Raw genomic sequence first — 51,009 nt, 5'->3', positions numbered from 1 at the left:
GCCACAGGATCCATCCGTGCACCCACCGGACCGCCAGCGGCGAGCGGGTGGCCCGACAGCTCGGACATCGCCTTCGTGTCGGATCGTTTTCGATCATCGGTACCCACAGCGCAGTGCGTCGGTCCCATACGGGATGATCTGGTGGCGTGACCGCCTCATTACGTCAACCGTCGACCATCGCCGCCGCCTATCCCCACCGCTACGCGGTGGTGGACGTGGAGACCTCCGGGCTGGTGGCACAACGCAGCCGGGTGCTCTCGATAGCCGTGGTGCACGTGGCGTCCGACGGCACGGTGGAACGGCGATGGTCGACCCTGCTCAACCCGGGATGCGACCCCGGGCCGGTTCACATCCACGGGCTCACCCGCGAACGGTTGGCCGGCAGCCCCACCTTCGATCGGATCGTCGACTCCCTGCTGCCGCTGCTCGACGGCCGAATCTTCGTCGCGCATAATGCGGTTTTCGACTGGCAGATGCTTGCCACCGAGGCGATGCGGATAGGTATCCGTCTCCCTGTCGAGTGGCGGCTGTGCACCCGGGTTCTCGCCCGTCGGCTCGATCTCGACCTGCCGAACCTGAAATTGGCTACGTTGGCCGACCACTGGGGGGTTGTCCAATGCCGAGCCCACGATGCCGTCGACGACGCCGACGTCCTTGCCGCACTGCTACCGCAGGCGTTGGAACATGCCGCCGGCCAGTATCTGGACCTGCCCCTCACTCCCTGCGGCACACCACGCGACGACGCAACGATCCGGCCCGCCCACGACCAGACGACCGGACGGAAACCACGCTGCCGCTACGTCAATCCGGGGCCACTCGCCGCCGACGGGCCACTCATCCAGGGCATGCAGGTTGCCTTCACCGGTGACTCCATCACGAGCCGCGACACACTCGCCGAGGAGGCCAGCGCCGCTGGCTTACACGTCACCAGCGCGGTCAGCCGCCGGACCAGCGTTGTCGTCACCAACAACATCCGCAGCGGGACTGCCAAAGCCCGTGCCGCGCTGGCGCACGGCACGACAGTGCTCGACGAACAGGTCTTCCTGCGCCTGCTCAGCGATGTCCGCCCCGGCCGGCTCCGCGAACAGACCGCCCCCGACATCGGGTCGGTGCTGACCTCGAACCCGAACCCGACTGCGGCTGCCACTGCCACTGCCACTGCGACGCATACGTCCCACCCCTTTGCAGGCCGTCGCATACTTGTACTCGGCGAGCCACACGCCACGGCCACGCAGCTCCGGGAACGCATCACGGCCTTCCGCGGTATCCCTGCCGTGAACGTCACCGCAAGTCTCGCCCTCACCGTCTGCCTGGACGGCGGCGAGCAAGACCGCCGCATGCCCCGCATCCGACACCTCGGCATCCCCGTCGTGCCTGCCGAAACATTCCTGCGCGACATCGCCGCCAGCCGGTCCCTCCCGGACAGCCTGTCCCTCCCACCGGCCACCGGCGGGACCGAGCCCGACGCGCTGCTTTCTGCCGGCGCGACGCCCCGGTCACCTCGGTCGTCGTCCAGCCGGGCGGCTACCGGACGGGTACTACCCTGCGGCGGCGTCCAGGATCTACCGACGGCCGTCGCCGGCACGCAATGGACCATCGCCGCCACCTGGTCCTGGGACGCCTGCGATGTCGACGTCGTCGCGTTCCTCGTCGGTGACGACGATCTGGTCGGGGCCGACGAGGACTTTGTGTTCTACAACCAGCCGCAGGCTGCCGGCGGAGCAGCTGTGCTCAACGTCGACGGTCCGGCGGAACAAGCCATCACCGTGGACCTCACCGCCGTACCGAACGACACACGAAAGATCATTATTGCGGCGGCTCTCGACGGATCCCGGACGTTCGGCGAAATCGGACCGGTCGAAATCAGCGCTCAGACACCGGACCCGGCAACGTGGCTGCGTGCCACCCTGGACGCCGCCACCACCGAGCGAACCCTGATACTCGTCGAGATCTACCGGCGGGCAGACGCCTGGCGTTTCCGTGCCGTCGGCCAGGGCTATGACCACGGACTCGCCGAACTGGCCCGCGTCTACGGCGTCGAGATCGAGGACTGACACGCGCCTGTTCCCGCACCGAAGACGTCATGTCTGCGATAATCAACATCGCTGATGTTATAGATCCCGTCTCGCCGGGCCCTGGACGCCGATTCCATCGTCGTCCGCCAACGTCCGTAGACGTCCGCCGGCTCGGCTACACGATTCAGTTCCCGGCTCCGGGTGGAGCGTCGCGCAGCAGGCAAGTCAGCCGCGACGTGCACACAGGGCGACCGGACTCGTCGACGATCCGAATGTCGTAGGTGGCGAGCGTGGCACCGACCTGGATCGCGGTGGCCGTCGCCGTCACCGTTCCCGACCGCGCGGCCCGGTGGTGGGCCGCGTTGATTTCGATACCCAGCGCCACCCGGCCGGCCGCGGCGGGCGAGATTGCCGCGGCGAGCGAGCCGATCGTTTCAGCGAGCACCACGGATGCACCCCCGTGCAGCAGCCCGTATGGCTGGCGGTTGCCCTCCACCGGCATCGTCGCGACGACCCGGTCCGGACCGGCTTCGACGACCGTGATGCCCATGCGCGCGGCCAGCTCGCCCCGGCTACGGTTCAAGACAGTGACGAGGTCCTCGTCCGGACCGGCGCGGAAATCGGTGCGGACGGTCGGGGCGGTGCCGGTGCCGGTGCCGGTGCCGGTGTCGGTGTCGCTAGTCGGATCTGCCACGTGAGTTCCCTTCGCCCGGGCGATGAGCTCGCGTCGGTCGGCGGCGGAATGCCCGCTCTGAATGTTGATCTCTTTAAGCGCTACGAACACGTCCAGCGTCTCATCGAGCGCCTCCCACACGGATCCCATGCCACCGTCCAGCCCCGAACCAGCTACCGCTGCAGCCACCGGCAGCCCCGAACGCCCTTGACGACACCACCAGAAACTTCGTCAGCCGTGGACCTGCCAACCTGTTCGAGGCAGCGTCTGACTGCCCGATCTGGCAGCCAGACCGGCGGACGAGCCCGGACTACGGGGGACAGCTGCGTACGATCATCCCAGGGTCGCGATGTTCGATGGATGTATGCGGACGTCCACGGATGATCGCGAGCAAACTACGGACTACCTGATTCCGATTCCCTCTGCTCCCGGTCGCCATCAGATTCTTCTTCAGCCGCAGACTTTTGATCATCGGAGAGTGCGGATGGGCCGAGGACTTCGACGATACGGTCGCGCGACATCCGCCCTAGTCGAGGCCCACCAGCGCGCCTGGAACAGCAAGCGGTCCGGCCCCCCGTGAGAGCCGAACCCCGGTCATGCAGACGACCGGACAGCTGCGGTGACGAGCAGGCCTCACGGCGACCCCTACACCGGCGGCCGGGTGTCCCATCCCGACCCGGCCGGCGGCTCCGAGCCCGGCCCATAACCCGCCGCCCATATCGTCCGCAGTGGCTTGCCGTGTGGGCAGGTCCCCGTCTCGGGGATCGGCTCCACGCTGCCCGTGGCGTGCAACTGGGCGCCGCGACGGCGACGGCACTTGTTGCAGGCCACCAGAGCCAGCATTGGGACGACCGGCGTCTCGCCGGGCGTCGGGTCGTCCGCCATTACTTCTTCTTGACCTTCCCGCCGCCGGCGCAGGCGCTGCACTTCCGTTCCTGTGTGCCGCTGAAGTTGCCTTCTTCGTCCGTCTCAACCCTGTCGAAGATGACCTTTCCGGTGCCGTTGCACGTCGGGCAGTCGGCGAATTCAACTTCGCTGACGTTCGTCTTTGCGGTGGCATCCTTACCGCCACGTTTGACGCCGTCTCGGCCGGTGCTCGCGCCGCCGCCGGTGCTGCCCCGCTTGTTCCACGCCATTGCACGCACCTTCCGTGTTCGTTAGGTTGCGGACCTAGGGTAAACCGGTGCTCGTCCAGTTACAGCGCCTGGCACCCACCGCAGTGGAGAGAACGCGGCGAGTGCCCGAGATGATGCGGATCGGCTCAGAAGCGCATTTCGCCGTGTTCGACGCCGTCGACGAACGCGGCCCACTCGGCGCGGGAAAACGACAGCACGGGTCCGCCCGGGCTCTTGGAGTCGCGGACGACAACCCCGCCGTCGTGCGCTGCTGCTTCGACGCACATGCCCCTGGCACCGTTGGAGAAGCTGGACGTCTGCCAGGTGACGGCGTCGGGCTCGAAGTTGGTGAGGTCGGGTTTGCGGGTGCGATCCTCGAACATGGGTGATCCTTTCAGTGGTGGATGTTGGTGCACGCGCCGGCCCTACTCCGCGCCTCTTCTGACGAGGGAGGAGGCGGGCCAGTACCGGGCGCCCGGTACGGAGAGGTGTGGCGGGATGCCCGGCGGCTGGCGCTGACCCCGGCGGAGTTCGCCTCCCCACTTGCCACGTGCATCGTCGGTCCGGATGAGGCCGCGCGGCTCCGGATCGCCACCGCGTTGCGGCTGGACAACTCGACGGACCCGTCGTGATCGTGTCCACGCCATGTCCATGGACACTCGCGAGTGGTCGGGAACGGCCGGGAACTCATACCGAGTGTATTTGATCACTAATACGAACCGGATCATGCCGTCTACCAGCGGTTCTTGCTGGTTAGAGCGGAGGGCGTGGGATTCGAACCCACGAGGAGCGTTGCCGCCCCTAGTGGTTTTCAAGCGGGCTTGCCGCCCCCGCAGATCATGGCGTTGACCAGCGTAAACAGGGATGTGTTCAAGCGGTGACACCACATCCGCCCGTCATCCGCCCGCGCAGCGCCGATTCGCTCTCGCCGCCATAGATGAAGGATGGGCGGGTTCCGGTCGGGGCGCGACAGCGCCATCAGCATCCCGGCTCGTCGTTCGGATCCGAAGATGAGCCGAACATGAAGATCGCCGTGTCCACGCGCTTCGGGTCGTAGAACGCCTCGCCGCCGTTGCTCTCGTCGCTACTGACGCTGACGAGGACCTGCCCGCTGCCTCCATGGAGACGGGCCAGGGTGGGGCTGATGAACTCCGACTGCCGGCAGGTGTCGTGGGTTCGGGTCCACAGCACCCGAGCGTCGCTGGGCAGCTCGGCGAGCACCCGGGTATTCGCCACGCTGATCGGCACAAACGGCAAACGCATGTCGTAGAAGCTCACCCAGTCGTCTATGTAGTTCACAGCGTAGTAGGTATCGAAAGGCAGGCCGTCGTCTCCCAGCCCGAGCGTCCGATCCGGGTTGTAGCAACAGTTGACCGGGGTGTTGCCGTGGGTGTCCATCGTGTGGTGGGCGTTCCAGTCGGCCTGCGTGGCACCAAACCCGGGAAGATGCTCCGCTGGGGATGCCGGCGGCGGCGCTGGTACGGATGGCGGCGTGGTTGGTACAGGCATCGCCGGGGCTGCACTGGTGTGGATCGGCGCCGGCACTGGCACTGGCACCGGTATCGGTGTCGTTGACACGGGCACCGGCGGCAGTGCCGAGATGGCCGGTAAGGCGCTCGGCGAGGCTGTCATAGTGCTGCCGCTGGCGGTCTGGGTCGTCATCGGCGCCGGCAGTACGGCCCCGATCGCAGCCAGGGACAGGAAGACACCTACCGCGCCTGCGATGACAGCCTTCCTGGGGTTGTGGCGGATCCAAACGGCTGCCCGGTCTCGGGACGGTCGCGCGGACCGCGGGGGTGGGCGGTGCTGGTTTCGGCCGCCCGGCGGCTGCCACGGCGATACGCCCTGATCCCCCATGAATCCCCCTTTTAGCATGCAGTGGGGGCAGCCTACGAGACCCCTGAAAATCTTGATTGTGGGGTCTCGTGAATGGATGCGAACCACGTGTCTCGCGGCTGGCGCATCAATGACAGCAAAGCGGCAGAGGCAACGCGCTACACGACCGCTGGCGGGCGTACGGGTAGGTCGTGGTCGCCCCGAACACGGTGGGGTCGCCGGCCGCGATGCGCCAGCGGGTGTCATCAATCTCGGTCTGCACTTCGGGGTTGAGGCACAGCAGGGCTTCGGTCCACCAGACTCGCAGCACCCGGTCGAGCGGTGCCATGTCCAAGGTGTCCGCCACGGTGGCCAGTGCCGTGCGGAAGTCGGTGTCGAACGCCGGCTGTAGGTCAGCCGGCAGGGCAGCCCGGATCGCAGCTGGATTCTTGTCAACACGCCGAACATGGGCACTCCGTGCATCGACCCGCACGCCCGCTTCGCTCATGAGAGCGATTTTCCCACCGCGCCAAGGACGACACCCGGCCGGTGCCAAGCGCCCGGTACGGAGATGTGCGGCAGGACGTCCGGCCAGACTGCGGTATCCACGGCTGGCGAGCCGTGCCACAGCCTTTTGCCAATCCAGCGCGTACCTGCTCAGCCGGCGCCCGAGTAGCTGGATCTTTCCTGAGCATCAGCTGTGGCATCGCCGCCAACAACGGCGGTGCATACTGCCATGATCAGACCACGTGCCAGCGGGCGCGGTCAGGGCTGGCGGCAGTGGTTCCGCAGACCATGGGCGTACCTCGGTCGGTGACCCCGGTAGCGCCTTCCGGGGCGCAGAAGGCGCCGGGGTGTACGACATTCGGACCGGACTGGGCCCGTGGAGCACTGGCCGGCGCTGGCGGCGGTACTGGCGAGTGGCTAGGCGCGGGCTGTTGGGCGTGCTGCGCCTGCACCAGCTGCGCCTGCGCCAGCTGCGACTGCACCGCGGTGCTGTGATGCTGCGTCGCGGCCGGGGTGGGCGCCGACTTGGGTGGAACGACCGGCGCTGTAGCGGTTCGAATCGGTGCCAGCGTCGGACTCGCCGGCGCCACCAGTGAAGCACTCGGCGAGGCAGTCACGGTGACGCCGCTGGCGGTTGGTGTCGTTTTCGGTGCCGGCAGTACGGCACCGATCGCGGCCAGAAGGAAGAAGACGCCGATCACGCCGCCGACGGCGGACTTCCAGGGGTTGCGACGGATCCAGGCGGACGCCTGCCTTTGTGGCGGTCGCGGCTGCGGTCGGTGCTGGTTGTGACGGCCCGACGGCTGCCACGGCGGTAAGCCCTGATTCCCCACTATCCCCCCAGAGTCGTTAACGGTGGGGGCATCGTAGGGCGGTTGCTGTGCATGCCAGTCGCCGGGGCGCGATAACCGATGTGCCCGACAGGCTGGACCTGGCGATGGCTTCCTACGGCTGGGACGACGCGGTCGAAGACGAATGACGCATCGACGCGGATCCGATCTCTGACGGCAATTTCGCCGCCGCGTTCCCCTGGGCGTGGTTCACCTGCTCCTGTATCAGTCTTTGCGCATTGGTAAGGTCCGCTTCGTATAGCCAGGCGTTGGTGAGGTTCACGCCCTTTAGGTAGGTTTTAGTAATATTTGCTTCGTTAAGCCGGGAATTAGTAGATAGCCCACGTGCAGGTGCCCCGACGGACCATCGGCCGGGGCACCTGCACGCTGACGCCCGGTCTGTATGGCTCCTACTACGATCCGCAACCCATCGTCCGGACCCGTGTTGCGTAGCGAAACGGACCGCGGTCTCCCCATGCGCTCAGGCCGCCTAAAGTTGACCTTGCCGGCTCCGGAAAGGTCAACTTTGCTGTTTCCTGGTACCGGGAAGCGACCTGCATCGGCGTGTTCTGGTCCAACCGGCGATCGGAGCGCGGCCCTTGATGAGTCCGCGGTGGTTCGTAAAGAGGAACGGCCCGACGGTGCCACTGCGGGCAACGTCGGGCCGCAGAGTCGGTGGCCACCTCGCAGGGTCGGGAACGCCTACCGGCTCCTTTTGCACCTTGGCAACAGGCCCAGCGGCACGACGAGCCGGACCGTTCAAGCGCCCGCCCGGGCCACACCGCCTCTGCTCCTCGACGCCGGCAGACCGGCACGCCGTCCCTCGCGACGTCTGACCTCAGTCCGTCACCGATCGCAGGCGGGCGTGATCTGCAGCGTGGCACGTCATGCCCACAGCCTCGGGCGACTCCTCCCAACGCTATCGTCGGCGCGTGGTGCACCAAGGTCTCTTTGAGCTCGACTCCCTGCCCCTATCCGACTCGCTACAGATGGCGATCGATCATGGAGAGGTGTTCACTCGGCACTGGGTCGTCGAATTGATCTTGGACTGGGTTGGCTACACGCCAGACAGGGACCTCGCCAATACCGTGATCGTGGAGCCCGCGTGCGGTGCCGGAGCCTTTGTCGGGCCGATACTTCAACGACTGACCGCTTCATGCCAAGTCCACGGCCGCTCGCTGCTCGACACTGCCGACGCCGTGCGTGCCTTCGACCTCCTCGACCGCAACGTGAGATCGAGCCGGGATCTCGCGATCCGGCTCATGGCCGACCGAGGCTGGGACGCCCCGAGCGCCGAGAAGCTGGCTGAGACGTGGATCCGTCAGGGGGACTTCCTCCTTCAGGACGAGTATCGAAACGCCGACTTTGTCGTTGGAAACCCGCCGTACATCCGTCTTGAGGACGTCCCCGACGTCCGTATGAATGCCTATCGGGCGGCATGCCCCACGATGGGTGGGCGCGCGGATATCTACGTCGGCTTCTACGAAGTCGGCTTGAAGATTCTGAAGCCTGGCGGGAGACTCGGCTTCATCTGCGCGGACCGCTGGATGCGAAACCAGTACGGGAGCCAGTTGCGCGAGCTCGTCAGCCGCGCCTTCAACGTCGAAGTCGTCCTCACCATGCACGACGTGGACGTCTTCCTCGAAGCGGTCTCCGCTTACCCGGCCATCACGATTATCCAAAGCGCACCCCAAGGGCCGGCCGTCGCCGCTGATACGACGTCCTCCTTCGACGCTACTGAGGCCGCGTCTCTACGGAACTGGGCGGGGACGGAGGGGGAGACCTCCGTCCGTACTCCGACGTTCCATGCCGCACGCCTTCCCCACTGGTTTTCTGGCACGGACTCTTGGCCCGCAGCCTCACCCGCGCGGCTCGCTATGCTAGAAGACCTCAACGATCGGTTTCCCTATCTTGAGGACGACTCGACTGGGACTCGTGTAGGCATTGGGGTCGCCACGGGTGCGGACAGCGTGTTCATCACCAACGAGTCGGAACGTGTGGACATCGAGGGCGACCGCCTACTCCCCTTGGCCATGGTTCGCGACATCACAGGCGGTTCGTTCATTTGGACAGGCACACACCTCATTAACCCCTGGAACGTCGACGGGCGACTGGTCGATCTCGCCGAGTACCCTCGCCTCGACCGGTATTTCCGTCAGCATAGTGGCCAGCTGCGCGCGCGCCACATCGCTAGGAAGCAGCCGACTCGCTGGTACAAGACCATCGACAAGGTCGACCACCGGCTCGTCGAGAGGCCGAAGCTCCTCTTTCCGGATATGAAAGCCACCATCCACCCGGTCCTAGATCGAGGTGGATTCTACCCCCATCACAACCTCTACTACATCGTCTCGGATGCATGGGACCTGAGGGTTCTCGGTGGGCTCCTGCTTTCACGAGTAGCCGAAGCATTCATCTCGGCATATGGGGTCAAGATGCGTGGCGGAACCCTACGATTCCAAGCCCAGTACCTCCGCCGAATCCGAGTACCTCGCCACGACCTGATCAACGATGCGAATCGTACGGCGCTGCGCGACGCATTCGATCGTCGCGACGTCGACGCCGCGACAGAGACTGCTCTGCGCGTCTACGGCCTGTCTAGCCTGCCAGACTGAGAGAGGGAAGTCTTGACCGTAACCCGTGAGGACTTCGAAGAAGCAATCGCTGCTTATTGGGGCGTCAAAGAGACCCAGAACCAGCTTTCCGCTGTCAGGGAGAAAGTTGGTGCGGGAACCGCGGGATCTGTGCGCGGCGGCAAACACTTCGATGCCATCGCAACCCTCCTCGCCAAGTTCTTCGTCGAGGCTGGATATCCTTCCGGATCCATTCGCGTAACGGTCAGTCAAGGCTTGGAGCTCCCGGGATACTACCGCCCGCAAAAAAGGTGGGACATCATAGTTGCTTATGGCAACGTCCTAGTCGCCGCGTTCGAACTCAAGGCCCTCGGCGGGCCGTCATTCGGCAACAACTACAACAACAGAGTCGAGGAAGCGCTTGGAAGCGCCGTGGACTTCCGACGGGCAGTGCTCGCCGACTCCTACCTCGGCGAGAAGCCATGGCTCGGCTACTTTTTTATCATGCAGGATGAGCTCGGGTCACGCTCTGAAGTTCGACTGAACAAAGGCGCATTCCCGGTCGAGACAATCTGGCAGGGAGCCTCCTACCAGAAAAGATTCGCAATCTTCTGTGAACGACTCATGGCAGAAAACCTGTACGACGCCGTCTGCTATGTCACCTCGTCGGCCCACAACCCGCGGCCGGTCGAGCTCGTCGAAAGCCTCGACTGGCGCCACTTCTCGGCTGCCATCAACGCTCGCATCACGTACCTAAGCGAACTTGGAATCCCTGGCGACAGCGGAGCGCTCTCCATTTAACAAAATACCAGAGTGCCAGAGCGGCAGCACGTCGACGCCGCTCCGTACCGGCACGGCGATCGGAGTACGCTCAGACATTGACAGCTTTCGCGCAAGAAAGTGAGCGAGATATACGCGCCAGGTGATTGACGCCGGGCCGTGGGAGTTGAACCCTCCGAGACCGGAGTACTGCAATGGGTGCGGACATCTGTAGATGTCGATGGACGCTCTCGATCCCGCGACCTGCATCGACAGAAATTCGTGATTCGGTCGTTGATGACGAGATCCTGGCCGTCGACGCAGTTGGCGTAGACACGAAGGAGAACATCCACGCTGTGACCGGCCCGGCGGGTAACCTCAGTCGGTGTTATATCCGCGTTGAGCCAGAGGGAAACCGCAGCGTGGCGCAGGTCGTAAGGACGCCGGGCGAGCGGTGACGCGGCCTGCTCCGGTGTGAGCGCCTTCTCTCGGGCCTCTTCCGCCACGCGCGGGTGTACGTGCTCTCCTGTGGGGCACCACCGGCCGCGGTTCGGACCAGCCGGCCTTCCATGCCGACACCGAAGTTGTCGATGTGGTAGCGCAGCATCCGCACGTACGCGGGTGGGATCGGTACCGGGCGGGTTTCCTTCTCACCCGCCGCTTCAGCCCGCGCCGCTTACGGGGCGCCGCGTCATCCGTCCAACCATGCCCGGCACGGGGTTCGTTGGCCGCCAGGTCCAGGCGGCCCCAACTTTCGGTCGGCAGGAAGCAGTCCGACCCGCGCGGCGCCAGGCCCTCGGACGGCCGGGTACCCGCGAAGTAAATGCAGCCATAGGAGGCTACGAGATGCCGACCTGTCGTCCCCTGCCCGGCGACGGCCGCGAGCAGATCCCGAACCTGCGCCGGATTGGCGACAACCCGGCGGTCCACAGTCTTGGCAACCTCCGGCTCCCGCCACTGGTCACCGTCCACCGGGTTCGAGCCGAGCCACCCCCGCTCGACCGCATACCCGAGAACGTGATGGAAGGCGACCCCGTGAACACAGTGATCTTCTCCCCCGACGGGCACTGGATCGCCACCGACGGCCGCTCCAGGTCGGCCACAGCCGGACATCCACAAGGTACAGAAAGATCGTAAAAGGAAAGATCAAAAGTACCGTGGCCTGCGGATTCAGGCCAAAGATGCTGATCGGAGCGGAGGGCGTGGGATTCGAACCCACGAGGAGCGTTGCCACCCCTAGCGGTTTTCAAGACCGCCGCCATCGGCCACTAGGCGAGCCCTCCTGACCTGCGGCTTCGACCCGGTTGGCCTGATCGTCGAGCTGGCCGTTCCGTGCCTGTTCCGCGTGGCTGTCGTCCCCGTCGCCGGGCAGCCGGTCGTCTCCGAGTATTGCAGGATCGGCCGCCGGCGTGCCGAGGGCCTGTTCGATCGAGGAGTTCACCGCCGCTCGCCTGTGGAGGACCCTCGTACCGGTTCGGGATGAGGGCGTTAATCTCAGCGGCTGTCGGGCTCACACATGCTGGTGGTGAGCCACCGGTCTCCCGACGGAAGGCGGCCATGACAGACCCGCTCGTGCCGCGGTTCGTGGTGGTCGGCGCCTACGTCGCCGACTGCCTGGTCAGCACACCGCGGCTGCCCGGATGGGGCGAGCACATCCAGGCCGACGCGATCCGGACGACGCCCGGTGGGAAGGCACTCAACCAGGCGGTCACCCTCGCGCGGGGCGGCGCCCACGTCACGGCGGTGGGGATCGTGGGAGGTGACACGGTCGGACGGGATCTTGTCGCGACGCTCACCGCCGAGGGCATCGACACCGCCCATCTGACCGTCCAGCCGAACGCGCCAACCCCGGTCTGTGTCGTGTTCACCCGGCCCGACGGTCAGAACGCCACCACGTGGAGCATCGCCGACAATATGATCGCCAGCGCGGAGATCGTTTACCGGGCGAAGGCGGAAATCGCCCATGCGGACGCCGTCCTCATCACCTTCGAGGCAGCCGCCGAGGCCATCCGCCAGGTCGTCACGATCGCCCGGGACGCCGGCACCCGTGTCATCGTCAATCCCGCGCCGTCGCCCGCCGACCTGACCGCATACCGGGCCCTACCCTGGCAGCAGGTCGATATGATCATCCCGAACGAAGCCGAGGCCCGCGCCCTGCTCCCCGAACACCACCCCGCCCGCGCGGGGCAGGCTGACGGACTCGCCGAGGCCCTGGGGACCGCGCTCGGCGTGCCGACCGTCTGCGTCACCCTCGCCGCGGACGGATGCACCCTCTGGGACGCGAGCGCCGGTACGAGCACCGGTGACCGCCGTGCCAGCTCGGCGAACGCCCAGACCTACAGCGCGCATCCGACCGACGTCGTCGACACAACCGGCGGAAGCGACGCCTTCACCGCTGTCCTCGCCCTGCACCTGCTCTCCGGTACCGACCAGCCGACCGCCGTCCGTCACGCCCACGCCGCTGCGGCGCTGACCATCAGCCGTCCCGGCACCTACGACGCCTTACCTACCGCCGCCGAGCTACGCGATCAACGCGATCAACGCGATCACGGCGGTGGCGGTCACCCGGCCCGGCCTGGACGGTAACGCCGGGCCGGGTCGGGTGACCGTGTGACGTCAGGCGGGTGTGGCGCCGCCGCGCTGCCGCGTCCGCCGGACGACACCGACGGCCACGTCGAACATGAGGAAGGCGAGCAGGGTCACGCCGAGGACGGGCAGTGCCCAGCCGACAGCGGCGGTGAGCACGACCCCGACGACGAGTACCGGCCGCGGCAGCCCGCGCCAGGTGCCGCGCGCCGGAGCCGGGCCGACGGGCGCCCGCCGATCGTCGCGTAGGGGCCGCCGCTGCCACCACATCCGGTAACCCCAGATGATCACACACAGCAGGCCGACCATCAGGGATGCGAGAAGTACCTGGTTGACCAGGCCGAACAGCAGGCCCATGTGCGCCGCGATCCCGAGTTTGGTGAGTTTCGCGAGCAACGGGTAGTCAGCCCAGTCGGCCCGGGAGACTATCCGGCCGTCGGCCGGGTCGACCGCGACCTGGCTGAGCCGTACCGGCCACAGCTTGTCGGTCTGGGCGACGCTCCAGGCCACGCCCGGCTCGGCGGGCAGGTCGATCTCGACCGGCCCGTCCAGTCCGCCTGCGCGCGCCGTGGCGAGAACCCGGTCGAGCTGCCCGGTGATGCCTGCTTCGCCGTGGTCGGTCGTCGAATCGGCAGGAGTCGTCCCGCCATCGGTCATCACATGGCCCGCATGCTGTGGGTCGGCGACGGGGCCGGGGCCGGAGCCGGGGCCGGAGCCGGGGCCGGGGCCGGAGCCGGGGCCGGATGCGGGGCCGGATGCGGGGCCGGATGCGGGCACCGGCAGGGTGGTGTCGAGTTCCGGCGCGTGGGCGTGCAGTGCGTCCAGAGCCGAGCTGAAGTGCGCTCCGGCATTCCGCGACCACGTCAAGCCCGTCGCAGACAGGAACAACAGGCCGAGTACGAGCCAGATCCCGATGCTGCCGTGCCAGGCCATCGTGCGCCGCCGACCCCGCGCGGCAAGATCGGGCAGCAGAACCCGGCGCAGCCGCCGGGCACTGCGCCGCCGGAGCACCCACAGCACCACACCACCGCCGACCACCACCCACAGCCAGCTCGCCGCCACCTCGGAGTAGTTCCGCCCGAGCGTGCCGAGATGCAGGTTGCGGTGCAGATCATCAAGCCATGTGGTCAGCGGGGTGCTCCCCCACCAGGTGGTCAGCGCTCCCCGCACCTGGCCCGTGTACGGATCGACGTAGACGGTGCGCTGCTTGTCGTCACCGAGGCCGGGCACGTCAAGCACGACCCGGGTCGTCCGGTCGGCTGCGTCAGCGGGCAGCACCGCGGCCACGCTGCCCTCTGGATGAACGGCCCGAGCCGCCACGACCTGTTCGGCCAGCGGACGCGGGTTCGTCCCGACCCGTTCGACATGCAGTTCATCGGCGTAGACCAGCCCGTCGAGCTGCGGGGTGAGGGTGTAGGCGAGCCCGGTGAGTGCGGCCACCACCAGAAAGGGCGCTACCAGCACGCCCGCGTAGAAGTGCAGCCGAACCAGCAGGCGGCGTGCGCCGCCGGCATCGCCAGAAGCTGGAGCTGGAGCTGGAGCTGGAGCAGAAGCTGGAGCTGGAGCAAGAACAGCAACAGAGACGGGAACGGGAGGAGCAGAAGGAGCAGGAGGAGCAGGAGGTGTTACGGGCTCGTCCGGGGACAGCCCAAGATGATCAAAAGTGGTCACATGCGTCTCCAGCACAGGAATGAGGTCACGCGGACATGCCGCGGCGACGCCCCACACATGAAGATCAGCTCAGTGCGCTCTGACTCACGACCCCGCGACGGACCGATGAGGCACGGCTGAACCCGGTGGGACGGAACGCGGATTACACGCGGATGGACACCGTCCGGGCGATCACGCCCGCCGAACCGGTCAGGCCGGTACGAGAACCGGTGGACCCCTGCGGATGACGACATGGAAGAGCAGGACGAGACGTGGTGCCCGCCGCAGCCACCGGACGGGCTGGACCGGGCGGACGACACACGGGCGGACGAACCCGATCCGGTGCCGCAGCAGCCGGCCGGCGACGCGGCGCGCGACGGCCGCGGTGCCCCGCGCCGCCCGCCACAGAAGGCGTTCCCCGACAGCGAGCCAGAGCGCGAGGACGAGCGCGGCCAGCAGGTGCGCGAGCGCCATCGCGGGCCCACCGGGCAGGAGGTCCACGCCCGGCGCGGCACTCTGGAGCGCCATGTCACCGCTGTGGGTGAGATCGGTGATGTCGATGGAGGCGCCCCCGGCGAGACCGTTCGCCATGGCGGTGGGTTCGGTGACGGCAAAGGCGAGATGCAGGCCCGCCTGCACGCCGACCACCAGGGCGGAAAGCCGCCAGGCGGACATCCGACCCTGTGCCGATCCCCAGCAGACCCGGGCTGTCACCATCGCCCCAAGCCCCATGACCGGCACCGACGGCAACCGGCCGCACGCAGCCCGGTGGCCGGCGACCGCAAGCCCGAGCGCCAGGGCCGCCACCGTCGCGGCGCGCGCCCCCCGCCCAACGGGTGTCGCGGCCCAGGTCACAAGCCCCAGACCCTAGGGCATGACAACGTGTTCAGGCGGGAGTTCAGACAGGACAGGCGGGCGCCGGTGTGGTCACAGCCATCGCCGGCTGCGGAAGATCGTGTAGAGCATGACGCAGACGCCGACCATGAGCGCCATCGCGAAGGGGTATCCATACGCCCAGCGCAGTTCCGGCATGTCGCTGAAGTTCATCCCGTACACCGTGCCGACCAGGGTCGGCGCGAACAGGATCGCCGCCCATGCGGAGATCTTCTTGACTTCCTCGTTCTGCTCCAGACTCGCCTCGGTCAGGATCTTCATCTCTTCGTTCTGGCGCTGCCCGACCAGTGCGGCGTTCACGGTGAGGATGTTCACCAGCAGCTGCCGGAAGCCCTCGATGCGCTCCACGACCTGGACGACATGATCGGATACGTCACGCAGGTACTGCTGCAGCTCGGCGTCGACGCCGTACTTCACAAATCCCGACGCCAACGCGGCCAGCATCCCAAGGAGCGGCTTGGTGGCCCGCTGGAACTCGATGACCTCCCGGGACAGCTCATAGATCCGCCGGCTCACCTCGGGGTCCCCGCGGAACACCTCGGTCTCGATCTCGTCGATATCGTTTTCCAGCCCCGCCACCACCGGCGCATAGTCGTCCACGACCCGGTCGAGGATGGCGTAGAGCACCGCCTCCGGCCCCCGGGCGAGCAACTCCGGATCGGACTCCATCCGCCGCCGTACCTTCGGCAGGTCCGGGGCGTCACCATGACGCACAGTGATCACATAGTCATCACCGACGAAGACGTGCAGCTCGAAGAACTCGACTTCTTCGCGGGTGTCGTTGTAGCGCGCCGCACGCAGGACCACGAACAGGGTCGTGCCGTACCGCTCCAGTTTCGGTCGCTGATGCGCCTGTACGGCGTCCTCGACCGCGAGCTCGTGCAGATCGAACTCGTTCGCGATCGAGGCGATCTCGCGCCGGTCCGGACGGACCAGGCCGATCCACGCGAGGTCCTGCTTGTGTTCGTCATGGCGCTCACGCAGGAGTTGATAGGTCTCACCCAACGAGTTCGGCCGCGCAAAACGCCGACCCTCGGTGTAGAACGCGTTCTCCATCACGGTCATCACGCCAGCTCCTCGAGGGGCTTACGGGCCGTGCCGGTAGGCGCCGCCGGGCTCACAGCGGCGTTCGGAGCACTCGTTGATCCAGCGCGCCTACCGGAGCAGCCCATGAGTCATGGCTTGCACTCCAGTCCACCCGCATGGACGAACAGGGCGCAGCGCCCTCGCCGACGCGAACCAGAGCCCGGCGGCGATGTCGGTCGTACAGAGGTATGCCGTACAGGTACAGGTACGGGTACGGGTACGGGGACCGGACTCAGGCGGCGGGGGTCGCCGAGCCAGCCAAGGACAGGCACGGACTATGGCCGGGACTCATCCCGCCACCTCCTTTCACCGCCGGGCGCCCGTGGGCACACTTCACCTGCGCAGACAGTGATCGCACGAATCGTGCCCAGCCCAGCACCGGACCACGTGCGGAACACCCCTCCTCGTCAGAGCTTTGGCACTGCACGGCGTAATCCCAACCAGGAAGCCACCTGGGCCCACCCCTTAGCTCGGGGAGAGCTGTCCTGACCCGGGGCGTCTCTCGACGTTCGGGGTCAGTGGCCTGTGTCCGTGCAGACGCCTCACCGAACGAGGTGCCGCATCCCAAGCGTGCCGCCCGAAACGGTGCCCTGTCAAACCGCCGGCGGGTGATATTGCTCCGGACATGCCCCAACCTACACCTTCCATACCGAAAGGGTAGCTCATGTTACTTTAAGTAGTTTTTTGACTCTCAGGAGCCGGGTCCGAACGCGGGTCGCCCAGCCTGCTCACGCTCGGACGCCTTCATCCGGGCCTCGTAGACATGTCGCCGGCCACCGGTCAGCGCGTCCCGGACCATCCGCTCGGACTCCACGAATGTTCGGAAGTAGCCGTCGTCATACTCCTCGACCACCTGGAAGGTCCACCGGCCGTCGAGGACGTTCCGCCCGAACAGGTCCCGACGCACCCGGTCGGCTATGTCAGCGTGCCCGGCGTTCTCCAGCTCCGCCAACGCCGACCCGAGCATGAGATCGGCACGACCGGACATCTGGTGGAACGCGTAGAGATGGCCTCTCGCCCGTTCCACCCACTCCAACGCCTCGCTGATCTTTCCAACCGCGTAAACGGTGTCGCCGGCCAGCTCCGGGGCGGTGCGGTCGGCGCTCTGCGGGATCGGCGCCGGGGCCGGGGCCGGGGTCCGGGGGTTCGTTCTCACACCCCGCAATTGCCCGGCATACACCCGGGCGACACGGCATCCCCAGCGGAAAGCTGAAGGTCAACAACAACGATCCGAGAAGATGCGGTTGCAGATAGGAGTAGTAGCCTGCCTGTATGGCCAATTTTGACCGTGCGGCCGATTCACCGATCCTCGCACGCGGCATCCAGCCCTACATCGCAATCCACAGCTCACCGCCGGAGGAGCTCCTCGTCGATCTCGCCGAGGAAACCCGACGGACGTTCTGTGATGCGGCCCGTATGCAGATCGGCGCCGAGCTCGGCACACTGCTGACCATGCTGACAGCGAGCACGGGGGCACACCGGGCGATCGAGGTCGGCACGTTCACCGGATACTCCTCGGTCTGCATCGCCCGTGGGCTGCCCGCCGACGGACAGCTGCTCTGCTGTGACGTGAACGAGGACTGGACCTCGCTCGCGCGTGAGTACTGGAAGCGCGCCGGCCTGGACGGCCGGATCGAGCTACGGCTCGGCCCGGCCGCGACCACCATCGCCGCGCTGCCCGCCGAGCCCAGCTATGACATCGCCTTCATCGACGCGGACAAGACCTCCTACCAGACGTACTTCGACCTGCTGGTGCCGCGGATGCGCGTGGGTGGGCTGATCGTCGCCGACAACGTGCTGCAGGGTGGCGATGTCGTGGATGCGGCAAGCCAGGAGGTGAACGTCCGGGCGATCCGGGCATTCAACCAGGCCGTGGTCGCCGATAATCGGGTTCAGGCCGTTCTGCTGGCGGTTTCGGACGGTCTGACAATCGCCCGAAAGCTCTGACCTACCACGCGATACCGGGCCGGCAACGGCGGCGCGACCATGGCCTGCCATGCCGCGCCGCCCTCGCTCCCGATCACCGCAGCCACACCGGCACTCAATCGGACCTGACGACCAGATAATCCTGGACGCGGGCGAACTCGCGCTCCAGAAAATCGAGGAAATCGTCGACCTCGTACTCCCGGTAGCCCCCGTAAAACCGCGTCGTATCGAACTTGACAGCACTGATGTCGGCCGGCGCGAGGCATGCGGGAAACGAACCGGGATCCCGCTGCCGGCCGTCTCCGGTGGATTTCACCAGAGCGTGCATGACGGCCAGATCCTGCGCCACCCGGTCGAGGAAGTCATTAACCTGATCAACCTTGTAGCCAACACCGAGCTGCGTCCGGGTAAACAATTTTCCCGCCACCTCCGGACCGGTTATACCAGCGTGGTAGGAAAGACCGCGCACACCGGTCCGGCCGGCACTCGACACCGCGGACATAAATTTCTGGAGGTTTGCGAACTCCCGCGCGACAACGCTGAGGAAGTCATCGACCTCCTGTTCGCAGTAGCCACTCAGAAACCTCGTCGGGTTGAAGGTCGTCGAGCTGATCTCCGTCGGGGTCACGCGCAGGACGAGTTCGCTCGGATCCGGTCGGTAGCCGCTCTCGACCGAGAGCACAAGTGTGTGCAGGCGATGCAACTCCGCGGCAGTCCGGTCGAGGAAGGCGTCAACACCGACCATGGTGTAGCCGGTGCGCAGGCGGGTGGCGCTGAACGCCTTCATGCTGAGGTCGTTGGATGTCACGATCGGCCGGTAGACGGGATGGCGGGAACCGCGTTCACCGCCCGCCTGCGAAAGCGGCGACTGTGGCTGCATTCCGCGCCGTACCGGCGGGGCCTGCGCCACTCCAGCGGGCGCCACCCGAGCTGATGCCGTCGGATCCGACGTCGGCGGAGCTGACACCGTGGGAGCCGGCGCTTGCTGCGGCACCGACACCCGGGACGGCCGTGGCTGGATAGGCAGCGGGATGGTCTGCCCCGGCTGAAGCTGCCGCGGCACCTGCACGACACCGCTTCGCTGCGCAGTATCACTGTTATACCGGCTGATGCCGTCATACCGTCCGATAATATCGTAACGGGCGGTATCGTCATGATACGCACTATCATCAGGCGTGATGTCATGGTGCGCGATGTCATAATGCATATTGTCATCGTGCGTGATGTCATCGTGCGCATTGTCATCGTACGCGATGTCATAATGCGCATTGTCATCGTGCGCATTGTCATCGTGCGCGATGTCATAATGCGCAATACCGTCCGGCCAGAGAATCGCCGGACGGACAAGAGCGTCCAGCGGCACGCTGATCCGTCCAGCGAGGTCTGCCGCCCAGCGCTCGACCGGCACCGCCGCCGGTGATTCGCCGCCCGGGGGTGGCCAGTGCATGGACACCCGATGCGCGACCGCCCGTGCCAACAGGTCGGTCGTACCGCCGGCAATCAGGTCGAGTTCCTTCGACCACCGGACGGCGACAACGAGGTCGGGACGGGCCAGCTGCCGTTCGATCTGGAGGAAACGCTCCAGCTCATGCCGGCACTGGGCATTCCGGAAAAAAGCAGGGGTCATGACCGCTATGAGGATGGCCGCGGCGTTCGCGGGGTCCGCCGTACCAGCAATCCGCTCGTGCCAGAGCTCACCCCAGCGGGGATCCCGGCGATCACAGAAAACTCGGAACGAAGAGTGACCCGTTCGGGTTCGGATGTCATCCTCGAGCGCGGCCGCGAGCTCCGCCAGGGAAGCACCGTGCCGCGCATGGTCCGCGTCGGCGTAGCTGAGGAAGGCGACCGGCGCCGAACCAGGCTGGCTGGGCACACGGACCTCCCGCGCACTGCCGCGCGGAAACGCACTGATCAGGGACCTTTTCACCGTTCCTGACCATATAGTCGGCAGCCGAATCCGACGATGTGATCCAGAAAATGACACCCGAATATAGCCGAAGAAGAATTAGATAGATAATCATGAAGATATATACTAACTGCAATGAAATCGGATGCGGTGCCATAGGATGGCATTCATGGTGGGGGCCTCGGCGGGCGGTGTGGGCGGGCTCGTCCTGGCGGCCGGGGCCGGGCGCCGCTTCGGCGGTCCCAAAGCCCTGGCCACGCTGGACGGCGAACCGCTGGTCGAGCGGGCGGCTCGGCTGCTCGCAGCCGGCGGCTGTGCGCCGGTCTTCGTGGTGCTCGGAGCAGCCGCGGCCGAGGTCACCAGATCCGCGACGTTGCCAGGAGCGCAGGTCGTCCTCGCCCCGGGCTGGGCCGAAGGGATGGGGAGCTCGCTTCGGCGCGGGCTCGATGCGGTTGCCGACACCGCCCTCGACGCGGTGATCATTGCGCTCGTCGACCAGCCCCTGATCGGCCCGCAGGCCGTACGCCGGCTGCTCGACGCCCACGCGTCCGGCGCGGTCGCGGCGGTCGCCACCTACGGCGGGCAACCGCGTAATCCTGTGTTGTTACGGCGTGAGACCTGGGCCGAGGTGTGCGCCCACGCCCGCGGTGATGTGGGCGCGCGCGCCTGGCTGCACGCCAACCCCAACCGCGTCGTCACGGTGGCGTGCGACGGAACCGGCTCCCCCGACGACATCGACACACCGGCGGATCTCGCCCGCCTGTCAGCCGCGACTGCCCCCGATGGCCGTGGCCGATGATGGGGATCGGGCCGGCCGTCGGTTCAGCTGGAACAGCCGGTGCCGGATGCGCCACCCGTCCGGTGTGCGGACGACCGCGTCGGTGTACTGGCCGGAACTGGCACGCCGGTCGGGCAGGACGCCGAGGACACGGCTGTGCAGCACCGGCTCGCCGCCGTCCTCGGTCACATAGATGTTGGTGATGTGGTGGGCGAGCGGATGGTCCGCGCCGTCCATGTGATGCCGGATGGCGTCGAGCCCGTCGAGCCGCGGAGCGTCGACGTCAGTGAGATCGAAAACCGCATCCGCGGCGAAGACGTACGCCAGACCCGGCCAGTCCCGGGCGTCGATGAGATCTCCGTACCGCGCTGCGATCTCATGCAGTGCCAACCTGTCCGCGGTCCCGATGCCCACTGCGTCGATGCCCACTGCGTCGATGCCCACTGCGTCGATGCCCACTGCCTCGATGCCCGTTACGTCGCTGCCCACTAGACCCGTCCTTGTCCCATGCGCCGGTCACGATGCCCGAAGCCATTGTGGTGCAACGGGTTGTCAGATGCCGAACTGGACCCCCGCGCGCAGCACAATGATCGCCCCGGCCACGACGATGACACCCGCGGTGGCCACCGGGGTCCAGCGGGCGGCCACACCGGTGAGCCTCGGAGCGGCGGCGCTGGCCCGTCGCAACAGCGGACGGTGCGCCCGGTCCAGCAGAATGCCGATGCTGACCAACGCCACGGCCATACCTACGCCGTAGGCGAAGACCAACACGACGCCGAACCAGGCGCGTCCGAGTGCGACGGCGCCCAGCAGTACGACGACCGCGGTCGGAGTCGGGACGAGACCGCCGGCGAACCCCATCGCAAGCAGGCCACGCAGTTTCGGCGGCCCCTCGGGGAGGGCATGGGTGTGCAGGCGACCACCATGCGTGTGCGTGTGCTCATGGTGATGCTCATGGTCACCCGCATGGTCATGGTCACCCGCATGGTCATGGTGCGCATGGCCGGCCCGGCGAGGCGTGAGCCGGCTGCGCAGCAGCGTGACGCCGAGGCTCACCATCAGCGTGCCGCTGGCAATGCCGAGCCACGGGTACAACCGTTCCGGGGCAAGGTTCGTCGACACCGACAGCGCCACCCCCAGCAGCAGCACGCCGAGCGTGTGGGTCACGGTCACCGCCAGCGCCATCAGGGCGAGGTCCCGACGGGACGCCCGGTTGCCGGCGATCCGGGCCGCCATCACCGTCTTGCCGTGCCCGGGAGCGAACGCGTGGACCGCACCGAGCCCGACCGCCAGCACGACGGCCAGCAGGCCCATGCCGAACGAGAGCGTGCGGCGCCCGACCAACGCGGTGAAACGCCCGGTGAGCCCGCTCGACCCGGCTGGGCGCACAGCGGAACTCTGGTTGCCGTCGAGGGGGTCGAGGACCGGCGGTCCGCCTGGCTTTGCCCGCAGTGTCGCGCTGCTGACGTCGGACGGGCTGGACAGCGGGTCCGACGGATACGAGGCGAGCAGCCCACTCGGCGACCGGGTGGGAACGTCACTGGCGACAAGGGTGGTCCGATCACCCAACGCCACGGTCTCCCGCCAACCCACCCGGTCGGTGTAGGCCCGCAGCGTGTACCCGACCGATGCGGGGGTGGCGCCGGTCTCGACCGCGTACCGGCAGACCAGCCGCAGCAGCGACAGGCCGCCCGCCCCCGGTGGGAAGCTCAGGGTGCCCGCGGTCGGCGTGAGTGGGCGGACCCGGCCGTCCACGGTCAGGTCGGCCTGGCCCGCGATACGCCCGCATTCCTGCTCCCGCCAGGTCGTGGCGCCGACAGCGTCGATCGCCGGACGGGTCTGGGTGGTCGGGATCTCGGCCATGTCGACGATGACGTCGACGAGCACCCGGTCCGGCTGCACCCGCAGCACGCTGGAGGTGTTCACGGTGTAGTTACCCAGCGGATGAGCCGATGCCGCTCCCGCCGACAGGCCGACGATCATCAGTGCGATCACCGCGACGGCCGACCAGCGCCATGGGCCGCGCCGGCCCGGCCGCGTCGTCGCCATCACCGGCCGCCGGCAAGGGTGGCCAGCAGCGTCGCGGCGCGTGGGGCGTGCAGCGGGGAGAAGTACGGGTTCGTGGCGAGCGCGGTCCGCAGGTCTGCCGCTGCCGCGTCCCGCTGCCCGAGCGACGCCTCGATCACGCCGAGGTGGTAGCGCAGAAGTGCACGCTGGGTACCGAGCGCAACCGCGGCGCGTGCGTGGACAAGGGCCTCGGAGTCCCGGCCGAGCTGGTGCAGTGCCCAGGCGTCGGCGTCCTGGACGAATATCCCGACGCGGGTCCTGATCTGCAGATCAGTGGTCGCGAACGCGGCGGCCGGGTCCCCGTGGTCGGCCTCGAACAGGGCCAGGTCCACGCCGACGTCCACCCGCTGCGTGCGGAACAGCTCAGCGGTGGTTCGCGCCAGTGAATACTGGGTCCGCGCCTCGTCTCCCCGGCCCACCGACTCCAGCAGTTCCCCATACTCGATGACCAGCGCCGGCGTCGGCATTCGGGTCACCACGCTCTGGTAGTCGGCCAGTGCGGTCTCGATCTGGCCGCGGGCCGCGGCCACCCGGGCCCGCCCGCCGAGCAACGTTGCCGAGGACGGATCTCTTTCCAGGCCCCGGCGGTAGGCATCGTCGGCACCGTCACGATCACCGCTGTTCCACGCGAGCTCGCCGAGGTGGAACAGGGCGAACGCGGCATCCGACGGGGATGTCGCGTCGGCGAGCACGCGCTCCATGGCGTTGCGGGCATCGGCGACGTCGCCCTGCAGCTCGAACGCGTAGGACACCCGGGCCAGTGAGGCGACATCCGGCCGCAGGTCGACCGTGTGCTGGACAGCCTCCCAGGCCTGCGGGTAGCGGCCGAGCTCGATCAGCGCGTCCGCGCGTATCCCGGTGGCGGTCGCACTGTACGGATTGATCGCTATCGCCGCGTCGGCGAGCCGCAGCGCCTCGACGAAGTCGTGGCGGGCCGCCGCCAGCGCCGCCTGCCCGGCCAGCGCGGCGTCATTGTCATCCGGTCGGATCGCGAGCGAGCGGGCCAGCGCGGTCTCGGCCCGCGGGTAGTAGGTCGGGTCGCCGGTGACCCTGGCCCGCTCGACGTAGGTGGTGCCAAGCGCCGCCCAGGCCGTCCAGTCGCCGGGAACGAGACCCAGGTGCCGTTGGAGATCGCTGACGCCCCGGGTCGACACGTCCTGCGGTGCGGGCCCGGTGGCCCCCGGTGCCGGCGCCCCGGATGCCGGCACCCGCGGATCAGTGCCCCCGAGCACGCCGGTGGGGATCAGCGTCGCTCCCGCCAGCAGAGCGACCGCGGCCGTCACCACCGCCCCGATCATCGTGGCGGCTTGTCGTTTCCTCATCTGGGTTCCCTCCCGGTGGCGGGCCTGCACAGTGCTGTTCGCAGCAGGCCGGCCTCCGGATGGGAGGAACCATGTCGGGTTTCTGACACCCGGCCGGTCATTGATACCCATCCGAACGGCCGCGGCGCACGAACAAGGGATGTCGCGACCGGCAGTTGGGCCGGTCCCTTCATCATCCCGAGGGGAAAATCATGATTGAACCGGATTCCACCGGGGGGGCACGTCGCCCCCGGGCCGGATCACGGACCCGGCCGGCACGGCGCGGGATCGCCGGCATCGCCGGCATCGCCGCGGTGACACTCGGCGTCGGTAGCGCGCTCGTGGCGCTGAGCCCGGCGGCGTCGATGGCCTCCAGCCACCGCGAGGCACCGCTGGTCGCCGCCGACCCGGCCATCGACAACACCGACACCTACGCGTTCGTCAGCCCGGACGACAAGAACTCGGTGACGTTGGTCGCCAACTGGATCCCGTTCGAGGACCCCAACGGCGGACCGAACTTCTACCCGTTCGCCAATGACGCCCAGTACGACATCAACATCGACAACGACGGGGACGCCAAGCCGGACATCACCTACCGGTGGACGTTCTCCAGCTCGTACAAGAACCCGAACACCTTCCTGTACAACACCGGTGTCGTCACGTCGCTGGACGACCCTGACCTGAACTTCACCCAGACCTACCGGCTGGAGGTGGTCAGCAAGGGCCGCTCCACGGTGCTGGCCGACAAGGTGCCGGTGGCACCGTCCAACGTCGGCAAGACGTCCATGCCGAACTACGCCGCCCTGCGCAACCAGGCGGTCAAGCCCCTGCCCAGCGGGCTCACGACGTTCGCCGGCCAGGCCGACGACCCGTTCTTCCTGGATCTGCACGTGTTCGACCTGCTCTACGGCGGCAACCTGTCCGAGATCGGCAAGGACACCCTCGCCGGCTACAACGTCAACTCGATCGCGCTGAAGGTACCGGCCTCGTTGCTGGCCCTCAAGGGCGACGCCGGCCGCAACCCGGTGGTCGGGGTGTGGAGCACCACCCAGCGGCGCAGCACCACCATGGTGTCCCCGACCAACAGCTCCGGCCGGGCGATGGGCTTCGGGCAGTGGTCGCAGGTCTCGCGCCTGGGCTCACCGCTGGTGAACGAGGTCATCATCCCGGTCGGCCAGAAGGACCGGTTCAACGCCTCGACACCGTCGCGGGACGCCCAGTTCCTCAACTACGTCACCGACCCCGAGCTGGCCCGTCTCTTCCAGACCTTCTACAAGATCCCGGCACCGAAGACTCCGCGTAACGACCTCGTCGCGGTGTTCCTCACCGGTATCAGCAAGGCGAACCTCGGCGTCGACCTCACCTCACCGACCCTGAACGCCGACGCCGACCCCAAGGACATCGCCCCGTCCGAGGAGCTCCGGCTCAACATGTCCGTTCCACCCACGGCAAGCCCGAACCGCCTGGGCGTGGTCGGCGGTGACGCCGCCGGCTTCCCGAACGGGCGGCGCCTGACCGACGACGTCGTCGACGTCGAGCTCCAGGCCGTCGAAGGTGTCCTGCTGCCGGGCACACCGGACGCCGTCAAGGGGCTGGGGGACGCCGTGAACGCCAACAACATCCCCTTCCTGGGCACGTTCCCGTACCTCGCCCTGCCGAACTCACGCTGACGCTGAAACACGGCTGACGCTGAAACACGGCTGACGCTGAAACCACGGCTGACGCTGAAACCACGGCTGACGCTCGGAAATGACCCACGGGGAGGAGGACCGCAATGATGCTGCGCACACCACCGTCGATCAGGATGGCCGCAGCCGCCGCAGTGTTGGCCGTGGCCGGGCTCGCGGCCGGCTGCGGGGGCGGCGGCGGGGGCGGCGGCGGGACCACCGCCACCAAGCCGCTCCCGGCAGTCGAGACGTTCCAGGCCGGCGCCTGCCGGGATGCGGCGTCCGGGCTGGTCGACACCCTGCGCATCGCGCGTCGGGGCAATGACAAACCCGACGGCATCAAACTCGTCGCGACCGACCTGATCGACCCGCAGGAGAAGCTCTACGACCAGATCCCGACCGCGGGCGAGTTCGCCCCGGACATCGAAAAGATCACAACCGCGATCGGCTTCCTCCGGCTGCGGGTCGACACCAGTACCTACGAGCCGAAATTACTGACCGAGGTGACGACAACGACCGAAGCGCTGGTCAACCGCTGTACCTCCAGCCGCTGATCGTCAGTTAGCACCCCGGGGACATCGGCCTCCGGGTGTGCGAGAAAAACCATGATCGCACACCCTTTGGCCCTCAGGCCGGGATCGGGGTGGGGCGCGAGCACCGCTCCCCACCCCGATCGCACGACGTTTCCCAAGCCGAGTTTCCCCAGCCGATTCTTTCGATTCACCCGGGGTCTACCGGGCGCGTTCGTCGAATTACGCCGGAATCACCCGCCGGCCGGGAACACGGTATATATGATGACAAGCGGCCGGTGGGCGAGCCGCCCGCCAGCCCCGCCAGCCCCGCCGGACCCGCACCGCGTCGGATAGATGACTCCCCGGGTGGCGGCGTGGCGCCGGTGAATATCATCCCCTGGAGTGGACTGCCAATGTCACCCGGCGGATGGGCGTGAAACATGAGTGGGGGCGGGCCCGGTAGCGCCGTCAATGACAATCTCGGCCATCCCGACGGATTTGTCGCGCGACAATCGGAGCTGAGCTTCCTCGGTGCCAGGTTGGCGGACGCGCGGAACGGTGCGCTCACGGTTGTCGCGGTAACCGGCGAGCAGGGTGTCGGCAAGACCACGCTCGTACGCCGGTTCCTCGAGGGGCTCGCCGACGACACGCGAACGCTGGTCGCCAGCGGCGACGAGGCCGAGTCGACGCTGGCCTTCGCAACCATCGCCCAGCTCCTCAGCGGTGTCGACGAACCGCTCGTAGCGCCGAATCTCACCGCGTCGGACGGCAGCGCGCAGGACCCGCTGCGGGTGGGAGCCGCCCTGGTGGCGCTGGCCGGCCAGATGCTCACCGAGTGCGCAACCCTGGTCATCGTCATCGACGACATTCAATGGGCCGACACCGCTTCCCAGCGGGCTCTGGCGTTCGCTTTACGCCGGCTGCGCTCAGACTCCATTCTATGTCTGCTGGTCATGCCGACCACACCCGCGGTGGCACTCACCGACGGGTTGCTGCGTTTTCTCGCCGAACGGGGAACGCCACTGCGCGTGCGCGGGCTGGACCCGTCTGACCTGCGCGAACTGTCTCGGCTGGTGTCCGGCAGCCCGATGTCGACCCACGCGGCCGAACGTATCTTCCAGTTGACCGACGGCAATCCGCTGCACGCCCGCGCGTTGCTGGAAGAGCTTTCCTCGGACGCGCTGGACAACGACGCCGAACCGTTACCGGCGCCACGCTCGTTCACGCTGGTCGTGCTCGGCCGGCTGGCTCAGTGCGCGCCCGAAGGTCGCTCGCTCACCATGGCGGCGGCGGTGCTCGGTCGGTCCTGCCAGCTGGTGGACGCGGCCAGGCTCGCGGAGATCAGGGCGCCGCTGCCCGCGCTCGAGCAGGCGGTCGCCTCGTCGCTGCTGATCGAGGAGACCACCAGGCTGGAACACCGGATCGCCTTCGCCCATCCGCTCGTACGGTCGGCAATCTATCATGATCTTGGACCGGCGCACCGGTCGGCCCTGCACCTGCGAGCCGCGCAGCTGGCCCATGACGACAGGGCCCGGCTGCGCCACCGGATAACGGCGACGATCGTTCCCGATCCGGACCTCGCGGCCGAAATCACCGTCGCGGCGGAGCGCCTGGCCGTCGAGGCCCGGTGGGCCGCCGCCGGCGACCTGATGCTGGACGCGGCACGGCTGACCCCGGATCGGCCCACCCAGGAACGGTTGTTCGTCGATGCCGTCGACTTCCTGCTCTACGCGGGCGAACTGGCCCGCGCGGGTCGCCAGACCGACCACGCCGGAGTCATCGAGGATCCGGCGCGGCGCAACTACCTGGCGGGACGCCTCGCGCTCGTACAGGGCGCCTACAAGGAGTCCACCGCCTACCTACGCGCCGCATGGACCGCGGTCGACCCCGCGGCGGACCCTGCCTTCGCGCGCACGATAGCCGAACAGACGGCGCTGACGCTGTCGTTCCAGGGCCTCAACCGCGAGGCCGCGATCTGGGGGTCCCGCGCCATGGGCATGGCGGGGACACCGGCGGTCCGGCCGTGGCAGCTGATCGACATACAGATCAGCGCGCTGATCGGATCCGGCCAGTTCGACACGGCCCGGGAACTCGCGGCATCCGTGCCGGAGCCCTACGCCAGGCAACGAGACGGGTTGTTCGGGCGGGGGTATGTCCTGCTGGCGTCCGACCGACTGGAAGCGGCGCGGGAGGCGTTCACCGTCACCGCCACCGCCTACCGCCAGCACGGATCGGTGGGTTACGCACTCGGGGCGCTCGCCTTCCTCTCCGATACCGAGTACCGACTCGGAGCATGGGACGACGCGGTCCTGCACGCCGAGCTCGCCGCATCGATCGCCGGCGACGCCGAACAGCACTGGATGCTGCCGCTGTGCCATGCGGTCGCCGCGGCGCCGCTGGCGGGCCGGGGCCTTGCGGCGGCCGCCGAACACCTGAAGATTCTGGACAACCCGGGATGGCCGCCGGACCACGCCACGCAGGGGCTCGCCGCCGCCACGCGCGCCAAACTCGCGCATGCCGCAGGGGACGCCGAAGGCGTTCTGGCCGCGCTGGGTTTCTTCACCACCATCACGGAGATGGCCGCGCCCGAGCCGGCCTGGATGGCGTGGCGACCGATGCACGCCGAGGCGCTGGCCGGCCTGGGCCGCCCCGGCGATGCCGACAGGAGTCTGCACCCGCTCGAGGAGGCCGCCGCCGCGGAGAAGCACCGTTCGGCGCTGGTGTCCTGCGCCCGGGCACGGGCGGCCATCGAGATCGCACGACGGCGGCCGGCAGCCGCCGAGGATGCCTACCGCGACGGTCTGGCACTGGCGGTGGACCAGCCGATCCCGTTCGAACGGGCGCTCCTCGAGCTGGGGCACGGCGTCTTCCTGCGCCGGTCCGGTCGGTCAGACGAGGCCACGGCCGCCCTCAGCGCGGCTCAGGCACGGTTCGAGGCACTCGGCGCGCGGCCCTACCTGCTCCGTTGCGACCGCGAACTCGCCGCCTGCGGGCAGGCGCCGGCACAGCCCCGGGGCACCGATCCGGTCGGTTCTCTCACCCCGCAGGAGCGGACGGTGACCCAGCTGGTCTGTACAGGTCTGTCCAACCGCGAGATCGCCGCCGAGCTGGTGCGCAGCGTCAAGACCATCGAATACCACCTCGGAAACGTGTACGCGAAGCTCGGCGTCCGGTCTCGCACCCAGCTGGCCGCGTATCTGCACGCCGGATGACGAAAACCTGGGGAAATCCCCGGGGACACCATTGCGTAATACGGCTACCGTCAACCATGTCGGCTCCGGGTGCAAGGCGGAGGGTGATGGCATTCCGTGATGGACGACACCGAAGGTGGCGAGACTGCCGCGGTAACCGTGCGGCTCGTCATGGAACTGGCCCCGGTCACCACCGACCGTATCGACGGGCGCATCCGTTTCGACGACGAGCGCATCGCGGAGTTCCACGGCTGGATGGATCTGATCCGCGTCCTGGAGGAGGCGATCGCGATGCACAGCCCGCCACCGGCCGATGGCTGACACCGCGGCCGGCCCATGCCCCCCGGCGAGCACGGGCGGTGCTCCGTCGGCGGATTCCCGACACGTTTTCAACGCATGGTTCCGAAGGGGTAGGACGTGCCTGTGACGCTGAGACTCGTCAGCGGAAGTCATGAGGCGACCGTGCCGACCGGTCGACCCTTTGTCGTCGGACGCGGCCGGGACGCCGATCTTGTCTTGGCGGATGCCCGGGTTTCGCGTGAGCATCTGGTAATCGAACCGGACGCTCAGGGTTGGACGGTTCGTGATGTGAGCTCCAACGGCACCTGGCTGGGCGGTCAGCGGGTGCGGCGGGTAGCTGTGGAACGTGAGATTCGGCTGCGCCTGGGCACGCCGACCGGCCCCGAGCTCACTGTTCTGCCCGTTCCCGTTCCCGTCCTACCCGTTCCCGCGGACTCCCCCGAGGTCGGCGGTGCGGATCGGGATCCGCACTCGCAGCTGCTGACCCTGCGGCCGGACGCCGCGGGTTATGAGCCCGGTCCGAAACTTCCGCGCTCTGACCACCTCGGCCACCCCGACGATTTTCTTCAGGTGGACAGCCTGGAGGGTGCGCACGAACGCCGCAACGTCCATCGACTGTTTCGTGGAACGTTGTCGATCGGGCGGTCCGGGGGTAACGACATCACGGTGGGAGACCTGCTCGCATCCCGGTGGCACGCCGAGCTCCTGATCGGCGACAGCGGGGTTGAGATCGTCGACCTGGGGTCGGCGAACGGGACATTCGTCAACGGTTCCCGCGTCACCAGGGCAGTTCTCGCCCAGCGTGACGTGATTGCCGTGGGACATCATCTCTTCCAGGTCGAGGGTGACCAGCTGGTCGAGTACCTGGACTCCGGTGATGTCACCTTCGAGGCCGACGGGCTGAGCGTGTTCGTCGGTGATACGCAGATCCTGCATTCGGTGAGTTTCCGGCTGCCGGGTCAGGCGCTGTTGGCCGTCATCGGTCCGAGCGGAGCCGGTAAGTCGACGTTGTTGAACGCACTGACCGGATTCCGACCGGCGGATCAGGGAACGGTCCGCTATGCCGGCCGGGACATGTACAACGAGTACGATGAACTGCGTCGCCGGATCGGTCATGTCCCGCAGGACGACCTGCTGCACACGACACTGACCGTGCGCAAAGCGCTTGATTACGGGGCGGAACTGCGCTTCCCGCCGGATACCACGAGGGCGGAGCGGCGGGCGCGGGCGGACGAGGTCCTGGCCGAACTGGGTCTGACGCATCGGGCGGGCCTACCGGTACAGAAGCTCTCCGGCGGCCAACGAAAGCGCACCAGCGTGGCGCTTGAACTCCTGACCCGGCCCACGCTGTTGTTCCTGGACGAACCGACGTCCGGTCTTGATCCAGGTCTGGACAAGAACGTGATGGGCTCTCTGCGGGGGCTGGCCGATGACGGGCGAACGGTCGTCGTCGTGACCCACAGCGTCGCGCAGCTTGATGTCTGCGATTATATTCTGGTACTCGCGAAGGGCGGGTATATCGCCTATTTTGGCCCGCCGCGGTATGCTCTGTCGTTTCTCGGGAAGAGCGTCTGGGCCGACGTCTTCGAAATGCTGGAGGAAACGCCCGGAGAGGTCCTGGCAGACCATTTCCGGGATTCGCGCTTCTACGTACCGGCATCGGTCACCGCGCCGCCCGCCCGACCTGTGCCGGCGGAGCTGCCAAGCGTCCGCCAGCAGTCGGTTCTGTTCCAGACAATAACTCTCAGCCGCCGCATGCTGAGTGTCATCGCCTCCGACCGCTCGTATCTCGGGCTCGTCATCGCTTTTCCGTTCCTGCTGGGCATCATGCCCCGGGTGGTGGGACGCAACCTGGACGTGCTTCCCAACCGGCCGAATCAGGACGCGCCGCTGATACTTCTGGTGATGGTGCTGTGCGCCTGTTTCATGGGGATGGCCAATTCGGTCCGAGAGATCGTCAAGGAACGGGCGATCTACCGGCGGGAACGGGCCATCGGATTATCCAGAACCGCCTATCTCGCGGCGAAGGTCGTCGTTCTCACGATGGTCACCGCGGTGCAGAGTGTCGTGTTCACGACGATCGGTATCCTCGGTCATGAACCACGCCACGCGGTGGTCCTCGGCTCCCCGCTGCTGGAACTCATCGTCGCGGTCACCGTGATCTCACTGTCGTCCGCAATGATCGGCCTGGTGATCTCGGCACTGGTGGACAACTCGGACAAGGCCATGCCACTGCTTGTGCTCATCACCATGTCACAGGTCATGTTCAGCGGCGGGCTCGTCGCGGTGCACGGCAAACGAGGGCTGGAGGAGATCAGTGCCCTCGCGCCCGCCCGGTGGGGTTTCGCGGCGGTCGCCTCGGCCGCCGATCTCAACAAGGTGCAGAAACGAGGAGACCCGCAGTTGAATCCGGACAGCATTGCCGACCCGCAGTGGGCACATACGGCGACCGTCTACCTCACCGACGTCCTCGCGTGCCTGACTCTCGGCATCCTCGCGGTGATCCTTACGGCGCTGTTGCTCCGGCGGATGGATCCGAAGATCGTGCACCGGAGATTCCGCCCGGCCTCCGTCGGCTCGCAATAGAATTCTCCCGGTCGGCCGTCACTCGAACTCGGCCGGCGGCATCCCAGCGTCCAGCCGGCCAAAGGCGACGCGATCATTGCTCCTCCGCGTCGCCGGCGGCCCAATAGGTTCAGGAGGACCCGTGACAGCGTTGCGGTGGCAACGACTCAAAGACCATGATCGACAGCTCATCCAATCCCGACCCGTGTCCGGTGAACAGCGGACCGACTACCCGATCGGCTGGTACTTCGCGCGTTTCAGTGAGGATCTCGCCCCGGGGCAGGTGGTACCCGTTGAGTTCATGTCCCGCCGGTACGCGCTTTTCCGCGACCAGGACGGCGCGGTGGTGATGATCGAGCGCCGGTACTCCGCGGCGGACCGGGATCCGCCGCGAGCACGTCAGCCCACGATCCCGGTCCTGGAGCGGGTGGGGAACATCTGGTTCTGGTACGGCCCGGAGCCGGCCCGGGAGTTCCTCGACGTCGCGTCATTCGACTCATCCCGATACACGAATGTCAAAGGGGAGATCCACATCGGGCGGAGCGATCCGTTGCCGATGTTCGAACACGTCGCCGACTCGTATCATTTTCCACACAACCACAAGGCGGCCGGGCAGCTCGAATACATCGTCACCGCCAACGAAGGAGACCGTTTCGAGTTCCAGCTGCGACCGGCGCCGGGGACGGACGGGGTCAACGTCCAGCGGTTCTTCAAGCCCCATGCCTTCATCGAGATGGCGGGGCCCTGCATCGCCGTCTACCGAGCGCAGAAAAACGCCACCATCAATCGTGACTCGCCCCTGCTGACAGTTCTGCTCGGTGCCACTCCGGTCCGGGAGAACGTCTCGATCCTCTCCTGGCGGATCGCCGTCCGCAAGGTCGGCACGACACCGTTCCACAGCCCGTTGAACTGGCTGCTCACCCGGGCGATCTGGCGTGTCATAGCCTGGAACGTGCATGTCGACCTGGAAGTCCTGAAATGGATGAGACGGCCGGCCAAGACACTGTGGGTGAAGCCCGACGGTTCGTCCGTCCGCGAGTACCGGAACTTCTACAACCGCGCCATCATCGCCGGTTGGCGTCCTGATCACCAGCCTGATCCGCAGCCTGCACCGGACCGGCCGGAAGTCGAACTGACCGGAAATCGCGACTGATCCGCGGCGCGCGCCGTCCCGGTGCTGTCCGGACTCCCGGCCACTCTCAGGGCCCGGCGCCGGTCGCCGCGTTCAAGGCGTAGACCCGGGAGTCCAGGCTGCCGATGTAGACCAGGCCGTTCACGACGGCCGGCGACGAGTCGTCCACCGGCGCTCCGGTGGCGTACCGCCACCGGAGTTTCCCGGTGACAGCTTCCACGGCATAGACATAGCGGTCGCGACTACCCACATAGACCAGGTCGTTCGCCACGGCCGGTGAGGAGCGGATGCCGTTGTCGGTGGAGAACCGCCAGCGGGACCGACCGGTGCTGGCGTCCAGCGCGTAGAGGTTGCCGTCATCGCTTCCCACGTAGACCACCCGCTCGACCAGCAACGGCGTCGAGACCACCCCGTTGTCAGCCGTGAACTGCCAGTTCAGTGTTCCGGTCACGGTGTTCAGGGCGTAGACGTTGTGGTCGTCCGCGCCGATCCACAGTGTTTCGCCCGACACCGCGGGTGAGGAGTCCACGGTGCTGGCCGTGGTGAAGTGCCAGCGTGGGCGTCCGGTGGCGATGTCCAGCGCGTAGATGTTCTTGTCCCGGCAGCCGATGTAAACCCCGCCGCCATACACGGTGGGGGAGGAGTTGAACCAGTCGCCACCGGTGAAACGCCAGCGTTCGGTGCCCGTTGTCGCGTCCACCGCATAGAGGTTATGGTCCCGGCAGCCGATGTAGACCACACCGTCGGCCACGGCCGGGGACGAGTGCATCACGCCACCGGTGCGGAACGTCCAGACGGGCTGACCGGTCGCGGCGTTCACCGCATACAGCTGGGAGTCGTTGCACCCGACGTACACCAAGCCGTCGGCGACCGCCGGGGATGACGTCACCGAACCACCGGTCTGATAGCGCCAGCGCGGCTGCCCGGTCACGGCATCGATGGCGTACAGGTGGGCGTCGTTGCTGCCGATGTAGACGGCTCCGTCGACGACCGCCGGGGAGGAGAACACCTGATCCCGGCAGGCGAATGCCCACGGCCGGGGGCCAGCGCTGTCCGTGCTCCCGCCGACCAGACGCACCGCCCCCCAGACCCCCGCGCCGACCACACCCACCGCACCCACCGCCGCCGCCGCGGCCCCGGTCGCCCGCAGCATGGTTCGCCGGGACACCCGCGCGGATTCGCGTCGATCGGCCGCACCGCCCCCGCTGTCGCCGTCGCGGGCCGGGGGCAGGATCTCCGCCGCTGGGAGCGGCGGGGTCGCCGCGATCAGGGGAGCCAGCTGCGGAGACGGGGTGGAGGTCACCGCCTGCGACTCGCGGGCTGACCGGGACCGGACCTCCGCCGGTCCGAACGTCGCATCAGATGGGCGGGGGCTGTGCCGCCGCTCATAGGCCTCCACCAGCTCGTACCCGACCCGCGGCAACCACTGCTCGGCGCCGACACCGCCCGGTGCCCGCAGCCAGGTTCCAGCGATCTCCTCCAGTAGCTGATTCGTAGTGGGCCGCGCCGCCGGATCCCGTTGCGTGCACCGGCGAATCAGCTCGGTGAGCGCCGCGGGCACCCCGCTGAGATCCGGCGGGTCGGTGAGCAGCTGGGCCAGCACGTTCACCGGCGTGTCGCCCAGGTAGGGCAGGCGGCCCGTCGCCGCGTACAGCAAGGTGGCGCCAAGGGAGTACACGTCGGTGGCGGGGGTCACCGACGAGGTGTCCAGCGCCTGTTCCGGGGACATGTACTGGGGCGTTCCGATCACGGCCTGGGTGAGCTGCGTGCTGGTGTCCACCGTCCTGACCAGACCGAAGTCGATGACCTTGGGATTGTCCTTGGTCACCAGCACGTTCGACGGTTTCAGGTCACGGTGGATCAGCCCCACCCGGTGGATGGATTCCAGCGCCTCGGCGATCCCGGCCGCGAGCCAGAACACCGCGCGGACCGGCAGCGGACCGACCCGGCGCACCAGCAGATGCAGGGATGGCGCGGCCACGTAGGCGGTGGCCAACCACGGCATCGCCGCAGCCGCGTCGGCATCCACCACGGCGGCCGTGAACACGCCGCTGACCTGCCGGGCCGCCGCCGCCTCCCGTGCGAACCGCGCCCGGAAACCCGGCGCACCCACCATGTCGGTCCGTACCGTCTTGACGGCGACGAGCAGGCCCGATCGGGACTGGCCCAGGTACACCCGACCCATCCCGCCGGAGCCCAGCCGACCCATGATCCGGTATGGGCCGATCATCCGCGGGTCCTCGGGCAGCAGCGGCTCATACGGGTTCCCGGAGGACTCCTGCCGGCTCCCGGAAGAATTGTTCGGTCCACTCACGCCGGCATCCATCCGTCTCCCACCATGGCAGTCACAACCGCCACGACAATCACAACCACCGCGACAGCCGTCATCGTCTCCCAACCGGACGAGTGTCGACCGTGGCGGTTCCACCAGCCGGGCTGCCAGCCGCCGGACTGGCACCAGCCCCGTTGTCCGCGGTTGGCGGTCCCGGCGCCAGTGCCCTGCCGACCGCCGCGACCAGCCACGGGGCGAGGCTGTCCATCCCCGCGGGGGCGAGGTGGACGGCGTCGAAATACAACGGCCTGCCGGCGGACGTACGCGTCCAGCACTGTCCGGCCTGGCACAGCGCCGCGTCGACATCCAACAACAACACCTGGGGATACCGGGCGACCGCTTCGATGATCAACGCATTGAAACAACGGCTCGACGCTGGATCGGCCTCGCCCGTGACGCTACGGGCATCGGCCAGCAGCACCGGCCGCCCGGGTGCCAGCGCCGTCCACAGCTGGGCAGCATGGTCGAGCTCCTTACGGTAGAGCTGGCGATAGTCCGCGTCGCACGGCGAAATCACCGAGCCGTGGTATAGACGCGCGGCCGCGTCCGCGCTGAGATCCACCACCAGGGCCTCCGGGCGGCTTTGGGTGATACGCGTGCGCCACTGCTCGGCCCAGTTCGTGCATGCCGCCGAACGGGTGGGCGCCGACGGCGGCACCTGCGCGTCGGCGGTGATACGGGCCAGCGGTACCGCGGGCGGCGCCACCGGATACAGCCCGCACCCCGGCAGCGTCCCGTCCACCACCGAATACCGGCCAGCGCCGTGGCTGCCAAGCGTCACCGCAAGGTCGCCAGCAAACGACCCGCCGAGCGCCAGCAGCACCGGCGCCCTCCCGTTGCGCAGCCGCCCCTCAGCCGCGGCAGGCAGCCAGGTACTGCTGGTCGCGACCGTCGCATAGGCCAGCAGCAGCACCGGGAGCGCCCATCGCACCCGCCAGCGGCGCGTCCGCAACCGCCCGACCAGCCCATCCTGCAGCAGTAGGCCGACAAACCACACGAACCCACCGCCGACAAGGAGCAGTGCATCCGGGCGTGCCGTCGCGAAGGCCTGCCGCAGCAGCCAGAACACCGGAAGATGCAGCAGCAGGAGTGGATAGGCCATCCGGCCCAGCTCCACCGGTCCGCCGCGGGCGAGCAGCCACTCGATCGGGCCGTGGCGAAACGACACGACCTGACGATCGACGGTCGCCACCAGGAGTGCGCCGCCGCCGGCGGCGGCGCTCGGCCCGGCACCGCGTAGCCAGTCGGCCGGATGCGCCGTGGCGATCAGCGCACTGGCAACAAGGACGGCTATTCCGATCATCCCGCCGACCGTGGCCCACCAGACTCCGCGGGCCGGTCGGACCCGCTGGAGCTTATCCGGGACGTCCGGCACCGGGACGTCCGGCACTGCCCTGGCCCGCGCCGCCACGACCAACCCGGCCGCGGCGGCGCCCAGCAACCATTCAGCTGCCCGGACATGGCTGCCCAGTGCCAGCTCGGCGAGGTCGGCACCCGCCGCCGCCCGCAGCGGACCGACCAGACAGGCCACCCCGGCGAGCAGCAGGCACGGCAACGCGGTCAGCCACGCCGTGCGCCTCGCACCGTCGCTTCGGGTGAAGCGTCCACCGGCCCGCCGGGCAAACCACCATATACAGCCCAGCAATATAGGCCATAGCAGAACAAACTGCTCGATAAGACCCAGTAGCCATAAAATCCCCAACGGGTCGATCTGGCCGGGGCGGTCCGCGTACCAGTCACCGTTCGAGGCGATGATTCGATCCCGCAACACGAAGAGGTCAAACCAGTTCCCGAGCTGCGCAAGGCCGGCGACAGCCGCCATCGCGAGCCGTCGGGCCTCCTGCGGCGGGCTGAACAGCGCGGCCAGGCCCAGCGTGACGGCCAGGGTGAACAGCGCGAGCGGAACCCGATGCTTGAAGTGGTCGCGGTACCAGACACCCAGCTGCATCCGGCCGTCCGGCCGGGACGACGCGGCGTCCAGCAGTGCCCGGGTCGTCAGGTAACCGCCGACTGCCAGCAGCAGGTCCGCGCCCAGCAGCTCTACCCGGAATCCGCCGGTGCTCGCCAGCATCACGGCGAGCACCGCTAGGCCGGACACGCCGGTCACGGCCCGGGACGGGGACGGGGACGGACTCAGCTCCCCTCCCCCCAGGCCGAGAAGCAGTCCCGGATCGCCTGTTCGGCCGGGCGGCCGACAAATGACTCGTGCCGGTCCCGCAACGGGTCCGCAGTGGCCGGGTTGACGTGAAAATCCACCCGCCACCAGTAGAGACCGGCCAGGGCACGTTCGCGGGCCAGCTGGCAGGCGGCGACAAACCAGCGTTTCTGGAGTTCGGGAATCACGGGCATACCGTCGGTCTGCGGAGTAGCCGGGTGCCGGTAGATGCCGGGCTGTGCGGCTGCCCCCACCTCGTACAGCATCACCTGTGGCATGACGCCAGGCGCCTTCTGGTTCAACCACCTGTTCCAGGCGGTGGCCAACTCCGCCACCGAGGCGTCGTCACCCAGCGGAAGCTCCGGATAGGCGTCCACGCCGACGCGATCCACCGGCATCCGAACCCGGGTGCGAACGAACACGTCCCAGTTGAACGCGTACGCGATCTCACCGGTGAATACCGTCCGGGTATACGCGGCCAGATTCCCCCAGCGTGGGTCGCCCTCCAGCGAATTGAGTTCGGTACCAAGGACGACCGTATTGAGGTGGTGCTGTTCAGCCAACGCCAGATAGGGAGCGAGGAAGCCACGGTACGAGGCGAACCAGGCATCCCTGCTGATCGGGTTGATGGTACCGCGCCAATCCCGTGGATTGGCCGCGACCAGGGACTTCTCGTCGAGGGTCGGGCGCAGGGTGATCCGCAGTCCCTCCCGCGCCGCCTCGTCCAGGAGAATGCCGAGCCGTTCCGGTGCGGGCGTACCCCGGGCAGCGTGAACCGTACTGGACCTGACAGCGTCGGTGAAGAACGGAAAGGAAATACTTATCGCGTTGGCATCCAGGTCCACGATGTAGTCGACGATCCGCGCCGCCTTGAGAGCCACTGCCTGAGCGGACTCGTCGGGGTTGTCATCCCAGTAGACCTGTACGCCGAGTTCGGGCCGGCCCGGCCGCCAGGGAAAGGCAATCCGAGGGCCCGGGACGACGGCTGGGCCGTCCGCATTCCCGGCCGCGGCAGCCAGTGTGGCCGGCCGGAACGAGGGAGTGCGGTCGGCGGACGCGGATGCACAAGCGGTCGCCACGGTGAGCCCGACCAGTACGACAAGCAGCGCCGCCACAGCGCGCACCCTGCTCGCGACAATCACATCGGCTTCGCGATCACGGTGAAGGTCGATTCGCCATTACGCAGAAAACGCACCAGCCCCCGGAGCACGGCCACCGCCTCCAGCAGAGAGAAAACCGGCATGAGAAGCACTAGGCAGACAGGCTCCCACCACAGCCGCCGTCGGATCTGCGCCGAGGCCAGCGCGTTAATCTTCATTCCCTCCCAGTACAACCAGACGCTGTAAGCCATGTTGAGCGCCCATATCGGCAGAACCACGGCACTGGCCGGCGATGTGTCGGTATCACCCAGAAGGGTGCCGATCAATATGATCAAACCGAGATGCTGCATCGGCCCGGACGCCCATATGATGACATTGTGTAGGAGGAGTAACCGGCGGCGCAGCGGGATGGAGCGTTTGGCCGAAAGCATGAACAGGCCCCACGCCCACCGTTCCCGTTGGCGAATGAAGTCGGCCACGCTTGCCGGTGACGCACCGTAGGAGCGGCCCGGGAACCAGTCGCTGCGCCGCGGGTACCGGTCACAGAAACGCAGCGCGAATTCGGCGTCCTCGACGATGGACTGGGAGCCGAAGTCCCAGCCGATCTCGGCCTCGATGGAGGCTCGCACCAGCAGGAGTTCCCCGTGGAGCCCGGCGCGCGGCATGCCACGACCGGTGGTGGCCGCGAACATGCTGATGTCACAACCGGGGCGGACCGCGTCGGCCAACCAGAGCAACGGGTTCACCGCATGTTCCCGGGGATAGCTGAGCACGCCCTGGGCGAGATGCCGGGCATTCTCGCCAGCCAGCCACTGTGCGTTGATGAACCGGGCCACGGCCTCGGTGGTGTCGGGACCGACACCGGTGTCGTCGTCCATGTGCAGCACCCACACGTCATCACGGGCCTCGCCCTCGGCGCAGCGGACCTCGTTGACGTAGTGGTTCGCGCGGGCTTTGAATCGGGTGCCGTTGGGCGTGCGGTAACCGCGCGGTACCGTGATGATCCGGATTCGTGCAGTCACCGCAGCTAGTCTGGCGATCTGTTCGCGGGCCTCGCACCCCTCCTCGATCACCACGTCCACCCGCAGGTTCGGGAAGTATGCGGGTAGATAGCGACAGAACGAGGCGACCGCCCGTTCCAGGGCGGGATAGGTGTCGTGCCGCCCGATGGTGGGGACGACCACCACCAGCAGGTCGTAAACCATAGCCGCGGTAGGCGGCAGCCTTCGGTCCCGACGGAGACGGGCTGTCGTGAGCAGACCGCCGGACAGGCCCAGGAGCGTACCGCTGATGGGCACAGTCCAGACCACGGTGGCAATCCAACCGAGGAAACCGAAACCGGAGTCGCGGGCCCAGGCCCACCATCCGAAGGCAGAAAAGATCAAAAAGACGATCAGGAACACGGCGTAACCAGGGCGCCATGCCCCCGCCTGCCGCTCCCGAGGCAACGTAAGCGGAGTCGTTTCGGGTTCAGACCAGCTCGGCTCGGGTTCAGACCAGCTCGGCTCGGATGGAAGCGGAGTCGTCCCCGGCTCGTCGGGATAGGTCAATAGCGGGGATACCCGGTACATGACCAACTGATGTGACGTTGTCACCCGACTCCCCCGAACGTGAGACCAATCACGGCCTTCGGAGAATACGCCCCTAAGACCGGACACGTCGCATTGGCCGTCCCACCAGCCATGGGCGGCTCCCCCAGCAGCCGTCTTCACGTCCTGTTACTGCGGATGGCTCTCACGCCGGCTCATGACCGCTCATGGCCGCTCATGGCCGCTCATGACCGGCAGACATCCGCCCGGCATGGTCCGCGAGAAGGGCTGCCGTAGTCGACGGGTTGACCACGCGAAGGCCGTCATAGTCGGCATAGTGGGATCCATCGTCATTGCGACCGGTGAGGATCCAGAAGTTGTCCCCGTCGCCGTCGAACCGCTCGACCGCGTCCGTCCACGCCCGATAGATCGTATTGCGGGTCGCTTCGTCGGCTCGCCAGCCGAACTCCTCGAGCACCGCCGGCTTCTTGGCCCTGCGGGCGTCGCGGATATGGTCACGGATCCACTGAATGCCCCAGTCCGGGGTCATATCACCCCAGCGTTGCGGATGCAGGTGAAACGTACCGTAGTCCACGGCGGGCAATGCGATGAGCCGCCGCCAGGCCACCCCTTCATGATCGGAATATGGGTGGGATGGCTCGTCGGCCCGACCGTAGAAGCCCTCATCGCCCACGGCGACCAGCTGGCGTGGCGCCAGTCCCTTCACATAGCGGCTCATCTCCTCGACCCAGGCGACCAGCGTGTCACCAGATGCGTCGGACGGGCAGCGAGGCTCGTTCGCCAGCTCCCACGCCATGATTGTCGGGTCGGCGTCGTAGCGCAGCCCGGTGTACCGGTTCCGCCGGCCGATCACATGCCCTACCCAGGCCTGATAGCAGTTCCTGATGTCACGACGCCGGAAGAAGTCGTCGTGCTCGGCCGAGAACCAGGTGGCGTACTGCGGTATCCCGCCGAAATCACTCCAGTTGTTCGTCAGCACGATCACGAGGCGGAGCCCGAGCTGGCCGGCCCTGAACACGGCGTGGTCCAGGTGCGCGAAACCGTCCTCGTCATAGGTAAAGGGCGCCGGCTGGAGCACGACCCCGTCGGCCGCGGAACCGTCGAGGAAACCCCAGCAGCGCACCACCCGCAACCCCATCGACCGGGCGTCCGTGAGCACGCGGTCGGTCATGTGGCGACCCTTGTAGTGGAGGTAGTAGTTGTTCGTGCCACCGAAGCGGAACCGGCGGCCGTCGACGGTGAAGCAGCTACGGCCCACGGTGCCGCCACGGCTCACGGTGACGAACGCGCGGGGGCCGTACCCACCGGCTGCCGGTCCGGCCGAGGCCGCTCCAGCCTGCGGATCCGTTCGATCATGGTCCATGGCGACCTCCTGCTGTCAGGCCGGGGCCACGGCCGATAAGGATGCGGACGACCTCGGGAAACAGCAGACTTCCATAGACGAACAGCGGCGCCGAATCCGCTGATACCGGCGTCAACCGGGTGGCGCCGGCCACGGACGCTTGGGATGGACGGGCATTGGCAGGCGGCATCGACGATCTCTCCGACGGCAGCGGGACGGGGATGACAGCCATGGTGAACGATCGTCGCGGTGGCGGCCCACCGGTCTCCGGCGGGCCTGGCGCGCAGGCACCGACGTGCGAGACCGGACGTTCGTCCGCGGATGTGCGCCCGTCAGGGCGCCAGCCGTGGCGGTTGGGCCTGCGCCGGCAGTGGCCGAGCGCCACCGACGTCCGCCAGGTCGGGTCGGAGCCGGACTACCGTTTCACACTGGCCAACGAACGGACATTTCTCGCCTGGATCCGAACCGCGCTGGCGCTGTTGGCAGGCGGTGTCGCGGTCGTGCAGGTCGTGCCGGACTTCGGTTTCCCCGGCAGCCGTCACGTCCTCGGCGTCACGTTCGTCATCATGAGCATCGTCATCTCCACGACCAGCTACCGGCGCTGGGCGGACGTGGAACGCGCCCTGCGGCTCGGGCGGCCGCTGCCCCCGTCGCAGGTACCCCGCCTGCTGGGTATCGTGATCACATTGGTGAGCCTGATCGCCCTGGCATCCATCCTGTACAGCTCCGGAGGTGCAGGTCGATGACCCGGCCCGCTGTCGGGCACCCCGACGAGATACCCGACCCGGGGCTGCAGAGCGAACGCACCTACCTCGCCTGGCAGCGCACCGGCCTCTCCTTCGCCGCCGTCGGCGTGTTTCTCGTGCACGCAACACGCCACCTGGGTCACCTGGGCCTGTTGGGCCGCCTGGGCGCCGGGCTTCCCGGGATCCTCGGGCTGGCCACCGGTGCAGTGATCATGTTACGTGGACTCCTCCGCTACCGGCAGGCCGTCGCCGGTGCGGGTACGGGTGGGCCCGGCGTATCGGCGCCGACCGCGGTCGGCGCAGTCGCGGCCGCCGCGAGCCTGGTCGCCGTCGGTGGGCTCCTCGTCCTGCTAGCGGGTGCCTTTTAGAGCCTGTTTTGAATCTTCTGTCCGGGCGATCCAAGATTCAAAACAGACTCTTAGCGCCCGCGCGACCCGGCGTCGATCACGTCGCCGCGCTTTCGCACGCCGCTCACACAGCTCAATCGTTCGATTCGCACGACCGTGCGGTCCGATGGAGGGACGATTTCGGTGAAAGGACGGTGCCGATGATGCGCGGTACACCAATGGGGACCAGAATGCGCTGGGCGGTCCGGCACGGCGCGGCGCGGGCCGTGATACGCACAGCCCAGCGTCGGGGTGATCAGCACACGCTCCTGCTCACCGATCCGACGCTTCGTGCCGACCCGTTCCCGCTGTACGACGAGATGCGCTCGCAGGGCGCTTTCACATCCGGACGGTTGGCAATGATGACTGTCAGCCACCAAGCCGCGGCTGCCGTCCTGCGCGGTGAGCAGTTCCGGGTCGGGTTCGACGGCTCGGCGCTTCCTCGGCTCCTGCGCATGGTGTGGGCCGCATCCCGCGATGAAAGGGTCAACGGCCCGCTCAACCCGCCGTCGTTGCTCGCCGTCGACCCGCCCGACCACACTCGCTATCGCAAACTCGTGTCGAAGGTGTTCACGCCCCGAGCGATCGAAAACCTGCGTGGACGTATCGAGGAGACCGCCGACGAACTCCTCGACGACATGGCGGGCGCGGCCGGGGTCGACCTCGTCGGCCGCTACGCCAGCCTGTTGCCGGTCACGGTGATAGCCGAAATCCTCGGCATTCCGGCCGATATGCGCGCACAGTTGCTGGCCTGGGGCACCGCGGCGGCACCGAGTCTCGACATCGGCCTGTCCTACCCGGAGTACCGGCATGCGGAGAATGCGCTCCGGGATATCAACACCTGGCTGCACGGACATTTCGAACGCCTGCGCCGCAACCCGGGCGACAATCTGCTCAGCAAGCTGGTCCTCGCCGTCGACGAAGGCCAGCGACTGAACGAGACGGAATTGACCTCGACCGCACAACTACTGCTCGCAGCAGGCTTCGAGACAACCGCCAACCTGCTCGGAAACGGCGCCGTCCTGTTGCTGAGTCACCCCGAGCAACAGACGCTCCTGCGCGATGACCCGGGCCTGTGGCCCAACGCCGTCGAGGAGATCCTGCGGTACGAATCACCAGTACAAATCGCCGCCCGATTCGCGCACGAGGACACCGAGATCTGCGGTGTTCCGATACAGGCCAACCAACTGGTCGCCGTCTTTCTCGGCGGCGTCAACCGGGACCCGGCCATTTTCACCGATCCCCACTCTTTCGACATCCGGCGAGCCAACGCCCGAGAACATCTGGCCTTCTCCAACGGCATCCACTACTGCCTCGGTGCCGCGCTCGCCCGCCTCGAAGGTGAGATCGGCCTTCGTAAGCTGTTCGAGCGCTATCCGGAGCTGGCGTTCGCCGACGAGCCCCGCCGACGGCAGACCCGGGTCCTACGCGGGTACGCGGCGATACCGGTTACCCCGGAGAGCAGAACTCACCCGCCCGTCGCCGCCATCGAAAACTGACCGTGCGCACACGTCAGTCACGGAAGTGGATGGCACACCGGCTCTCAGGCGAAGCGCCCCTGGCCGCGGGCTTCTCCCGCGGTCGCTTCGGTACGCGTTTGTGCCTCGGTACGCGCATGTGCTTCGGTACGCGCATGTGTACGGGTGGCTTCGCTAACTGCGGGGGCGCCAAATCCGGTGGACGGGAACATGTCCAGCGCCGCAAGCTCGCGCCGGACACCCCGCATCCGGGTAGCCATTGCAATCTTTGTCAGCCCGGTGGCCAGTGCCGCAAGACTCACCCAGAGAACCAGCAGGGTGAGGGAGCGGTTCGGGTAGGCGGCGGCCCAGAAGGCAATCCCGATCTCGAACGCGCCGACGATCAGCGGCATCCACCACTGTGCGGTTCCGCGAAGCTCTGTCGTGCGAAGTTCCGTCAGGCGAAGTTCGGTCGTGCGAAGCTCGGCGCGGCGCGCGACGAAGGCGTTCACAACATCGTAAATACCCTTGCCCAACAGGTACCAGGCTACGATCCGGGCCACCACCGTGAAGGTCGGATCCGGCCAGGCCAACGCGACCACGCCACCGGCTACAAAGAGCACCGCGAGCAGGGCGTGTGACCAGCGCCAGTCCCGTGCTGTCGCAGTCGTGGCGAGCAACTCACTCACTGCACTGACAAGCAGGACGACACCCAGTAGTACCGCGATGGACCGTTCGGTCGTCAGATCGAACTGGATCATCGCCAGGGCGAACAAGGCCCAGGCGATCCCCACAGCGAGGACGAGCCACCACGGAACGCCTCCAGCGCGTTCGCCGTCCCGGTGCGCCGGTGCTGTTGCGGCACTCACGGCTGCTCTCCCATCTCGCGGCCTGACCGAAAACCGTTCTCAGGAGCCCATTTGAGATCTTGACTTCCTCACGGCCCAGACGCCGTGATGCCCATGTTCGGGCCTCTCATTCCTGTCGCAGCAAAGAATCATTACGGCCGCGCCGGAAACGGATGATCCGGATTGATAGGCAGACAGTGGGTAAAATGCTCATATAGCAGCGGCCAATAACTACTCCGCGCTGATGGTGACCAGTCTGGACCAATGCACGGGCATGCACTGGTCCAGGACCCGCAATGCCGCTGGCGGGGCCAGCCGGTAGGGGCTAGGCCTTCCGACCGACGCCGCAGTACCCGTCGACCGGGGCGGGCAGGCTACCGTCCGGAGTGGGTTCGGGCCGCCAGTGGGTGTGCGACACGACTCCGGGTTCGATCAGTTCAAGCCCGTCGAAACGGCGGACGATCTGCTCGGGGGTGCGCAGGATGTACGGGACGGCGCCGGTCTCGTTGTAGTCGTCCTGGGCTGCGTCGAACCCGGTGTCGCCGGCCGGGCGGGTGCCGTCGTAGGTCGCCAGATAGCTGCCTGATGGCAGGGCGTCCAGCAGTCGCTTCACGATGGACAGCACCTCGTCGTCGTCGACGATGTGGCCGAGGATCCCCATCAACATCAGCGCAACCGGCTGGCCGAAGTTCAGCGTACGCGCCGCACCGGCCAGGATGGTGTCCGGATCCCGCAGGTCGGCGTCGAGGTAGTCCGTGACTCCGTCAGGAGTGCTGACCAGCAGCGCGCGGGCGTGGACCAGTACCAGGGGGTCGTTGTCGACATAGACGATCCGGGAGTCCGGAGCGACCCGCTGGGCGACCTCATGGGTGTTGTCGGCCGTGGGTAGACCCGTGCCGATGTCGAGGAACTGCCGGATACCCGCCTCACCGGCCAGGTAGGCGACCGCACGGGAAAGAAAACCCCGGGACGCACGGGCCAGTTCGCCGATACCCGGGAAGACCTTGACGTATTCATCGCCGGCGGCCCGGTCCACCGGATAACAGTCCTTGCCGCCCAGCCAATAATTCCAGATCCGGGCGGAATGCGGAACGGAGGTGTCGATCCTCGACCACAGGTCTTGCTCGGACGACTCATCGCCTGCCATGGGGGCGGTCTCCTGGTATGCGTAATGTCTGCTGTCGTTCCATACCGTACCGCCACAACCAGGACCCGCCCACCCCGCCCGGCCAGTTCCGGCGAAACAGAGCCCGACGATAGGAACGCGCCGGACGACACGCCCGGGAACCGTCCGCGAATTAGGAGATCATCTGATACTGGATCTCTCCACGATCTATCCTGCACGGATCGTGCACCGGCTGACGGAGCCCGACGCGAGCTGCCTGGCGGGTTCCGGCTCGCGGATCTGGTAGTCCGGCCCCAGACTTGTACCCGTCCCTATTCGTCCGAGCCTCCGGCGACGATCGGCATCGCTCACGGCCACGGCAGGACTGGTCCCACCATGAATCCAACGCCGCCACCCCAGTGGCCGGACGCGGCGGGCAGCCTTCCTTTTCCCTCCTGCCCACCATCGCCGACCTGCCGACTACCGCCAACCGCTTGCTGTGTCTCATCGACCGAGGCAACGGGTTCGACGACGACGTCACTCTGCTCCTCGCTCGCGCCAACCCGTGCTCGCATGGGTCGTGATCGGCCCGGAGGTTCCGTCTCTGCAACCTGATTCGGCACCGTACCATCACCCTTTGCACCAGAACCATCACGGATCGCGCACCCGAATGGAATACCTGACAACTCCTTTCACGAAGACGGACCAGCGCCTCGTCGATCTCTCTCCGCAGATCGGCCATCCATAGACCATGATCGACATATGCTTGTCGTTATGTACGATTTTTAGCCGAATAAGCGTACACAACGACAAACATACGATGATCTTCGGCGTAGCCGGCGTCCGCCAGAGACGCACTCACGTCCGCCGGGTCACTCATGGTCACATGAAAAGGCGCCCTGACGCGCTGACCACATGGATTCGCCGGCGGCAGCGATCAGCGTCGTAGAAACACGACCTGATCCGGAATGATGGCACCTGGCTCCTGGAGCAGCTTGTCGAGTGCGCTCACCACGGCACCGACAAAGCCGCGGTCCTGTGGAAAGGCTTTGGTCGCGATGAGAACGAGACCGGCGTGTGAGCGTCCGCCAGCCCGGTACTGGGCATCGAGCGGCAGAAAATCCTTGATGTTGAGCGTAACCAGCGCGCGTCCTTGACGCGCAGCCTCCGCCAGCACCTGGTCATCAGGCAACGAGATCAGCGAAAAATCGGAGACAACGGACAGGACGTCGTGCCCCCTCCCGACAAGTTGGGCCGCTATCCGCTCCCCGAGCATCTCGTCGAGCAGGAGAGGGCTGCTCATCCGGCCAGCAGGTCCTGCTCGCGCCGCCAAGCCCGCTCGGCCGCCTGCTCGGCATCATCAGCCGCGGTGATCTCAGCGTCGACATCGTCCGGGTAGGCCGCCCAATACCGCAGCGCCGTGCGGAGCAGCCGTAGCGGCAGACCGCTGTTGTCCGCAACCATGGACAACAGCGCATGCTCAGCCAGCTCCGGCTCGGCTGCCCGGGCGGACCGGACCGCTCGCACGACCTCCCAGATGTCAGGCCCACCGACCAGACCCGCCCGCCGTCCCGTCGACCCCTCCCTGAAAGTGATGCCAGGATGTTCCGTGGTCCGCAGCCCTTCATCCACCAGCCGGTTCGCCGCTGAAGACAGCGAAAGACCCGGATGCGTCGCCACGTACGCCTGCAGGCGTACGGCCACGGTGGCCTCAAACCGCACCGGCGTCGGAGCCTTCCTCGTCATGCGACTACAGTGTAGTCGCTACGATCAGTTTGGCAAGATTAGCCGTGACACGATCGACCTATTACAAGGGTATCGACCGGACAGGCCGCTGCCGACCGCCGGGCACGCGGCGGGCACGAAAGCGGAAAAACGGGCCTCAGCCATAGGAACGTCGGGGTTCCCGGGGGCTCGGCCCTGAACCTCCTTGAGGTCTCCAGGTGCGCGGAAAATCATGGTCGCACACCCTTTGGCCTGGGGGCCGACATGGCGGAACGACCTGGTCAGACCGTGCCTGACAGACCTTGCCCGGAGTGGAGCGGGCGACGGGAATCGAACCCGCGTTGCAAGCTTGGGAAACCTGTGCGGCTACTGCTGCTGACCTGCTCTGGAGCACTCCGGACCAGGTCAGCAGCGGTCCAGCTCTCGCCAGAGACCACAGATCAGACCACATGCTGACCGCTGCTACTGGCACGCGAATGGCACGGCGGGCGCCCGTTGTTCGGGCCGGTTTCTGCTGCTTTGGGTGGTAGTGGCATCCTTGTCGGGTGACCGACGGGGGTGACGCGGGGGGCGATCCACACTTCTTCGTGTCGTACACCCAAGCGGATCGGGTGTGGGCGGAGTGGATCGCCTGGACGTTGGAAGAGGCGGGTTATCGGGTGCTGATCCAGGCGTGGGATTTCGCGCCGGGGTCGAACTGGGTGTCAGGGATGCAGGAGGGTGTGGCACGGGCGGAGCGGACGATCGCGGTACTCTCGGTGGCATATGCCCGGTCAGTGTACGGGGCGGCGGAGTGGCAGGCGGCGTGGGCGGCGGATCCGGCCGGACAGACTCGTAAGCTACTGCCGGTTCGGGTGACCGATTGTGACCGCCCGGAGTTATTGAAGCAAATTGTCTCGGTCGATGTGTTCGGGGTCGGTGAGGCGTCGGCGCGGGCGGAGCTGCTGAGGGCAGCCGAACTGGCGGTGTCGGACGGACGGGGTAAGCCGGCTACGGCACCGGGCTTCCCCGGTGGCCTGGCTGATACGGGGGTGGCGGTGGGAGCGGCTCCGGTGTTCCCGCCGGATCTGCCGTCGATGTGGGGTGTGCCGGCCCGGCTGGCGCATTTCGTCGGCCGGGAGGCGTTGCTCGCCCAGCTGCGTGCCCGGCTGGCGGTTGTGGGGTCGGTGGCGGTAACCGCGTTGGCGGGGATGGGCGGGGTGGGAAAGACCGCGCTGGTGGTGGAGTACATCCACCGGTATGCCGAGTTGTTCGACCGGGTGGGCTGGGTGCCGGCGGAGCAGCCGGAGTTGATCGGCGGCTATCTGGCCGGGTTGGCCCCGGTGGTGGGGCTGCCGGTGGACGCGGAACCGGCGGCGGTAGTGGCGGCGTGGGCGCGCGCACCCCGGTCGCTGCTGGTGTTCGACAACGCCGACGATCCCGACACGATCATGATGATTAGGGGTTTGCGGCCGTCGCCGGGGGTGGGCCGGCTGCTGGTGACGTCGCGGCTGCGGGGGTTGACCGCGCTTGGTGCGACCGTCACCGTTCCGCTGCTGCCGCGGGTCGATGCGATGCGGCTGCTGACCGACCGGTTCCCGTCGCTGGAGCCGACAGTCGCCGATCGGATCTGTGAGCTGTTGGGGGATTTGCCGTTGGCGGTGGAGCAGGCCGCCGGCTATCTCGACCAGACCGGTACCCCACCCGAGGAGTACGCCGGGCTCCTCGCTGATCAGCTCGGCGACATGCTCGGCGAAGGGGAGGTGGCCGATCGGCCGGGGGTCACCGTCGCGGTGCTCTGGGAGCTGTCGATGCGGCGGTTGCGGACCGAGTGTCCGGCCGCGGTGGAGCTGCTGGAGGTGTGGGCGTTATGCGACCCGGAGACGATTCCGCTGGGCCTGTGCACCGATCCGGCCGGGCTGGACGACGGGCCGCTGAAAGAGGCGGCGGGTAACCCGGCGGTGTGGGCACGCACGGTCGGGGTGCTGGTCGGGTACAGCCTGGCCCGCCGTGACCGGGACACGGTGGACGTGCACCGGCTGGTGCAGGCCGCGACCCGCCGGGCCATGAGCGGCGAGGCACACACGGCGCGGGTTGGCACCCTGATCCGGCTGCTGCGCGGCATTCTGCCCGAAGACATCGCGCGGAACCCGGACGCCTGGCCGGTATGGCGGGTCTACCTGCCCCACGTCAGCGCCGTGCTCGGGCACACCGATGCCGATGCCACCGACGACGGCCTGTCCTGGCTGTGTGACCGGACCGCAACCTACCTGCAAGAACACGGCCAGTCGGCCGCGGCGCTGCCGCTGTTCCAGCAGGCGCTGGCGATCGACGAGACGGTCTACGGCCCCGACCACCCCGTCGTCTCCGCCCGGCTGAACAACCTGGCGTTGGCGTTGCAAGACCTGGGTCGGGCCGGGGAGACGCTGCCGCTGTTGC

The 51,009-nt window shown here is 67.4% G+C and carries 44 protein-coding genes, 1 tRNA gene, 1 pseudogene and 1 riboswitch; of the genes and pseudogenes, 20 read left to right on the top strand and 26 right to left on the bottom strand.

Annotated elements, in window-relative coordinates; all coding sequences use genetic code 11:
* Positions 1-146: 146 nt before the first annotated feature.
* Positions 147-2,054 carry a DEDDh family exonuclease gene (locus U9979_RS16195; protein ID WP_322780043.1) on the top strand — a complete coding sequence of 636 codons (1,908 nt, stop codon included), beginning with the start codon at positions 147-149 and terminating at the stop codon, positions 2,052-2,054.
* Positions 2,055-2,199: 145 nt separating this feature from the next.
* On the opposite strand, the gene U9979_RS16190 is transcribed toward U9979_RS16195, so the two are convergent.
* The 4 genes from U9979_RS16190 to U9979_RS16175 all read right to left on the bottom strand — a co-directional run bounded on the left by U9979_RS16190 (position 2,200) and on the right by U9979_RS16175 (position 4,186).
* A complete protein-coding gene (locus tag U9979_RS16190; protein WP_322780042.1) occupies positions 2,200-2,838 on the bottom strand; it encodes a hotdog fold thioesterase in 639 nt (212 codons plus the stop codon).
* A 495-nt stretch (positions 2,839-3,333) separates the two neighbouring features.
* Positions 3,334-3,573, bottom strand: a complete 240-nt coding sequence (locus U9979_RS16185; protein WP_322755793.1) for a hypothetical protein — start codon at positions 3,571-3,573, stop codon at positions 3,334-3,336.
* Positions 3,573-3,824, bottom strand: a complete 252-nt coding sequence (locus U9979_RS16180; RefSeq protein WP_322751614.1) for a hypothetical protein — start codon at positions 3,822-3,824, stop codon at positions 3,573-3,575. The genes U9979_RS16185 and U9979_RS16180 overlap by 1 nt, the downstream gene beginning before the upstream one ends.
* Before the next feature lie 125 nt (positions 3,825-3,949).
* Positions 3,950-4,186 (bottom strand): DUF397 domain-containing protein, encoded by a 237-nt coding sequence (locus U9979_RS16175; protein WP_322780041.1) that lies wholly within the window; start codon positions 4,184-4,186, stop codon positions 3,950-3,952.
* Positions 4,187-4,213: 27 nt separating this feature from the next.
* Between U9979_RS16175 and U9979_RS16170 the strand changes: the two genes are divergently transcribed.
* The gene (locus U9979_RS16170) at positions 4,214-4,435 is read left to right on the top strand and encodes a hypothetical protein (RefSeq protein WP_322769238.1); all 222 of its coding nucleotides are present in this window, start codon (positions 4,214-4,216) and stop codon (positions 4,433-4,435) included.
* 346 nt (positions 4,436-4,781) lie between these two features.
* Here the strand turns inward: U9979_RS16170 and U9979_RS16165 are convergent, their stop codons facing one another.
* Positions 4,782-5,312 (bottom strand): hypothetical protein, encoded by a 531-nt coding sequence (locus U9979_RS16165; protein WP_322780040.1) that lies wholly within the window; start codon positions 5,310-5,312, stop codon positions 4,782-4,784.
* Between U9979_RS16165 and U9979_RS16160 the strand changes: the two genes are divergently transcribed.
* Positions 5,296-5,652 carry a hypothetical protein gene (locus U9979_RS16160; protein ID WP_322780039.1) on the top strand — a complete coding sequence of 119 codons (357 nt, stop codon included), beginning with the start codon at positions 5,296-5,298 and terminating at the stop codon, positions 5,650-5,652. The genes U9979_RS16165 and U9979_RS16160 overlap by 17 nt on opposite strands.
* A 114-nt stretch (positions 5,653-5,766) precedes the next feature.
* Here U9979_RS16160 and U9979_RS16155 read toward each other — a convergent pair whose 3' ends face one another.
* Together U9979_RS16155 and U9979_RS25270 are read right to left on the bottom strand one after the other, a co-directional pair.
* Entirely contained in the window at positions 5,767-6,126 is a 360-nt protein-coding gene (locus U9979_RS16155; protein ID WP_322780038.1) for a DUF6247 family protein, read from the bottom strand.
* Between the two features lie 944 nt (positions 6,127-7,070).
* Positions 7,071-7,271 (bottom strand): annotated as a pseudogene (locus tag U9979_RS25270) (pentapeptide repeat-containing protein); the annotation flags it as partial.
* Positions 7,272-7,944: 673 nt separating this feature from the next.
* Between U9979_RS25270 and U9979_RS16150 the strand changes: the two are divergent.
* The 3 genes from U9979_RS16150 to U9979_RS16140 all read left to right on the top strand — a co-directional run bounded on the left by U9979_RS16150 (position 7,945) and on the right by U9979_RS16140 (position 11,421).
* Positions 7,945-9,567: an Eco57I restriction-modification methylase domain-containing protein gene (locus U9979_RS16150; RefSeq protein ID WP_322780037.1), complete on the top strand. Its 1,623-nt coding sequence runs from the start codon at positions 7,945-7,947 to the stop codon at positions 9,565-9,567.
* Positions 9,568-9,579: 12 nt separating this feature from the next.
* Positions 9,580-10,326, top strand: a complete 747-nt coding sequence (locus U9979_RS16145; protein WP_322780036.1) for a PaeR7I family type II restriction endonuclease — start codon at positions 9,580-9,582, stop codon at positions 10,324-10,326.
* Positions 10,327-11,130: 804 nt separating this feature from the next.
* Positions 11,131-11,421 carry a hypothetical protein gene (locus U9979_RS16140; RefSeq protein WP_322780035.1) on the top strand — a complete coding sequence of 97 codons (291 nt, stop codon included), beginning with the start codon at positions 11,131-11,133 and terminating at the stop codon, positions 11,419-11,421.
* Between the two features lie 57 nt (positions 11,422-11,478).
* Here the strand turns inward: U9979_RS16140 and U9979_RS16135 are convergent.
* Positions 11,479-11,567: transfer RNA gene (locus U9979_RS16135), tRNA-Ser, on the bottom strand.
* A complete protein-coding gene (locus U9979_RS16130; RefSeq protein ID WP_322780034.1) occupies positions 11,531-11,725 on the bottom strand; it encodes a hypothetical protein in 195 nt (64 codons plus the stop codon). Before U9979_RS16130 ends, U9979_RS16135 begins: the two co-directional genes overlap by 37 nt.
* A 116-nt stretch (positions 11,726-11,841) precedes the next feature.
* On the opposite strand from U9979_RS16130, the gene U9979_RS16125 reads away from it, so the two are divergent.
* Complete coding sequence (locus U9979_RS16125; RefSeq protein ID WP_322780033.1) at positions 11,842-12,870, top strand: PfkB family carbohydrate kinase; 1,029 nt, start codon at positions 11,842-11,844, stop codon at positions 12,868-12,870.
* 30 nt (positions 12,871-12,900) lie between these two features.
* Here U9979_RS16125 and U9979_RS16120 read toward each other — a convergent pair whose 3' ends face one another.
* Positions 12,901-14,364, bottom strand: a complete 1,464-nt coding sequence (locus U9979_RS16120; protein WP_416220237.1) for a PepSY-associated TM helix domain-containing protein — start codon at positions 14,362-14,364, stop codon at positions 12,901-12,903.
* A gap of 5 nt (positions 14,365-14,369) precedes the next feature.
* On the opposite strand from U9979_RS16120, the gene U9979_RS25265 reads away from it, so the two are divergent.
* A complete protein-coding gene (locus U9979_RS25265) occupies positions 14,370-14,564 on the top strand; it encodes a hypothetical protein (RefSeq protein WP_416220238.1) in 195 nt (64 codons plus the stop codon).
* A 166-nt stretch (positions 14,565-14,730) separates the two neighbouring features.
* Here the strand turns inward: U9979_RS25265 and U9979_RS16115 are convergent, their stop codons facing one another.
* The 3 genes from U9979_RS16115 to U9979_RS16105 all read right to left on the bottom strand — a co-directional run bounded on the left by U9979_RS16115 (position 14,731) and on the right by U9979_RS16105 (position 17,656).
* Positions 14,731-15,375 carry a hypothetical protein gene (locus tag U9979_RS16115; protein WP_322780031.1) on the bottom strand — a complete coding sequence of 215 codons (645 nt, stop codon included), beginning with the start codon at positions 15,373-15,375 and terminating at the stop codon, positions 14,731-14,733.
* Between the two features lie 72 nt (positions 15,376-15,447).
* Positions 15,448-16,479 (bottom strand): magnesium and cobalt transport protein CorA, encoded by a 1,032-nt coding sequence (locus U9979_RS16110; protein ID WP_322766957.1) that lies wholly within the window; start codon positions 16,477-16,479, stop codon positions 15,448-15,450.
* 414 nt (positions 16,480-16,893) lie between these two features.
* Positions 16,894-17,061: riboswitch (M-box (ykoK) riboswitch) on the bottom strand.
* A gap of 130 nt (positions 17,062-17,191) precedes the next feature.
* Positions 17,192-17,656 (bottom strand): hypothetical protein, encoded by a 465-nt coding sequence (locus tag U9979_RS16105; RefSeq protein WP_322780030.1) that lies wholly within the window; start codon positions 17,654-17,656, stop codon positions 17,192-17,194.
* A 116-nt stretch (positions 17,657-17,772) separates the two neighbouring features.
* Between U9979_RS16105 and U9979_RS16100 the strand changes: the two genes are divergently transcribed.
* Positions 17,773-18,447: an O-methyltransferase gene (locus tag U9979_RS16100; RefSeq protein ID WP_322780029.1), complete on the top strand. Its 675-nt coding sequence runs from the start codon at positions 17,773-17,775 to the stop codon at positions 18,445-18,447.
* A 94-nt stretch (positions 18,448-18,541) separates the two neighbouring features.
* Here the strand turns inward: U9979_RS16100 and U9979_RS16095 are convergent, their stop codons facing one another.
* The gene (locus U9979_RS16095; RefSeq protein WP_322780028.1) at positions 18,542-20,299 is read right to left on the bottom strand and encodes a DivIVA domain-containing protein; all 1,758 of its coding nucleotides are present in this window, start codon (positions 20,297-20,299) and stop codon (positions 18,542-18,544) included.
* A 202-nt stretch (positions 20,300-20,501) separates the two neighbouring features.
* Here U9979_RS16095 and U9979_RS16090 point away from each other — a divergent pair, with 202 nt between their 5' ends.
* Positions 20,502-21,131, top strand: coding sequence for a nucleotidyltransferase family protein (locus tag U9979_RS16090; RefSeq protein WP_322780027.1), 630 nt, complete (start codon positions 20,502-20,504; stop codon positions 21,129-21,131).
* Here U9979_RS16090 and U9979_RS16085 read toward each other — a convergent pair.
* The 3 genes from U9979_RS16085 to U9979_RS16075 form a co-directional block, all read right to left on the bottom strand.
* On the bottom strand, positions 21,096-21,599 hold the full coding sequence (locus U9979_RS16085; protein WP_322780026.1) for a nuclear transport factor 2 family protein: 504 nt from the start codon (positions 21,597-21,599) through the stop codon (positions 21,096-21,098). The two genes, U9979_RS16090 and U9979_RS16085, sit on opposite strands and share 36 nt — an antisense overlap.
* Positions 21,600-21,662: 63 nt before the next feature.
* On the bottom strand, positions 21,663-23,159 hold the full coding sequence (locus U9979_RS16080; protein ID WP_322780025.1) for a sulfite exporter TauE/SafE family protein: 1,497 nt from the start codon (positions 23,157-23,159) through the stop codon (positions 21,663-21,665).
* Complete coding sequence (locus U9979_RS16075; protein WP_322780024.1) at positions 23,159-24,499, bottom strand: tetratricopeptide repeat protein; 1,341 nt, start codon at positions 24,497-24,499, stop codon at positions 23,159-23,161. Before U9979_RS16075 ends, U9979_RS16080 begins: the two co-directional genes overlap by 1 nt.
* A 191-nt stretch (positions 24,500-24,690) precedes the next feature.
* Here U9979_RS16075 and U9979_RS16070 point away from each other — a divergent pair, with 191 nt between their 5' ends.
* From U9979_RS16070 to U9979_RS16045, 6 genes are all read left to right on the top strand, one after another.
* Positions 24,691-26,148: a DUF4331 domain-containing protein gene (locus tag U9979_RS16070; RefSeq protein ID WP_322780023.1), complete on the top strand. Its 1,458-nt coding sequence runs from the start codon at positions 24,691-24,693 to the stop codon at positions 26,146-26,148.
* 104 nt (positions 26,149-26,252) lie between these two features.
* Positions 26,253-26,699 carry a hypothetical protein gene (locus U9979_RS16065; RefSeq protein WP_322749236.1) on the top strand — a complete coding sequence of 149 codons (447 nt, stop codon included), beginning with the start codon at positions 26,253-26,255 and terminating at the stop codon, positions 26,697-26,699.
* A 398-nt stretch (positions 26,700-27,097) separates the two neighbouring features.
* Entirely contained in the window at positions 27,098-29,869 is a 2,772-nt protein-coding gene (locus tag U9979_RS16060) for a helix-turn-helix transcriptional regulator (protein WP_322780022.1), read from the top strand.
* Between the two features lie 99 nt (positions 29,870-29,968).
* On the top strand, positions 29,969-30,169 hold the full coding sequence (locus U9979_RS16055) for a hypothetical protein (RefSeq protein WP_322780021.1): 201 nt from the start codon (positions 29,969-29,971) through the stop codon (positions 30,167-30,169).
* Positions 30,170-30,265: 96 nt separating this feature from the next.
* Positions 30,266-32,734, top strand: a complete 2,469-nt coding sequence (locus U9979_RS16050) for an ATP-binding cassette domain-containing protein (RefSeq protein ID WP_322780020.1) — start codon at positions 30,266-30,268, stop codon at positions 32,732-32,734.
* Between the two features lie 121 nt (positions 32,735-32,855).
* Complete coding sequence (locus U9979_RS16045) at positions 32,856-33,866, top strand: Rieske (2Fe-2S) protein (protein ID WP_322749240.1); 1,011 nt, start codon at positions 32,856-32,858, stop codon at positions 33,864-33,866.
* A 46-nt stretch (positions 33,867-33,912) separates the two neighbouring features.
* Here the strand turns inward: U9979_RS16045 and U9979_RS16040 are convergent, their stop codons facing one another.
* The 5 genes from U9979_RS16040 to U9979_RS16020 all read right to left on the bottom strand — a co-directional run bounded on the left by U9979_RS16040 (position 33,913) and on the right by U9979_RS16020 (position 42,345).
* Positions 33,913-36,159: a serine/threonine-protein kinase gene (locus U9979_RS16040; RefSeq protein ID WP_322780019.1), complete on the bottom strand. Its 2,247-nt coding sequence runs from the start codon at positions 36,157-36,159 to the stop codon at positions 33,913-33,915.
* Positions 36,160-36,229: 70 nt separating this feature from the next.
* Positions 36,230-38,275 (bottom strand): SGNH hydrolase domain-containing protein, encoded by a 2,046-nt coding sequence (locus U9979_RS16035; RefSeq protein ID WP_322780018.1) that lies wholly within the window; start codon positions 38,273-38,275, stop codon positions 36,230-36,232.
* 35 nt (positions 38,276-38,310) lie between these two features.
* Positions 38,311-39,474 carry a glycoside hydrolase family 113 gene (locus U9979_RS16030; RefSeq protein ID WP_322780017.1) on the bottom strand — a complete coding sequence of 388 codons (1,164 nt, stop codon included), beginning with the start codon at positions 39,472-39,474 and terminating at the stop codon, positions 38,311-38,313.
* Positions 39,471-40,835, bottom strand: coding sequence for a glycosyltransferase family 2 protein (locus U9979_RS16025; RefSeq protein WP_322780016.1), 1,365 nt, complete (start codon positions 40,833-40,835; stop codon positions 39,471-39,473). Before U9979_RS16025 ends, U9979_RS16030 begins: the two co-directional genes overlap by 4 nt.
* A 361-nt stretch (positions 40,836-41,196) precedes the next feature.
* The gene (locus tag U9979_RS16020; RefSeq protein ID WP_322780015.1) at positions 41,197-42,345 is read right to left on the bottom strand and encodes a glycoside hydrolase 5 family protein; all 1,149 of its coding nucleotides are present in this window, start codon (positions 42,343-42,345) and stop codon (positions 41,197-41,199) included.
* 155 nt (positions 42,346-42,500) lie between these two features.
* On the opposite strand from U9979_RS16020, the gene U9979_RS16015 reads away from it, so the two are divergent.
* The 3 genes from U9979_RS16015 to U9979_RS16005 all read left to right on the top strand — a co-directional run bounded on the left by U9979_RS16015 (position 42,501) and on the right by U9979_RS16005 (position 44,955).
* Positions 42,501-43,070 (top strand): YidH family protein, encoded by a 570-nt coding sequence (locus tag U9979_RS16015; protein ID WP_322780014.1) that lies wholly within the window; start codon positions 42,501-42,503, stop codon positions 43,068-43,070.
* Positions 43,067-43,438 (top strand): DUF202 domain-containing protein, encoded by a 372-nt coding sequence (locus tag U9979_RS16010; protein ID WP_322780013.1) that lies wholly within the window; start codon positions 43,067-43,069, stop codon positions 43,436-43,438. Before U9979_RS16015 ends, U9979_RS16010 begins: the two co-directional genes overlap by 4 nt.
* Positions 43,439-43,635: 197 nt before the next feature.
* Positions 43,636-44,955: a cytochrome P450 gene (locus tag U9979_RS16005; RefSeq protein ID WP_322780012.1), complete on the top strand. Its 1,320-nt coding sequence runs from the start codon at positions 43,636-43,638 to the stop codon at positions 44,953-44,955.
* A gap of 44 nt (positions 44,956-44,999) precedes the next feature.
* Here the strand turns inward: U9979_RS16005 and U9979_RS16000 are convergent, their stop codons facing one another.
* The 4 genes from U9979_RS16000 to U9979_RS15985 form a co-directional block, all read right to left on the bottom strand.
* Positions 45,000-45,782 (bottom strand): DUF308 domain-containing protein, encoded by a 783-nt coding sequence (locus U9979_RS16000; protein WP_322780011.1) that lies wholly within the window; start codon positions 45,780-45,782, stop codon positions 45,000-45,002.
* A gap of 304 nt (positions 45,783-46,086) precedes the next feature.
* The gene (locus U9979_RS15995) at positions 46,087-46,908 is read right to left on the bottom strand and encodes an SAM-dependent methyltransferase (RefSeq protein WP_322780010.1); all 822 of its coding nucleotides are present in this window, start codon (positions 46,906-46,908) and stop codon (positions 46,087-46,089) included.
* Positions 46,909-47,803: 895 nt separating this feature from the next.
* Positions 47,804-48,169 (bottom strand): DUF5615 family PIN-like protein, encoded by a 366-nt coding sequence (locus U9979_RS15990; RefSeq protein ID WP_322780009.1) that lies wholly within the window; start codon positions 48,167-48,169, stop codon positions 47,804-47,806.
* Positions 48,166-48,570 carry a hypothetical protein gene (locus U9979_RS15985; RefSeq protein WP_322780008.1) on the bottom strand — a complete coding sequence of 135 codons (405 nt, stop codon included), beginning with the start codon at positions 48,568-48,570 and terminating at the stop codon, positions 48,166-48,168. Before U9979_RS15985 ends, U9979_RS15990 begins: the two co-directional genes overlap by 4 nt.
* Positions 48,571-49,136: 566 nt before the next feature.
* Here U9979_RS15985 and U9979_RS15980 point away from each other — a divergent pair.
* The coding region (locus tag U9979_RS15980; RefSeq protein WP_322780007.1) for a TIR domain-containing protein at positions 49,137-51,009 on the top strand (1,873 nt) is incomplete at its 3' end.

Origin of the sequence: Protofrankia sp. Cas4, assembly GCF_963555915.1 — a bacterium.
Lineage (GTDB): Bacteria > Actinomycetota > Actinomycetes > Frankiales > Frankiaceae > Protofrankia.
Note: the sequence above shows the minus strand (reverse complement) of the source record. Positions and strands in the feature narration are given on the sequence as shown.

Bases quoted from the DNA above. Each gene is read 5' to 3' on its own strand.
- U9979_RS16175 (WP_322780041.1), bottom strand. From the start codon at position 4,186: ATGTTCGAGGATCGCACCCGCAAACCCGACCTCACCAACTTCGAGCCC.
- U9979_RS16140 (WP_322780035.1), top strand. From the start codon at position 11,131: ATGCCGACCTGTCGTCCCCTGCCCGGCGACGGCCGCGAGCAGATCCCG.
- U9979_RS16065 (WP_322749236.1), top strand. From the start codon at position 26,253: ATGATGCTGCGCACACCACCGTCGATCAGGATGGCCGCAGCCGCCGCA.
- U9979_RS16010 (WP_322780013.1), top strand. From the start codon at position 43,067: ATGACCCGGCCCGCTGTCGGGCACCCCGACGAGATACCCGACCCGGGG.
- U9979_RS16005 (WP_322780012.1), top strand. From the start codon at position 43,636: ATGGGGACCAGAATGCGCTGGGCGGTCCGGCACGGCGCGGCGCGGGCC.
- U9979_RS16185 (WP_322755793.1), bottom strand. From the start codon at position 3,573: ATGGCGGACGACCCGACGCCCGGCGAGACGCCGGTCGTCCCAATGCTG.
- U9979_RS16090 (WP_322780027.1), top strand. From the start codon at position 20,502: ATGGTGGGGGCCTCGGCGGGCGGTGTGGGCGGGCTCGTCCTGGCGGCC.
- U9979_RS16165 (WP_322780040.1), bottom strand. From the start codon at position 5,312: ATGCCTGTACCAACCACGCCGCCATCCGTACCAGCGCCGCCGCCGGCA.
- U9979_RS16125 (WP_322780033.1), top strand. From the start codon at position 11,842: ATGACAGACCCGCTCGTGCCGCGGTTCGTGGTGGTCGGCGCCTACGTC.
- U9979_RS16180 (WP_322751614.1), bottom strand. From the start codon at position 3,824: ATGGCGTGGAACAAGCGGGGCAGCACCGGCGGCGGCGCGAGCACCGGC.
- U9979_RS16100 (WP_322780029.1), top strand. From the start codon at position 17,773: ATGGCCAATTTTGACCGTGCGGCCGATTCACCGATCCTCGCACGCGGC.
- U9979_RS16155 (WP_322780038.1), bottom strand. From the start codon at position 6,126: ATGAGCGAAGCGGGCGTGCGGGTCGATGCACGGAGTGCCCATGTTCGG.
- U9979_RS16070 (WP_322780023.1), top strand. From the start codon at position 24,691: ATGATTGAACCGGATTCCACCGGGGGGGCACGTCGCCCCCGGGCCGGA.
- U9979_RS15995 (WP_322780010.1), bottom strand. From the start codon at position 46,908: ATGGCAGGCGATGAGTCGTCCGAGCAAGACCTGTGGTCGAGGATCGAC.
- U9979_RS16075 (WP_322780024.1), bottom strand. From the start codon at position 24,499: ATGAGGAAACGACAAGCCGCCACGATGATCGGGGCGGTGGTGACGGCC.
- U9979_RS16080 (WP_322780025.1), bottom strand. From the start codon at position 23,159: ATGGCGACGACGCGGCCGGGCCGGCGCGGCCCATGGCGCTGGTCGGCC.
- U9979_RS16150 (WP_322780037.1), top strand. From the start codon at position 7,945: ATGGCGATCGATCATGGAGAGGTGTTCACTCGGCACTGGGTCGTCGAA.
- U9979_RS16060 (WP_322780022.1), top strand. From the start codon at position 27,098: ATGAGTGGGGGCGGGCCCGGTAGCGCCGTCAATGACAATCTCGGCCAT.
- U9979_RS16055 (WP_322780021.1), top strand. From the start codon at position 29,969: ATGGACGACACCGAAGGTGGCGAGACTGCCGCGGTAACCGTGCGGCTC.
- U9979_RS16110 (WP_322766957.1), bottom strand. From the start codon at position 16,479: ATGACCGTGATGGAGAACGCGTTCTACACCGAGGGTCGGCGTTTTGCG.
- U9979_RS16190 (WP_322780042.1), bottom strand. From the start codon at position 2,838: ATGGGATCCGTGTGGGAGGCGCTCGATGAGACGCTGGACGTGTTCGTA.
- U9979_RS15990 (WP_322780009.1), bottom strand. From the start codon at position 48,169: ATGAGCAGCCCTCTCCTGCTCGACGAGATGCTCGGGGAGCGGATAGCG.
- U9979_RS16020 (WP_322780015.1), bottom strand. From the start codon at position 42,345: ATGGACCATGATCGAACGGATCCGCAGGCTGGAGCGGCCTCGGCCGGA.